We start from the raw sequence: 57,671 nt of genomic DNA on the forward strand, positions 1-57,671 counted from the left end.
GGTGAGCGGCGCTCTTTTACTTTAAACTCGCCTTGCAATAAGTTGAATGTACTCGCTTGGCTATGTTTTTGACTGCTCTGTTGAGCAAACAAGGCTAACGGTAGCTCTTCTCCTGCATTGACTATGGTAATCGCTGACTTGCTGTCTTTAGCATCAAGCTTATCGATTGATTCAAATGCGGGTAAAGCTGAATAAGCATTAATCGTTAAGATATTGTCTGACGTTGTATTGCTTTGAGCATTGCTTTGACTACTATTTTGCGCATCACTTTTAACCGCATTTTTAGCGGCATTTTTTTTGTCACTGACGTCTTCTGCCGCTTGGGCTAAAGCAATTCTATTTTGTAGCGTAAATTGCCACGCTTCACTATCAAGTGCATAGCCTTGCCATGCACCTTGGCGAATAATAATCTGCGTTGGCTTATGTTGCCCACTTAAGCGCTGTCCCGTTACAGTCGCTTGCGATGAAACACGCTCAGGGTGTAGCGCAATAGCGCTCCACTGCTCGTCAACATAAGGCATCGCCAATACATCAGGCAGCATGCTTTTAGTATTAATACCGGCGTCATCTAGCCAAGACTGCCACAATAACATTTGTGCACGTTGAGTAATGGCAACAAAGCAGTTATGTTCGCTGTTATCATTAGTAATATTGGCATAGGCAAAGAATAACTCATCAACATCTTGTGCTAACTCATCTTCTAACATGTAAGGCACAGCAGAAAGCATTGCTCTGTGTGACTTAGTGGGTACGGTTAAACGTTTTAATAAGACGTCACAGCTGGGTACAAAGACCTTAACAATACGTTGTTGTGCTTTTTCGGTTAATGCGCTTAACTGCTCAGCATGGGTTAATACACCACTGGCAATAATTTCTTGCTCTAGCGTATTGAATATCAACCAAGATATTTCATCTTGGGCTTGGCTACCTAGGCGTATATATAAAGTTTCGGCCATTAATTGTGTCCTACAGTGCTTCAGTTCGGAAAATAAGTTGGGCTAAAATATCAAAAATAAAATTATTTATTGATAGTCGCCTAGATTCCAATTGCCGATATCGTCTTCAGTCCCAACTTCCCCGTCTGGTCCTGCAGTAAATACATCCATTTTTCCTTGCTCACCTGGATTCAATAAAAAGTATTCATTGCCCCACGGATCTTTAGGAAGACGTTTTACATACCCTCCATCAGGAAAACGACGTGGGATAGGCTCGATGTCAGTTTGATCTGTTAATGCTTCTAACCCTTGTTCTGTACTTGGATAATCGTAATTATCTAACTTGTACATACTCAATGAGTTCTCTAATGCGGTAACATCTTGTACTGCTTTTTGTAATTTAGCAGTATCTTGGCTGCCCATTAAATTTGGCACAACAACACTTAGCATCATGCCGATAATCACAATAACAACCATAACTTCTAACAGGGTAAAACCTTGTGATTTTTTGTACGTGTTTTTTAATTTATTATTAACCATTATTTTCCTAACCACCTATCTAATTAAACTAATTTCGTTAATCTAATAATTGCCGAATCCAACTTTACTTTAGGATCTTAGCCATTAATCTTCTCGGGTAACGCGCAATACTTCTTCAAGCGTTGTTTGCCCCAACATGACTTTATCAAAGCCATCACGTCTAATTGACGCGGTGTTGGTGCGTATATATTTCTCTATGCCTTGCTCACCATGCCCGTTATGAATCAGCTCACGGACAGTGTCATCAACCACTAATAATTCATGAATACCGGTTCTACCACGATAACCTTTAAAGTTACATTCCTTGCAACCTTTCGGGTGGTAAATCACTTGTTGATTGTCGCTCGGTAAATTCAGTAACGTGCACTCTTCTGCACTGGGTAAATGACTTTCTCTACAATGTGGACACAAGGTTCTTACTAAGCGCTGCGCCAGTACGCCCAATAAACTCGACGATAATAAGAACGGCTCAACACCCATGTCTTCCATTCGCGTTATTGCCCCAGCAGCCGTATTGGTATGCAAGGTCGATAAGACTAAATGACCAGTTAAACTGGCTTGCACGCCTATTTGTGCTGTTTCTAAATCGCGAATCTCACCCACCATCACAACATCCGGGTCTTGACGTAAAATAGCACGTAAGCCTCTGGCGAAGGTCATGTCGACCTTGGTGTTCACTTGGGTTTGTCCAATGCCTTCAATCGCAAATTCGATTGGGTCTTCGACGGTTAGAATATTACGTTCACGCTCATCGATTTGTGTTAATCCCGCATACAAGGTCGTACTTTTACCCGAGCCCGTTGGCCCAGTAACAAGGATAATACCGTGCGGTTTTTCAATTAGCTGACCAAAGGCGTGACGATTAGCATCAGTCATGCCTAAATCTTGTAAATCTAATCGCGCAGCGTTTTTATCAAGTAAACGTAATACTACGCGCTCACCATGACCGGTTGGCATGGTCGATACACGTACATCAACTGCACGACCACCAATACGCAATGAAATACGACCATCTTGTGGGATACGTTTTTCAGCGATATCAAGCTTCGCCATGACCTTAATACGTGAAACAAGCAATGAGGCAAGTTTACGATTCGGTTTTAATACTTCACGTAACACACCATCAACACGAAAACGTATTTGCAGGGCATTTTCAAAGGTTTCAATGTGAATATCACTGGCACCTTCTTTAATGGCCTCACTGAGCATCGCATTAATGAGTTTGATGATTGGCGCGTCATCTTCATTTTCGAGTAAATCTTCGCTTTCGGTCATCTCATCAGCAAGGGAGTATAAATCAACTTCGTTACCAATATCTTCCATCATCTGCTGCGCTTCTGATGAATCACGTTGATACGCTTGCGTGAGTAATAACTCAAAGGCGGCAACTTCTTGTACTCGAAAGCTAAAGGGCGCTTTAATAATACGGCGCACTTCAACAATGGTATCAACGCTGATATTGGCCAAGCAATGCAGCACATAGTGCTCATCTTCTTTAGCGAGCAATACGCCAAAACGTTTCGCAAAGGCAAACGGTAAACGCCACGCGATAGCGGTTTCTTCACTGATTTCAGTTAACGCTTCACGCTCACTGTCGCTTAGGTTATCTGCTGCGTTGTTAGCGTTGTTATCAGCGCTCGCCTCAGTTGTACTGCCTGAGGTATTACTGACTAAACTCTCCACTAAGCTGTCAACATTATCTGCAATGGCCGCATGGTCCAAATCAACCGACTCACCAAGCGCTGTTGCGCTTTGCTCATCGATTGTAGTGACCGTGTTGCTTTTGCTTGCTCCGCTGTCTTTTATTACATCGTCAGACATTATTCATCATTCTCTTTAACATCATTGACCGGCAAATCGTCTTTTATTGAGTATTCTTTAAGACGCTTATCGTCTTGTACTGATTCTTGATACGCTTCAAACGATGGTGGTAACGTTAATTCATCACTCCACTGCGGCAAAAGAGGTAGGTTATCATCGTCCATTAACGATAAACCTTCTTCTTGCTTGCGTAATTGGTCTGCGCGAATAAAGTTATATTTCTCTTTCGCCATACTGTGCATCATTGCTGAATCAGTAATGATTTGCGGCTTAAGAAATACCATCAAGTTACGCTTACGCGTGCTACTGCTTGTTGACTTAAATAAGTGACCAATAATCGGGATGTCACCAAGTAACGGTACTTTTTGCACGCTTTCTTGTACATCTTCATCAATCAAGCCACCTAAGATAACCGTTTGACCACTTTCTACCATCACGGTGGTTTTGATTTCACGTTTGTTAATTGAAATATCGACACCCGTTGCGCCACTCACCGAAGAGACTTCTTGCTCAATGGTAAGCTGTACGCTGTTACCTTCGTTAATTTGTGGCGTCACTAATAATTTAATTCCCACTTCTTGACGTTCAACCGTTTGAAAAGGATTACCGTTATTACTACCCGTTTGAGAGCCTGTAATCACTGGGATTTCTTGGCCTACTAAGAAGTATGCTTCTTCATTATCCATGGTGGTAATGCTAGGGGTTGCTAGAATATTAGAGTTAGTGTCTGAGCTAACTGCTTGTACAATCGCGCCCCAGTCATTTTTCATAATACCAAACATACCGCCACTAACAGTACCCAATAGCTGCGCTAATAAAGTGTAATCACCGTCGGTATCATTGAGTGTATATTCATCTGAAATTTTCTCACCCGTTTCAGAAGAGTACACCGCAGGAACGGTATCACCATCAATACTGTCCGCAGCTTTAACACCCGCGGCAATACTTGAAACAGGCGCTACGCCGTTAGTGAACTGAGTAAAACCACCCGCTTCACTGTACCATTGCACACCTAGTTGTGCGCCATCGCTTTCATAGACTTCAACAATAATGGCTTCAATATGAACTTGTGCTCTTGGTACGTCTAATTGGCGAATAACGCCTTCTAATGAACGTAACATCTCAGGTTGTCCGGTGATAACAACGGTATTGGTTGCTTCATGGGCTTCGATACTGGTTTCGTTTTGTCCATTTGTTTTACCACCGGCTCTTGACGCTTGTGCTTCAGAAGATATAGTTTTACTAACACCGCTAAGCACTTTGACTAAATCTTCAGCTTTTGAGTATTTTAAGTAGTAAACACGGGTATTGCCGTTGCTCTCTAATTCGCTATCAAGTCGCTTCACTAAACGCACAACGCGCTCACGTGCTTTTACTTCACCACTAACAATAACGCTGTTACTGCGGTCATCGGCAACAATGGTCGGAATTAAGAAGGTTGCTTGCGCTGTTTTACCGGCACTTGGCTTATTCATCGCTTCAATAATACGCACCATCTCACCTGCTGATGCATATTGTAATTTAATAATTTCTACGTCTTGGTCACCCGCTCTATCAACACGTTCAATGATGTTCACTAAACGATTAACCGTCGCCGCTGTACCCGTTAACATAATGACGTTAGCTGGGTCATAGTTTGTGACGTTACCGCCACCTGCTTGGTCAGACAGTTGACGCAATAACGGCACAAGCTCACGTACCGTGACATTCTTTACTTCAACAATGCGTGTCACCATTTCATCGCCAACAATACTGCCGCCGCTGTCAACTACCGGAATAGCTGAGGTTTTAGCATCTTTATTACGAATGATTTTTACAATGTTGTTTTCACGCTCAATCGCCGCAAACCCATACACCGCTAACACGTTTAAGAAAAACTGATAATATTGCTCTTCCGATAACAAGTCATAACTGCGCACATTAATTTTACCGCGCACGTTCGGGTCAACAATCATGGTCTTTTTCAAGTTTTTACCCACAATAGTGACAAACTCGACAATTTCTGTGTCTTTAAAGCTTGGCGAATACTCCGCAGCGCTCGCTTGTCCCACCGCAAAAATACCGCTAAAGCTCAATGCTGTCACTAAAACCAAACTCAATGATTGAAGTTGCTTAAACTTGTGGCGTAATGGCTTAACCACAATGGCGTTTAAGGTTGTGCCCATGAAAAATTCCTTATTGCTTCTTTGCTATCCACGATGAATACCAAAGGTTAATACTAAAGGCTCACACTCAAGATAAATGCAAACGTTAATGCTAAAATAGGTTGTTATTCAATACTAAACATTATTTCAATTAGCTCGTTGTTTCGCTCAACTAACAATGAAATGTTTTGTGCTGTTTTTAAGGCTGACATCGCTTGTGCTGCCTCTAAAGGCACCAATAAATCATGCCCATTCATTTGTGTTGCTACATCGCCTGACTTTAAACCCGATAAGGCAAAAAACTCAGGACTTTTACCCGGTGATAAACGATACCCCGAAATCTGACCGTTTTTACGGGCCGGTGTAATGCGAAGGTAATCGGTTATTTTTCCTGGATTGTTGTTTAAATCATTACGTAACTGTTGTGCTGCTTGTTTTAAATTATCATTCTTGCGTTGGTCAATGACCGTGCCCTTTTCAGGAGCGACTTTCGGGCCACTTCGCTCAGCGGCATTCGCATTGTGCGCTTTTTTATGCGACACACTTTGCGCCGGTTGATTATAGTCAGCGCCATCAAGCATCAAGGTTTCTAAACGTCCTGACTGCTTAATGATAACCCGGTCAATTAATACTTTTTCAAGCGTTGCCCGCGTACCTTCAATAATGTCATCAATACCGTAGGTCGCTTGCTTTTTATTATGTTCAATAACCGCAGCCGCAATCGCCATATTATCACTGGCCACTAAACCTGATAAGGTCAGTTGTAAACGCGTTTCAGGTGCTGAGGTGATTTCTTCTATCGTTTGTGTTTTGGCTACTTGATTATACTCGCCAAACAAATGCAACGATTGTAATTGCGATAAATCAACCTTATTACCTTGTAATTGATTTTGTGCTTGTCGTTGAGCGGCACTGAGATTACCTGCATTTTTATTACCAATGCTTTGTCCCGCCGTTGGCATTATCATCCAGGTGATCTTGGCCAAGATAAAAGCGATATAAATTAACAACAACACACTCATCGCTTGTGCAATAGTTCGTTGTGGTAATTTTGCTAACGCAGCCGAGAGTGATGTAAAGTTGTTAGTTAAAGTCATTGATATTTTAAACTTCTTTTTTACTTCATCATTAAAAGTGATTCTCTCACTTAAAATGTAAAATATGTGCAATTACAATATAAGGCTACCGATAATACTTGACCATTAGCCCACCAACAAGCGATGTCAGTCGTTTTTAACTAATATTTACAAAAAAACACAAAAGAGTGCGAAGTTTATACGTGAATATGCTATTTTTCTGCTAAATAAATATCTAAAATTACACACACATATTTTATAGTAACGACACAAATTAAACAGTCTTCATATGGCAACAGCAATGAAGAATAGTTCAACTTTATTGACATTAAACAAAGTTAATAAAGCTCTCTAATATTTATCCTTGATTACTCTGCCAAAGCCCATACTATAATTAAAAGCTAATAGTTATATGAGAACTGTTAACGTGATGGATTTTTAATTATATGACAATGATAAAAAACACTGAGTTTACATCAGCTAGGCTAGATAAATGGCTCTGGGCTGCCCGTTTTTATAAGACTCGTGCAATAGCAAAGCAAATGATAGATGGTGGTAAGGTCTTTTATAATGGACAACGAGCCAAATCAAGTAAAGCTGTAGCCATTGGTGATTTTATTAAAGTACGACAAGGTTTTGATGAAAAGGAAGTTGAAGTTATCGCATTAGCCGATAAACGACGCGATGCTACTTTTGCTCAAACCTTATTTAAAGAAACGGCTAAAAGTATTGAAATAAGAAAAAAGAATAGCTTAGCTCGCCAACAAGGCATTTTACTTAGCCCTGCAAGTGATACTAAACCCGATAAAAAACAACGCCGAAAACTACGAGAATTTAAAGAAAGGATATAATCACTATGTCTACAAACGACATCAGTAAAACCGACGTACTAAACCGCTACTTATTTAACGATAGACATGTTCGTGGCGAATTAGTGCAATTAAGTAAAAGTTATCAATCAATTATTAATAACCATAATTATCCTCTGGGTGTACGCTTATTATTAGGTGAACTGCTAGCTGCCACTTGCCTACTGACGGCTACCTTAAAATTTGAAGGGGAAATCACCGTACAATTACAAGGAGATGGTCCGGTCGGTTATATGTCTGTTAATGGTGATAATAATCAAAAATTACGCGGCATTGCCAAAGTTGTAGAAACAGAAAAAGCCAATAATGCACATTCTTTAAAAGAGCTTATAGGTAAAGGCAATATGATCATTACCGTCAAGCCTAAAAACGGTGAAGCTTATCAAGGAATTGTTGCCCTAGATCAGCCGACACTTGCACAATGTTTTTCTCAATACTTTGAAGTTTCAGCTCAAATACCAACCCAAGTATGGTTATTTAGCGATGATGAGAAACAACAAGTTGCTGGTAGTTTAGTTCAATTATTACCTGACGGTGATGGCAGCATCGAAAATAAGGAACAGCAACAAGAAGATTTTCAACATTTAGCGCAGTTAACGAATACGATTAAAGCGGATGAGATATTTTCTTTAGAGGCTGAAGCACTGCTCTACCGTTTATACCATCAAGAGAAGGTTAGTTTATTTGATCCCCAAACAGTAAGTTATCAATGTGGTTGTTCAAGTGAAAAATGTTTTAGCGCTATTGCACAAATTGAAGGAGATGAAATTGAAGCAATATTAGCGGAACAGGGCAAAATTTCGATGACCTGTGACTATTGTTTGACTACATACGACTTTTTTAATGAACAATTAAAAAGTTTCATTTCGAAAGATAGCTATTAGTTACTAACTTTCAATTGTAACGCCAATTTTCTTTATCGATACCATTTTGGATAATTATTACTTAAATGGTGTCGTTCTCCACCCTCCTACAGCCCTTATTGGCATTAATGTTGTAAACTTACAAACAATATTTAGCTAGCCAATCCCACCATTCATGTCGCTTATACTGAAAACTTTCATCTTAGGTTATTTTTTACTTTCGTTTTGAGTATTTATCAAATAGAATGTCGGATTATTAGCTAGATGAAAACTTTTATACCCTATTACACAGTAATAAATACTAACCAGTTCAAACTAAACCACAACTTAAAATTCGTCATACCTTAGGAGTAAAGTCGCTATGACCGCCCAAAATAACTCAATTGATTTGTCGCAATACGGCATTAATAATGTTGCAGAAATTGTTTACAATCCATCTTATGAGTTGCTTTTTAGTGAAGAAACCAAAGCAGGCCTCGAAGGCTTTGATAAAGGCGTAGTCACAGAGCTTGGCGCTGTCAATGTTGATACAGGTATTTTTACGGGTCGTTCACCTAAAGATAAGTACATTGTTCGTGATGATGTAACTCGCGATACTGTTTGGTGGTCTGATCAAGGTAAAAATGACAACAAAGCAATGAGTCAAGAAACATGGGCTGAACTTAAAGGTTTGGTTACTACACAGCTTTCTGGTAAACGATTATTTGTTGTTGATACTTATTGTGGTGCAAATGATAACACTCGTCTGAAAGTTCGTTTTATCACAGAAGTAGCTTGGCAGGCACATTTTGTAAAAAATATGTTTATTCGCCCAAGTGACGAAGAACTTAAAACCTATGAACCTGATTTTGTTGTAATGAACGGTGCTAAAGCAACTAACCCTAACTGGGAAGCTCAAGGTCTAAATTCTGAAAATTTTGTTGCTTTCAATTTAACTGAAAAAGTACAGTTAATTGGTGGTACATGGTACGGCGGCGAAATGAAAAAAGGTATGTTCTCAATGATGAACTATTACCTTCCATTGCAAGGTATTGCGTCTATGCACTGTAGTGCTAACGTTGGTAAAGATGGTGATACTGCAATTTTCTTTGGTTTATCTGGTACAGGTAAAACGACACTGTCAACAGATCCTAAGCGCCAATTAATTGGTGATGATGAACATGGCTGGGATGATAATGGTGTATTTAACTTTGAAGGTGGCTGTTATGCGAAAACAATCAACCTTAGTAAAGAAAATGAACCTGATATTTATAATGCTATTCGTCGTGATGCGTTATTAGAGAATGTTACCGTTGATAACGAAGGTAACATTGATTTTGACGATAACTCAAAAACTGAAAATACACGTGTGTCTTATCCAATTCATCACATTGATAACATTGTAAAACCAGTGTCACGTGCAGGACACGCTAAGAAAGTAATCTTCTTAACAGCGGATGCTTTCGGTGTTTTACCACCCGTAGCTAAATTAACTCCAGAGCAAACTGAATATTACTTCTTGTCTGGTTTTACTGCTAAATTAGCAGGTACAGAACGAGGCATTACCGAGCCAACACCTACTTTCTCTAGTTGTTTTGGTGCGGCTTTCTTAAGCTTACACCCGACCCAATACGCTGAAGTATTACATAAACGTATGGAAGCAGTTGGCGCAGAAGCTTATTTAGTGAATACTGGCTGGAACGGTACGGGTAAACGTATTTCAATTAAAGCAACTCGTGCAATTATTGATGCTATTTTAGATGGGTCAATTGATGAAGCTGAAACAACAGTGATACCAATGTTCAACTTAGAAGTACCTAATGTTGTTGCAGGTGTTGAAGGTGATATTCTTGACCCAAGAAACACTTACCAAGATACCGCTGAGTGGCAGAAGAAAGCGACTGACTTAGCAGAACGTTTTGTGAATAACTTTAATAAGTTTACTGATACTGATAATGGTAAAGCACTTGTTGCTGCTGGACCTCAACTGTAATCACAATATAAAATAATAAAATAAAAAGCCGCTAACAGTCACTGTTAGCGGCTTTTTTAATTAAAAAACACTATAAAAATATATTTTTATAGTGTGACTAAACCTAAGAAATTAGCTTTGTTATTAAACATCAAGCATGGCTCTGTGTTAGTTAGACATCTAATCAAATTGGTGTAAAGAGAAGATAGCTTAGGACTTCAGCGGTAAATAAACTTTCGCTTGTAGCCCACCCGCCTCTTTATTTGATAATTCAACGCTTCCGCCGTGAGAATCAACTATCCGTTTGATAATTGCTAAACCCAAACCACTTCCTTCAGTACCTCGGGCTTTATCCCCTTGCGTAAATGGCTGAAATAAGCGATCAATATCACTATCTGGAATTCCCTCGCCTTCATCACTGACAATAAAATACGCATAATTTTTATCGTGTCCTGTAATAACTTCAATATCACCTTGGGTATAGCGCAGTGCATTTTGAACTAAATTTGCTAAAGCACGTTTAATAGCGACATAACGCAAGGGTATTTCGGGACAATCATTGGCAGTAAAAACAATATGTCGATCAGCCGGTGTTTCAACATTGAGTACTTCTGCTACTAAAAGGTTTAAATCACCTAACTCCGCCTGGTCTTTGGAACCATTACGAAGATAATCAATAAATTGATCGATAATATTATTCATATCATCAATATCGTTTTCAATTCCTTCTTTAAGGAAGTCATCAAGCTCCGACATCATTTCTGTCGCCAAACGAATTCGAGTTAACGGTGTACGTAAGTCATGAGAAATACCTGCCATTAATAAATTACGATCATTCTCTAAATGCTTAATACCTTTAGACATATGATTAAAAGCTTGAGTTACAGCCATAATTTCTGAGGTACCATGCTCCGTTAATGGCTCAGGAAAATTACCTCGACCCACTTCTACAGCCGCTCTTTGTAATGACTTCAAAGGTCTATTGAGCTGCCTTACAAATACCCAACCGCCTGCAACACTGAGTACACCTATAATGCCAAGAAAAAAGATCAGTGGTGAGAAATTAGCTTCTTCTAAGCCCATTAATGGAATTTTAACCCATAAATTAGGAGCTTGAGGTGGACGAATCCAAAATAGATATTCGTCCCCTTGGGAAATTCTTACTTCAGCAGGGCCACCGAGTAATTCTGACATTTGCTCACTACGATAAGGGTAGTAGCCTGCAGATGCCAAACCTAACCTTAACGCATCTTCCTCTCGATAAACCCCTATTCCCGTTTCATGGTGAAAGGCTTCGGCCATTTTAGGGCTTAAGCTCGCATCGTTCAGATCAATAAACACAACCCGAATTTGCTTTGCTAATAACTGATTTATTTGCTGTTGATTAGGCTCTATTACATATAAGGCAAAAGAAATATAAGAAACAACTTGGTTTATAAATAGTAAAAAACCAATTAATAAAACAGTTTGGCCAAAAGCGCTACGGGGCAATACCTTCATGAAAAACCTTCAATGCGCAACTAAAACCTCACTTACAACAACTAACCTTTAGTACGTGGCTATAAAAACTAAGCTGACGTACCATCGGGGACAAAAACATAACCTAAACCCCAAACAGTTTGTAAATATCTAGGTTTAGCAGGATCTTGCTCTAACATACGGCGTAAACGTGATACTTGCACATCAATACTACGTTCAAGTGCTGAATAATCACGCCCACGTGCTAAATTCATTAATTTATCACGAGATAATGGTTCTCTTGGATGAGTTACCAAAGCTTTCAATACAGCAAATTCACCACTTGTTAATGGCATGCTAACATCGCCTTTTACCATTTCGCGAGTAGCCAAATTGAGTTCATAGTCACCAAAAAAAATATTATTTTCTGCCATAGAAGGAGCCCCTGGTGCTTCTTGTATTCTACGACGCAATACTGCTTTTATTCTGGCTAAAAGCTCTCTCGGATTAAAAGGCTTAGGCATATAATCATCAGCACCAATTTCTAAACCGATAATTCGATCAACTTCATCACCTTTTGCCGTAAGCATTACAATAGGGATATTGTTATTCTGTTGACGTAAACGACGACAAATTGATAGGCCATCTTCGCCTGGCAGCATTAAATCTAAGACTAACAGATGAAAATTTTCTCTCTCAAGTAATCTATCCATTTGCTCTGAATTGGCAGCACTACGAACAACATAGCCCTGTTCAACTAGATAACGTTCCAATAATGAGCGTAAGCGCATATCATCATCGACCACTAAAATTTTTTGGGTTTCTTGGGGCATTTTATTCTCACAAAAATATTTGCTTTCTATTAAAATGACTATAAGCGATATAGCAACAAATTAAAAAGAACGATTGGTAAATGTTTCAGGCCATTTGTTACAATTTATGACTACGTTAAAGCAAGCTCAAGAAATAATCTTAGGCTGTTTAATCCTATTAATCGTTATTGTAAATAATGAATTGCTTGCGCAGAAACACATTGAGTAAAACTTTTTTTACGTTCACTTCGAGATAAAGATTCGATAGTTTTTTCAACTAAGACCATTTTTTGTTGGCGTTCAACATCTGGCAAGTGTGCTAACTGTTCATGAAAACAACCGACAAGGCCAAAATTCAAGGCAGTATCAGACTGCATATTATCTTCATTAAGACAAAGCATCAATTTTTCTGCTAAGCGATTTTTGTCCATATTTAAAATGAGATCATTAAGCTTATACTTAACCGGCTCAATTTTACGTTCCTGATTACAGGCATATAACATGTCTGCAACCGCAACAATTGGAATTAATTGCTCGTGCTGCTCGCTAAATGTATTCTTTAACCAAGCGTTATGTTCAGCCACAGAATCGTTTCCTGCTAGATCACGTTGCTCAGCTGCAACCGAAAAAACACTTGAAAACAATAATATATATAAAAAAATCGACAATATTTTCATTCGTAAATTTAGTTTGCTTTATCAATGTAAATATAAGTATACCGCTTCTATTTGAAGATGCTAGCATCGAATAAAGGATTATTAGTAATCTTCACATTTAACACTTTCAATAAAAAAAAATTACTTATTCAGCGCTTAAAAGCAAAAAATTAACGTTTTATTTACATAATTGTGCAATTTTTAAAGCATAATTTTGGTTTTTATCGTATATTCAACATTGTTGAGCTTAATGTGTACTATTAATCACCTTAATATCTCAGCATTTTATTAGGAAAGCTAAAAAAAGTGAAATAAATGAGCCTTGGCTGCACTTTTAAAACACTACGAATAAACCAGGATGAAAATTATGAATGCAGAAGAAATAATTGAACAAATAACGCAAATGTCTTTACTTTACGGTCCAAAATTACTCGGTGCTATCGCGGTATGGATAATTGGTGGATGGATAGTAAAAGGTATTGGCAGTGCTTTTAAAAGCACATTAAGCAAAAGCAAAACTGATCCATCATTAATACCTTTCTTAACAGGTATTGTTAATGGCCTGTTAAAAGTAATGTTAGTTATAACTGTGCTAGGTATGTTAGGCATAGAAATGACTTCATTTATTGCTATTCTTGGTGCTGCTGGTTTAGCAGTGGGTATGGCATTATCTGGTACATTACAGAACTTTGCTGGTGGTGTGATGATTCTTATCTTCAAACCATTCAAGGTAGGTGATGTTCTACAAGCGCAAGGTTATACGGGTTCAGTAGCTGAAATACAAATTTTCAATACCATCATGAAAACACCTGATAACAAAACTATCATTATCCCTAATGGCGGTTTATCAACATCATCAATGGTTAACTATTCAACAGAAGCCAAACGACGTGTTGATTGGACAATTGGCGTTGCTTACGGCGATGACTTAGATAAAGCACGAGAAGTTATCAAGCGTTTATGTGATGAAGATTCACGTATATTAAAAGACCCAGCAGTATTTATTGCCGTTTCAGCGCTAGCTGATAGCTCTGTAAACTTCGCGGTAAGAGCATGGGTTAATGCGCCAGATTACTGGGGTGTACACTTCGACTTAAATGAAAAAGTTTATAAAACATTCGCAGCTGAAGGATTGAACATTCCTTTCCCTCAAATGGATGTACATCTTCATAAAGATTCTTAATAACAAGCTAAGTAATTATTTAGCTATATATTAAAAATATAAAAAAGAGCTAACCAATTAATTTGGTTAGCCCTTTTTATAGATGTGTAGTAATACCAATGTCAGTAAAGCATTGCCCACTTGTACTAGTTAAAATACCCTACAGCACCGTTGCTCTCAATTCAAATAATAGCTATAGCTCAATCAAGCACCTTGCTCTGATATTTTCCCCCTGCGCACAACAAGATCACAAACGTAATGAAACAGGCATAATAATAAACTTAATCATTTTCAAATAAGTGACGGTAAAATAGGTCAGTTCAAATTGGCTAACCTTTAATAAAAGATATAATATTAAATCTATTGCGTTGATTCTTACTCAATGTAAATTAACTTTAGCTCGGCTTAATAAATGTTTACCGACGATTAAAGCTAAAGTGCGCTTCTTTAATTACTTTTCCTGATTCATCAATTGGCGTTGTGAAGAAATCAACGTTAAGCTTATCATCATCGTTATCAAGCGTAATATGCGCGTAACCCCACACAAAACTTTTAGACCATAATAATTCATACTCGGGATAACGTTTTTCTTGTTGCTCGGCAAACGGGGTATGTTTACCACGCATTTTAGAAGCTGCACCACTAATAATTAAGGGTAGTGGCTCCATAGTTTTACCCGTATTTTCATCCGTATATTTTGAACAATCATCTGTTAAAAGCTCCAAGTCATGCTCATGACCTGCAATATATGCATCGGCATTTTTACATAATGTTGGTAAAAGTAGTTCACGTAGAACATGCCCTTCACTATATTTTGTGCCACCAATTGACCAAAGAATGTGATGACCATAAACCACTTTCCATTTAGCTGTAGATTTTTCTAACCCTTCTTTTAACCACTGAACTTGTATTTTATCTTCGCCGTTAACAGGGCTCTCATGTGGCTCTGCGATATCAAATTCACCTAATCCTTTAGTTTTGGCTTCTGCAACACTCATTTCACTGCCATCAGGCTTTAATGGAATTTCAAAAATAGGATTCGCAGCTAATAGCATATTGGTATCTAAAACAAAAAACTCAACATCATTACCTGGCGTGCCCATTTTGTATTGATAATAGCCCTTTTCATCTAAATGGAAGTTAGGCTGTTTCGCCATCCACTCAGTTTGAAGCGCAACACCTTTACGTGATGTTTTCCAATCATGATTACCTAAAGCTGAATAAATTATTATTTCTGGGTTTTCATCAATTAATGGCTGTAAAGGCTTTAAGATAAGGTCATTCATACGCTTTTGATCATCTTTGCCATCATCAGCATCGGCACCATCAGGGTAAATATTATCACCAAGCTGAATAGCAAAGTCACACACACGAGTGCTACAGGTTTCAGTCATTGCTTTACCCACAGCTAAAGCACCACCAAGCTCAGTTGTTATTGCAGTATTCGGATAAACATACAAGGGTGCATGGTCAAATTCTTCTAGCGGACGGTAGTCTTCTAACCAATCTTCTTTTTCTTTGGCAATAAACTCTGCTTTATTTTTGGGGTTTTTAATATGCTTAATTTTCGGATAATCATGATGATATCCACCATCGCCAAAGGCTAAAAACGAAATATTTTGATTTTCGCGCGTCTTATCTTTAACACCATTATTTTGTACATTCGCTTCTGATAAATTGGCATTAATACTTGTTTCAGCGCAACCTACGATTAATGAACCTGTCATTACTGTTGCCGCTAATACTCTAGTAAGCTTTACGTTTATTGTGCACGTTTTTCTCACCAGATAAGTAATTTTATTTAACATGTGAATACCTTTTCAATTATAGAATATAACAGCCGAGCACTAATACTAGGCTGTTATGGATGACTCTTATTTTAAACGTGTTTTAAAAGTGCTTTACAATTAAAGCGATGAAATAGTGATACCCAATTCAAACGTACGGCCATATTGCTCATATTGATAATTATATTGCTTCGCACCATGGTAGATATACATTGGTTCATCCGTTAAGTTCGACGCATTGAAGTAGAACTGAACGGTATCAGAAAAGTAATATTTACTACTAAAATCAACTTGAGTATGCGCGGCTTCATAGACAGCAACATCATTTTCATTGAATTGAAATGTTTTACTTTTGTAACTCGTACTTAAACGTGTGCTAATTTTATTATTTTCATAACCCAACGTAAAATTACCGATAACGTCTGACTGATTTGGTAATGCATCGTCAGCATCAACAAGTGTGCCATTAGCACCCAATAAAAGGCCTGAATCAAAGCTCTTGTTCCATGCCAATTCAAGCCCAATTAATGAAGCTTCACCACCATTTATTGGCTGAATTACTTCTGTAAAACCGTCCCAACTACCATTGTCTTCTACTTCGCTTAATACAATAAAGTTACCAATATCTTTGTAAAAAACACCCGCAGAAATTACCCCTATATTTTCTGGGTAATATTCAATAGATGCATCAATATTTTGTGACTCATAAGGTTCTAAATCAGGATTGCCTACTTCAGCTTTACGTTCCGTTTCCGTTACGCCATCTTCTTCACTAACTTCAGTTTCAATTAATTGATATGCAGCTGAATCACCGAACGTTGGACGCGCAATAGTCTGAGTGTAAGCAAAACGTGCGATTAAGTTGTCACGTAGAGTGTACTTAACGTTAATACTCGGTAGTAAGTAGTCATAATCTTTCGACACATTCCATGTTTCAATATTTGGTATTTCGGTATTATTAACGTCATCAACCACTAATTCAACACGGTTACCTGTCGTTTCAAAATCCGTACTTTCATAACGTAGGCCTGTCACTACTTGCCATTTTTCAATGTCTAAAGTCATCATAGCGTATAACGCCAAAACATCTTCGCTACTCGTATATGAATTAGCACGTGTTTCGATATCTGACTCAGTTTGATTTAACGAAAAACTACTTCTATTCGCTTTAACATAATCTTGTATACCCTGTTGAGAAAGACCTGGACCAAAATCTCCTAGGCTATAATCGACCGTACCACTGTTAAAATTTTCAGCCGTTACGTCACCAAAATCACCATCGTAAAGTATTGAGCTAACACTTTTATCTTTTTCACGACTACGATATTTACTACCAAATTTGAAAGCACCGTTATTATTTTGCCAAACAAAGTCTTTAGTTAAATCTAAACCTAAACTTATTTCCTCATCTTCTGAGTTGTTATTTTCATAAACAACTTCATCCATTTCAAAAATATTTAAATCATGAGCACTGGCGGATTGTGTTAATACTGGACTATCATTTGAACTGGTATACCCCAAATCAATATCTTCACCAACAAACGTGACATCCATTCTATCGGGTTCATTTTCACTCGATTTTGAATAACCTAATTGATACTCAACTAACCAGTCATTTAGTTGGTTTTCACCACCAACAACCATTGAGAGAATTTCTTGCGTTTCATATCGATCTTTAGTGTCTCGTTCTAGTTCCGCATTATTGTATTGCGCAGAATTACTTGTGTATGAGTTCAAGACCCCTTTATCAAACTTAAATTCTTTACGTAATCGATATTCATCATCAGAAAACTCACTGTAAAAGCTGCGTAGGTAATATTTGTCTGTGGCTGAGGCGTATAAATCAAGATTTAATGCTGCACCAAAACGTTCACGCTCAATAGTATAAGAACGCTGTTCTATTTCTTCAGCACCAAATATCTCTATATCTTCACCATTAATATCTTCAACTTCAATGATATTCCAACCACCATCAGTTTCACTGTTTTCCGAGCCAAAAGAACGTTTAAACCATGATAATGCGCCAGCAACACCTAGCTGCATACCATCATTAAGTTGATAAACATCTGAATAACTTCCTGAAAGTTTAGGACTCGCCTCGCTGACTTGCTCATTGTATGACCCTTGAGCTGTTAAGCTATAATATTGACCTTCACGATCAAATGCGCTTAAACTTTTTACTTCAATTGAACCACCAACAGCATTAGCATCCATGTCTGGTGTTACAGTTTTGCTAACTTCTAAGCTAGCAATTAATTCACTAGGAATGACATCCATAGCGACACTACGTACACCTGCTTCAGGTGATGGTACATTTAACCCATTAATAGTGACATTATTTAAATTAGGATCAATTCCTCGAATAGCAACAAAACGACCTTCTCCTTGGTCACGCTGAATGGATAAACCGGGTAAACGTTGTAATGCTTCAGCCGCATTTTGATCAGGTAATTGTCCTATGCCATCAGAGCTCACAACTGATAGTTGGCGATTTGCATTTTTCTTACGGTTTAATGCCCCCGCTTGACCAGCACGTTGACCATAAACAATCATATTATCTACATTACTATCAGTTACACCGATAATATAATTTTGGCTTGCTGCTTGTTCTGCCGTTATCGTTAGTGTTTTTCGTATCTCTGGTGTACCAAGATAATTAATCACTAAAGTATACTGACCCTCAGGTAAGTTAGAAAAATAGAATGAACCATCACGCTTACTTACCGTGGTTAAGTTTAATTCTTCAATTTTTATTGAGGCACCTTCAAAATAAACACTGTTATTAGCATCAGTAATACGGCCTAAAAAATCAGTTTCAGCAAAGACATAGCCTGAGGAAAGCGCCATAGTACTCGCTAATGCGGTACTCAATATTGCTTTATTAAGGATGGATAATTGTAATTTTTTTTTGGTATATTTCATGTTTTTTGTCTCATGGTTATAGTGTTATTTTTTGATGGTGCTACTTTTTAATGACGCTACGGTAAACAACAAAAATGACATAAATATTTCACTCAACTTTTAAAGTAAGCTAACCCACAAAATCTAACTAATTCCCTCCTATTTATTGATGAAAAAATAACAAAATGAGCTTATATGACCCCTACCTCCCTCCATTAAACTGAAGTACATCTCAATAAAGGCTATTCAAATACACTTATAGCGTTAATTTTTGCAGGTAGTTATATATTAACGGTCATAAAAGTGTCACTTGTTTGAGCTAAAATGACCCTACTCTCGTTAAAGTAGATATATTCGTGTACACAATCACTTCATCACAACTTATAAAGCACTAAGATTATGAACTTAGATTTGTTTAGTTTTCATCGTTACTTGTTCATTGTCTTGTTTTTGGCTATTGCTAGCGTTGCCACACTTACCTTTCAACTAGGTGAACTAAAAACATATGCCGACATTGATTTTTTTGATGTAATGGGTGAAGGAGGCATAACCTTAATAACACTTGTTTGGGTTTTTTTTATATTAATTAGTCGTCCATCAGGAAAGGTTACTCACTTACTTTTCACCGGATTAACACTCACCCATATCTCGATGTTACTCGACTTTCTTGATGAGTTTTTACTCTACCCTGAAGATAATACTTGGCTAACAACTATTGAGTCACTGCCAGCGCCTATTGGCATGATGATTATGTCTATCGCACTATACCAATGGCATTTAGAGCAAGTAAGCATTAACACACAACTGCGAAAAACTGAGCGATATTATCGCGACCATAGCCTGACTGATTTTGTCACGGGCTTATACAGCGCTAAATATATGAAAACACAATTGCAGCGCGAAATAGTGAACGCGAAAAATGTAAACGGTAATGACCACAACCATCATGAAAACAAGCCAAAGCAAATACTAACATCCACTTTAATGCTTATTGATATTCGTCAATTTGATCAATTTAATCGTAAACATGGTGATAACCAAGGCAATATATTATTACGTGAAATTGCACAAATTATTCTCATGAACTTACGAGATAACGACTTAGCCTGTAGATATGCAAGTGACTGTTTTATTGTATTAATGCCGAATACTGACACGAAAACTGCTGAGCAAGTAGCTCGTCATATAGAAAAGTCTATTGAGCACTTAGCCTTTAAAGTCGGCTCCTCTACTGCGGCTAATTATCAGCATGTCGCTAGTTGCGTGATGAGCTTTAATGGTAAAGATGATCACCTAACGGTTTTAGAGCAGTTGAACGACCGCATGAGAATAACTAAGCAAAGATTGCACCAGCAACAACTAATTAAGAAAGATGTAGTAACTCAGCGAGATAACGTTGCAACCAAAAACACTATAATTGGCTTAGCTCCGGTTCAATTAAAGCAACAGACCAATAAGTATATGGTTAATTGATGAAAACTTTCGACCGAGATGATGATGTTATTCTGTGTCGTCAATTTGTGGTAGCTTTAGTTGATTTGGCCAAACAAAGCGGTATACATCCTGATAAAGTATTAAAAGGCACTCAGTGCTTTTATTCAGATTTAACAATGAGTAACGCACTTATTTCAACGAAAGAATTTCTTACTATTATTGATAATGCCGTAAAACTTACCAAACGTGACGATTTAAGTTTTATTTTAGGACGTAAATATTTCCCCAGCCAATTGGGCGCTCTGTCTCAAGCCTTGCTCAACTGTAAAAACATTGCCCACATGATAAAGTTGTGTCAGTTATTCCAATTTCAATTATTCCCTTTTTTATTTTTTACACTGATCAAAAGTCGTAAAAACAACGAAATAAAAACACATTTACTGCTTAATAGCGCTATAGGTTCTTTAACCGAGAGCCAAGAACGTTTTCTTTATGAGTTTGTATTAAGTGCCATAACAGGCGCACTAAAGTATCGTTTCGGTAAGGCAATCCCAGTCACTATTCGGTTACCTTATGAAACAGTAGAGCATATAGAGCAATACCATGTAAATATTGGCAGTAAACCTTATTTCAACCAACCACTTGCCATGTTAAGTATCTATGATAAATGGCTTTATCACTCCATTGATAACTGTAGCTCATCATTAAAGAAGCTTGCTATAGCTGAAGTTAAAAATAACGAAAAAAACAAGTTACACATAGGGTTTACACAAGCGGTATGTCAGTTTATAAATAGTAATTTAGCTCATAATGCATGCAAGCCGTATGATGCTACTAAAGATATTAGTTTACAAACCTGCGCAAAATACTTTGCAGTGAGTCCTGCAACATTAAAGCGCAAACTTGCTCAGCACCACACCAACTTTCAACAATTACTAGATAAGATGCGCCGCCAACATGCTGTATTTGCAATAATAGAAAACCAACAAAGCAATGAGTGCATTGCCTCAAGCTTGAAGTTTAATGATATACCAAACTTTAGAAGAGCCTTTAAGCGCTGGACCGGGTTAACACCCAGCGCTTTTAGAGAAAATGAACAATATTCGCTGTTAACATAACCGTTAGTTGATAACTATTAGCTGGTAACTATTTAGCGGATAACCATGCAGAAAATAATTATTCTTTGATATTTTTTGCGAAATATATTTTTGCTTGTTCAGTCACTTTAGGCGCTAATAATACAGTAGATATCATTGTTGGGATTGCCATTAACGCATACATGATATCAATTAAATTTATAACCAATGCGAGTGAAGACACCGCACCAACAATAATTAAACACAAATAAAACCAAACATAAGCTTGCTCAAAACGTTCGCCCAATAAAAACTCTGCACATTTGCTACCATAATACCAAAAAGTTAGTACCGTACTTGTACTTAGAAAAAACACCACTAACGTTAATAAATAGCCGCCAATACTTGGAAATGCTTGTTCAAATACGTGTGCTGTTAAACTCACACCTGTTAGCTGTAAATCCCCTATATCTGTAACTAAAATAGCTAAAGCAGTACAGGTACAAACGATTAAGGTGTCGACTATTGGTCCAAGTGTAGCAACTAATCCTTCACGGGTTGGCTCATTCGTTTTGGCTGCACCATGCGCCATTGATTCAGTTCCAATACCTGCTTCATTAGAAAAAGCACCTCGCTGCACCCCAATTAAAACAACAGAGCCAATAAAGCCACCAGCCACAGATGAACCACTAAAAGCACCTACAAATATTGAAGAAAAAGCACTAGGAATAGCAGAGAAGTTCATAGCTAATACTCCTAATGTTAAAACAAAATAACAAATGACCATTGCAGGAATGACACTACTCGTAATTTTCGCTAACCGTTGAAGTTTACCCATAACAATATAAGTAATTAACATACAAAGAAATAAACCAGTCACTAAATCAAAAGTAAAATGCTCATTAACTGTGGCTAAGCCGTGAGGAATAGCGATAACATCGCGTAGCACTTGTACCAACTGGTTTATTTGAAAAATAGGTAAAGCGCCAAACATTCCTCCTAAGCAAAACAACCAAGCTAAAGGTAACCATTTCTTGCCTAATCCTTCACGAATAACATACATAGGGCCACCTTGAATGCGCCCACTGCGATCTAACCCTCTATATTTTACTGCTAAGGTTGCAGTATAAAATTTCGTTGCTATGCCAACAAGCGCCGTGATCCACATCCAAAAAATAGCGCCCGCACCACCAATAGTGATAGCAACAGCAACACCGGCGATATTCCCTAACCCTAATGTCCCTGACAACGCGACCGTTAACGCTTGAAAATGCGTTAAATCACCTGGCGCTTTCTCTTCTTCTGAAAATTTACCTGACGTTATATCAACTGCATGTTTTAAATAACGATAGGGTAAAAAACGACTATGAAAAACAAAAAAAAGGCCGCCTCCCACCAGTAAAATAACAAGGGGTAAGCCCCACATAAAAGCTGCGATTTCTCCAAGGAGGTTAGTTAATTCAGTCATATTTAATTGATTTTACTTTTATTAGGTTTTAAATTTAATTGGTTAGACAATGATTTATATATCAATAATATTTTTCTTTGTTTACAGGCTATAGCAGCAGACTTTGGTCTATTTCATGATATGAATCTGCAGCATTAATTAGTGAATTAGCAGTTAAATTAGGCACACCATAAACAATCGTTTTGACAGAAAATTCAGCTTTAATATGCTTTAATAACAAGTCAAAATCCCCATCGCCAGATAATAATACTACCGTATCGATATTTCCGCTTGCCGCTGCAGTCAACACGTCTATCGTAATACCAACATCCCAATCACCTTTAGCGGAACCATCACTACGTTGAATAAACGGTTTTAATTTCACATCAAAGCCAATGTGCTTTAGTGCTTTTTGAAATTTATGCTGCTGATCATCACTACGTTGAATGGCATAAGCGTTTGCTTGTACTATATCTCCTTGTGACATCAATTCTTGCCACAATAATCGGTAGTTAAACTGCCGCTGATAACTATCTCTAGTAGTATAATAAATATTTTGTACATCAACAAAAACAGCAATTTTTTGCAAAACATTTCCTTTAATACGTTAATAAAATTAGTTTACAAATCAACCAGAACAATGACATAAATACTTGTTACTATTACAATATAAAGTTAAAGTACAGACAAGGTTAAAACAAATTAGCACATGGTTTAGGAATAAGGTATGCCTTTCGACAATAACTATCAAGTTTCATCAAATTTTAGTGAACTGGCTAATAATTTTCTTTCAAACCATTTAATCCCGCCTACACCAGCAAATTATGCCGTTATCTACCTTTATATTAGTAATGAAAATGAATTATTAACTGCAGCAATAGATGAAAAAATTCAACAAAACATACCTATTATGGCTGACTTTCTAGCTGATTTATTCAAACGTTTTGTTTCTTTTAGTGAACAAATTGATAGTACGGTAATATCACCCTTTGAAGAAGTATTAAGTTCCACGTTAGAGCAAATAAGTTTACAAGTAGGTAATGAAGATAAAGTGACCACTAGCCTACATAAACTCAAGATTATTTTGTCAGAAGACAAACATCATAAGTCGCTTAAAAAATATTGTTAGTTATCTATCTGACACTATTAATAATACCAAAGATCAGCATCATGAATTATCAAAAAAATTGTCAACAACTCAGCAAGAAATCAATCAACTAAAACATAAACTTGAATCATCAAGGCAAGAAGCTTTAGTTGATTCGTTGACTGGTTTATTAAACCGTCGGGGTTGCGATGATAAATTACAAGCATTAGATTTTGAACAGACACATTCTTCTCTTGTTATCGACATAGACCACTTTAAAAAGATTAATGATAATTTTGGCCATTTTATTGGCGACAAAGTAATACAACGTATTGCTAAAATTATCAAAAGTCACCTTACAGAACAAGATTTTGCCGTACGCTTTGGCGGGGAAGAATTCTTAGTTGTAATGACTAACAAGTCAATTATTGAAGCCAAAGAAGTGGCAGAAAAAATTCGCATTGCCATTGAAAAAATGAAATTAATTCAAAGAGAAACAAATGACCCCTTACCCCCCATCTCTGTTTCTATCGGCATAGCACAAAATAATAATGCACAAGATTGGCCAAGCTTATTTAAAGAAGCTGATAATGCCCTTTATCAGGCTAAAAAATCAGGAAGAAATCGCTGTATTTGTGCATAAAACTACGAGTTCATCAGCGTTATCTTGAACTGGTTTACGTATAAATGTTAAACTGGAGTCTCTGAATTTCCTACACAAGTAATAGTAGCAGTCATGACATCTGTTTTACGTTCTTTTTTTTATTTATTATTAAAGTTTCCCCTTCGTTTATTCTTACGTAGCAAAATTGTACTAGATGCAGAAACAGCAGTTGAAACATCTACACAGCCTATTTTTTATATTGTTAGCCATCAATCTGCTAGTGATTTATTAGCATTACAAAAAGCATGTAAAGATCAAAATTTACCTGATCCTTTAAGCAAAATAAAAATAAACAATAAGCTCTTTGAGCGCACTATATGTTTAACAAAACCCACGTCACTTTTCGGATTCAAACGCCGAAAAACGCAAGCATTACAGCAAGGGTTAGCCATATTAAATGAACACCACATTGATAAAACCCTTGATGGCCAACTTATTCCAGTGAACCTTATTTGGGGACGTATTCCTACCAAAGAAAAAAATAATGCGAACGTTTCTTCACTATTGGCAGAGCAAGCTTCTCCGACTTGGCTGAGAAAGTTTTTTATCGTGCTATTTTTAGGCCGTGATAATTTAATACGTTTTAGTGAAGTACTTTCTTTACGTAATATGTCTGACAACCACGGAAATGATAAAGATACCGCCCATAAATTACTTCGTGTTGCACGTTTCCATTTCCATCGTCAAAACATAGCAGCTAAAGGCCCTAGACTTATTCATCGTGAACAAATGTTTACCGCCTTATTTGCTAACCCTTCAATAAAACGAATAATCAAAGACGAAGCTAAAAATAAAAATATCAGTCCTGAAAAAGTGAAAAAACAAGCTTTGGGTATGATGGAAGAAATAGCTGGCGATTATAGCGTTTCATTAGTACGCCTAGGCGAAAGAATCTTACGTTGGTTATGGGGCCGATTATATACAGATATAAAAGTAAACAATTCCCAAGTATTAAGAAAATTAGCACAAGATGGTCATGAAATTATCTATGTTCCCTGTCATCGCAGTCATATGGATTACTTACTACTTTCTTACGTGATTATTCAAGAAGGCTTAGTAATGCCACGTATTGCGGCAGGTATAAATCTAAATTTCTGGCCAGCTGGCGCTATTTTCAGAAAAGGTGGTGCATTCTTTATTCGCAGAAGTTTTGCTGGCAACCGTTTGTATTCCACTATTTTCCGTGAATATTTAGGCTTACTTTTTGAACGAGGTTATGCTGTTAAATATTACACAGAAGGTGGCCGTAGTCGTACAGGACGACTATTACCACCTAAAACAGGCATGTTAGCCATGACCATTCAAAGCTTATTGCGCGGTATTGATCGCCCATTAACGTTAGTGCCGGTCTATTTAGGTTATGAACATGTCATGGAAGTTGGTACTTACCATAAAGAATTAAGTGGTAGTGAAAAGAAAAATGAATCGATCTTAGGTGTACTTAAAGCCATTAAAAATTTACGAAATTACGGTAATGGCTATGTTAATTTTGGCGAACCCATTAATATTAATAATTATTTAACGGAACAAGTACCGCACTGGAAAGATGCGATAGATCCTATCGATCCACAGAAACCCAATTGGTTAACGCCAACGGTAAACGATATTTCAAACCAATTAATGACTAACATTAACCAATGTGCGGCGATTAATGGTGTTGCATTAGTCGCATTAATTTTGCATGCCAGTGAAAACAAAGCACTTGCAAAGCATGACTTAGAGAAACATTTAGATTTCTTTCTCAATATTCAACGAGAAGCCCCTTTCAGTGAACAACTAACTATACCTGAAGAAAATGGAGCAGAACTACTTGCTCATGTAATTTCTCTGAATAAAGTAACAATTTCTGAAGATAGCTTTGGCACTATTATTTCTTTAGACAGCTCTGCAAGTTTAGAAATGCGTTATTACCGCAATAATATTCTACACACCTATGCTTTAAGCTCTTTAATATGTCGATTACTAACGCATAATAGTAAAATATCTAACGAGCAAATAGTTAATCAAAGCATCAACTTAATAGCAACATTGAAAGAAGATTTATTCTTATGGCAAACACCTGAACAAATTGCCTTACAAGTTGAACAACTGCTAACAACCTTAGAAAGTAGTGGTGTAATTAAACACACTGAATCAGATTTTTGGTCATTAACAAAAGATACACAACTACTGAACCAGATTCACTTGATGGCTGAATGTATTGATGAAAGCCTACAACGACTTGCAATTATTACGTCTCTAGCAACACGATTAACGCCGCTAACGAGAAGAGAATTGGAAGAAAAAGTAGTCGCTATTGCCAAACGTTTAGCCGTTTTAAACAATATTACAGCGCCTGAATTTATTGACAAAAAATCTCAATCAACATTAATAAATACTTTGCGTGAACAAGGTTATTTAGCATTAAATGATGACGGACTACTTGTTGTATGTCCTAGTATGACAGAGCTTAAATCTTCAATTACTAATTTAGTCTCTATTGAAGTTTTACAGAGTATTGCTAGATAACCATAAATTGGTTTAGGCTAAATAGCTTGAGTTAATTTTAATTAGGTTAGCAGTGCAGATGTAGGACTGATTGTGATTAGATTTAATTAAATCAAGTTTAATGAACAGTTCGATGAGAAATAGGGTTCGGCTAGAACCCTATTAACTTTACTTAGCGATTGACGCTAACTCTATAGACACTTGTTCAATGCCTTCTTTAGCAATCTTGTTACTCAATTCAGCCTGCTTACTACTTAACAAAGAAATACCCTCTACTACCATATCAAAGGCTTTCCATTCGCTTGTTTGTTTATTTTTTCGCATTTTAAAAATAACATCTATTGTTGGACTATTTAACTCAACTATTTGCACTTTAATCCCTACAATTTTTTTTCCTTCAACAGACTTTTCAGGTTCAAATACAATATCTTGAGTTTTGTATTGCATTAAAGCATTAGCATAGGTTCTTGATAAATAACTGCGCATTGAGTCAACAAATTGCTCTCTCTGCTCTTTAGTGGTGTTCTTCAAATGCTTACCTAAAATACGATATGACGCGTATCTATAATCTATTGATGGCATCAACTCTTCTTCAACAATATTTTGCATTAACTGAGGAAACTTTATAATTTCTTGCTGGCTAGCAGCAATACGACTAAATAATTTATCACCCACCTTTTCCAACACAACATAAGGTGAAGATTGATCCATTCCATAAGATAAAGCGGACATAGAAAATATTACTAAAAATATCGCTATGGAATTTACTATACGTTGCATTCTTTGCTCCTGAAAAACTCTTTTAATTTAGTTCTTGTGATTAACACCAACAATAAACCGACCGTTCGGTTTATTTGATAAGCGAAGAATATCACCGACCGATCGGTTTGTAACTATTTATTTGTATTATTTTTTAAATTCATCATAGAAAAGATGAAGGATAATATTAATTCTTAAACATATTGAACGTAGATTTACTTTCTCAACGCACGAATATAAACACAAAGCTCTAACATAACTTGTTGAAATAAAGATTTATTACGTGAACCTTTACATAGTGTTGTCGCACCATAAAAAGTGGCCACAATAAAATAAGCAACTTGTGTGAATGTTATATTGTCACGCAAATCATTTTTTACTCGCCCGAAAGACTCAACCATTAATTCATTAAGTTTTTCTTGCATTGTCAATATTCGTAAGCGAAAACCTTCATCAACATTTGCCATTTCTTCACAAAGGTTATTTAACGGGCAGCCGCAAACAGCTTCGCTACAGACCATGGCATCACACATTGACATGAAAAAATCACATAAACCTTCTATTGGATCATCATGACTCAACGCCGGTTGCCAAGTATCTAAAAAGATAGGTATATATTTCTCTTCAAAAACCGCATACCCCAACTCAAGCTTATTAGTAAAATGATAATACAAAGCCCCTTTCGAGATACCACAGCGGTTAATTATAGTAGACAAACCAGTTGCTTGAAAACCATGCAGATGGATTTCATCCGCCGCTACAGCAAGTATTTTTTCACGTGTTTGTTCAGCATCACTCATGATTACGACTCTTAATATTGACAGTTTTTAACACCAAGATATTAACAAACCGATTGGTCTGTTGCAAGAAAGATGTGTAATACGGTTGGTTTGTTGTGACTAAAAACTTCAATCTAAAGCTTATTGCATTAGGTCACCATACTAACAATACAACTAAAAATCAGTGTTTAACAAATATAAACCTTAGGATTATAAATATATAAGATTACTTACAATATAGCTCTTTTAATCGATGATTATCAATGATATAAAATGACAAAATATATACTTAAAGGATTAACTGTGAAAAAAATATTACTTCTAACCTACCTATTTTTATCATCTAAAAGCTTTGCTTTAGAACTTGCAAAATACCCAATAGAACTTAGTTCTGGTGACGGTGTTAATGTTGTTATTGCGCCGACAACAGACAAAAAACAAGCGTTAATAAAAGTAACAGGTATTAATCACGAGATTGATGGCATTACATTTTTGACTGATTTAAAGCCTCACGGCAGTAACAACGCTTATAAATACACTTATGACGGATCTGAGCGTAGCTTAGTAACAGTTAGTGAAGGATATCGTTGTTGCTCTTATACTCTCTATATACCAGAAACACGAGATGGCACTTATTTATCAAAAAAAGAAGAATCTAGCCCGGCAATAGTGGCAGATTTAAAAGCGCAATATGAACAACAATTAGGCCAAAGTATTCAAGCTAAGTTGGCGAATTTTAATCGCGAAAAACACTTAGGTTATCAACAGAAGAAGATCTCTGCAGCCAATAGTGAAATTGATAAGCAGTGTGGATTAAAAATAGAAACAACAGTCGAGTGGAAAGCGATTAATGATGATATTTTAAAGGACTATGCAGTAGGGGCATTTTGCGCACAAGTAGCTACTGAAATGGCGAATATGTGTAAAAACAATCAAAGCTTTAAAAACGATATAGCTCATATTAATGCTATTGAATGTCAATTTACTGATAAGTTAAAACTGCGTCAAAATGGTGAGACTCTGACATTTAAAACAGCGCCTAAAGCCCCCAACCAACGCCAATTCATTCAATCTTATTTACTAAACTTGTAATGTAAATTTAAAAACCCGTTAACTTTTCGATTAACGGGTCTCCTTAATAGGCAAAAGAGGATAAGACAAATACATGTGATTAGATAATCGCCAAAAAGGCTTACCTAATCACTAAATAGTGAAATTTTATATCGTATATACCAAGTTATTTTGTGTCACCTTTTGCTAAAAACCTTCTAGTACTATTTTACCTATTGATTTTCCTGATTCAATTTCTGCATGCGCCGCACGTAAATTTGTCGCATTAATCCCCCCTAAGTGCTTACCTACTGTAGTTTGGAGATAGCCTTGATCAATTAACTCAGCAATACTATTCAGTAAATTATGTTGCTCATTGATATCCTCTGTTTGAAACATAGAACGAGTAAACATAAATTCCCAGTGTAACGACAAGCTTTTCGGTTTAAGTTTTTTAATATCGACAGATTGTGGATCATCAATTAAAGCTATTCTTCCCATTGGTGCTAACAATTCTACATAACTATCCATATATGAATCTGTATGAGTAAGACTAGCAACATGAGTGACTTGCCCAACATTCAGCTGTTCAATTTGTGCAACTAACGGTTTTGAGTGATCAACAACATGATCAGCCCCCAGTTTTTTCACCCATTCTGCAGAGCTATCACGAGAAGCAGTAGCAATCACAGTTGCGCCGGTTAAAGCACTCGCCAATTGTACTAAAATGGAGCCAACACCACCGGCAGCACCAACAATCAAAAGAACATCCTTGGATTTCTCTTTGTTATCGGGTTGTTGCTGTTTAATTGCTAAACGCTCAAACAATAACTCCCAAGCAGTAATAGACGTTAATGGTAAGGCCGCAGCTTCACTATCGGATAAACTTTTAGGTTTATTACCTACAATACGCTCATCAACTAGTTGATATTCTGCATTACAACCTTGACGATTTAAATCGCCTGCATAAAAAACACTATCACCGAGCTTGAAGTGAGTAACTAACTCGCCCACACCAACGACTTCACCAACAGCATCCCAACCAATAATTTTATATTCATTCGCCTCAGGAGCGGCATTTTGACGAATTTTACAATCAACAGGATTAACTGCAATTGATTTAACACGCACTAATAAATCATGCCCTGAAGCCGTTGGTTGCTGCATTTCAATATCGACTAAAGAAGCAAGTTCACTAATAGGTAAAGATTTTTCATAGCCAATGGCTTTCATGGTTATTCTCCGGTACGTTTATAATTGCAAATTAGAATTGATACTGAACTTATACTAAACAGATTAAAGATCCTATTAAATCTTAAAAACTACTAAAAATAGCTGAAATAAAATAGTAACAGTAAATCCCTTGCAATTAAATAGACGATCGGTCTATTATATAGAAATAAGTAACATCGAAATAAATAGAATATAAATGAATATGCCAACAACCAAACCACGACGTGGTAGACCACCAAAAGTATCTCATGAAAATAGAGACACTAAAGCGGAGTTAATCCGAAGTGGACTTGAGCAATTAACAGAAAATGGCTTTGCTTCATCTGGTATTGATAAAATTTTAAAAAAGGTGAAAGTACCTAAAGGCTCTTTTTATCATTATTTTGCCAGTAAAGAAACGTTTGGTCAGGCTGTTATAGATAACTATGCAAAGTATTTTGCCAATAAGCTCGATACTTGTTTATTAGATGAATCATACCCAGCTTTAGAGCGCATAAGTAATTTTGTAGAAGATGCGAAAATGGGCATGATTCGACATAATTTTAAACGCGGTTGCTTAGTTGGTAATTTAGGTCAAGAAGTCGATTTATTACCCGAAAGCTATAGGGAACAGTTAGTTGACATACTTCATTCTTGGCAACACCGCGTAGCACAATGTTTAACAACAGCGAAAACAGAAGGTCAAATATCAGCAACAGCTGATTGTGAATTACTCGCCGAATTTTTTTGGATTGGTTGGGAAGGAGCGGTAAGCCGATCGAAGCTAGTACAAAGTACCCAACCTTTAGATAACTACTTTAATTGTTTTATCTCAAGTTTACCGAGATAAAATTTACCATTTCATAGACGATCAGTCTAAATAAGGAGAATACAATGTTCAACGGTATTTTAATTGAAAAGAATGACAATAATTATCAAGCAGCGGTGAAAAGCATTGATGAGAGTATATTACCTGAAGGTGATGTTACTGTTAATGTTTCACACAGCACGCTTAATTATAAAGATGCTTTAGCCATTACAGGAAAATCACCGGTAGTAAGAAAGTTCCCTATGATCCCAGGGGTTGATCTAGTTGGTACAGTCACGCACAGTGACAGTGAAAAATTCAAGATAGGCGATGCCGTTATACTCAATGGTTTTGGCGTCGGAGAGACTCACTGTGGCGGTTTAGCACAAAAAGCACGCTTAAAAAGTGAATGGTTAATACCTTTACCTAAAGCGTTTTCACCGCATCAAGCAATGGCGATTGGTACTGCTGGCTACACTGCGATGCTTTGCGTTATAGCACTTGAAAAACACGGTATAACACCTGATAAAGGTGAAATTTTGGTCACTGGCGCTAACGGCGGAGTTGGTAGTTTCTCAGTGGCGATATTAGCTAAACTTGGCTATAAAGTGGTTGCTTCTACAGGACGAGTTGACCAAGCACAGTATTTAGAGAAACTAGGAGCATCCGAAGTTATTGATCGAAATACTTTATCTGAGCCTGGTCGTCCATTAGCCAAAGAACGATGGGCTGGAGCTATTGATTCTGCAGGCAGTCATACCTTAGCCAATGTTTGCGCTAGCACAAAATATGGCGGTGTTGTTGCTGCATGTGGTTTAGCACAGGGTATGGATTTACCTGCCACAGTGGCTCCTTTCATTTTACGCGGTGTCACTTTAGCCGGTATTGATAGCGTCATGCGCCCAATTGAAGATAGACTAGAAGCATGGCAACGCCTTGCTGACATTTTAGACCCTACAGTTTTTGATGATATTTCTACTGATATCACCTTAACAGAAGCGCTTACTGTCGCTGAAGATTTAATAGCAGGTAAAGTACGTGGTCGTGTCGTAGTAGATCTTAACCAATAATAGAATCTATTCTTATAAAATACTAATAGCGGTTTATAAGAAACGTGTAGCTGATCAATAACAACATTATCAGCTACACAATACTTTATAAAACAGATTACACAAACAGCTAAAATCAATCACCTTAATCACGATGAAACATCACAACTGAAAATTGATGACATTTGTCACATCAATGTGATGACAAAACTCTCTACAATCATTCTACCGTTTAGCCAATACTATCTACGTCAACTAAACAGGAGAATGACATGAACATCAACAAAACATTAATCACTTTAGCAGTAACATTACAAATGTCTTTTAGCGCAGTTGCAGCACAGGCTGGCATTGATCAAATTGAAAAGGCTGCTAGCGTATTAGATATCCCAACATTACAATCTATTGCAACCAATGTGTCAGACTACGACCAAGCACTCGCCTATTACCGTCTTGGTTTAAGTGCACACCTAAAAGGGCAGAATGCACTAGCGATAACAGCAATAGATCAAGCAATTAAATTGCTTGAACAACTTAATGAATCATTCATTAATAATGTAGAAGTAAAAGCATTATTAGCACAGGTTTACGGCTATAAAATTGCACTAGAGCCGATGAAAGGCGTAAATTATGGACCAAAATCAAATGCCATAATCTCTGAAGCAGAAGCGTTGGCGCCTAATAACCCTAGAGTACAGCTCGTTATCGGTATTAGTAAATTAAACACGCCAGAAATGTTTGGCGGTAGTCGCGAAGCAGCCTATCAGGCGTTTGACAAAGCTATCACTGCGTATAATAACGCTGATAAAAATGCTAACTATAATTGGGGTCATGCTGAAACCTATACTTGGCGTGGACTTATTCATATGAAAAAAGGTGAAGTTGAACTAGCAAAACAAGACTGGCAGTTAGCATTAAACATTACCCCTGATTATGGCTGGGCTAAAATGTTATTAGCACAAAACCAATAACATAACTAAGAATCAATAAGTAATAATGGCATTATGCTAACTCACTGAACGCTTTTTGAGCTCTCACTCAAAAAGCGCGACTTTGCCATAGCACATAATGTTATTTTCCAAGAGAAAAAAGGAATGAAAAATGACCGAAAACCCTTTAAAAGCAAAAGATGAACAACCGTTTGTTATCGACCCTATTGCCGATACTGGTGCAGCTAAATGGAGTTACTTTTCACTAACATTCTCATTATTCTATTTCTTTCATATCATTGCTAAGTATGAACAATATACAAATACCCAATTAATAAGCGTATTTGTTATCTATATTTGCTTTATTGCCTTATTTTTTCAAGCAATACGGTCAACAGGGAAAGCTGTACTAAAACCGATTATTGCAATTGTTATATTATCAGCTGTCGGTGCAGCCATAAACCCAGGAACTAATGCATTATTTGGATACGCTGCCTTTTTTAGTGGTTACTATTTTTTAAGAAAGTATGCGGTACTGTTATTAATATTGAACTTAGCAGCACAAATTTCTTCCGCGTTAATACTTGATTTACTTAGCCCTTATTATCTTGGACCTTCTCTTGCTTGCTCATTTAGCCTGTTTGTCTATGGTATTTTTAGCCAAAAAGAATATATACATAGTTGTTTACAGCAAAAGAAAAATCAACAAATTGAACAACTAGCCGCGATTGCTGAACGAGAAAGAATTGCGCGAGATATGCACGACTTACTAGGCCATTCGTTATCATCATTAGCTTTAAAATCTGAACTTGCTGAAAAACTAGCAAATAAGCAACACTTTGAAGCCGCTAAAAAAGAGATTTCTGAAGTAGCAAGTCTTGCTAGGCAAACGTTGTCCGAGGTTCGTTTAGCGGTAACGGGGTTAAAACTGCAAGGCTTGAGTGGTTCGCTTCAAAAATTAACAAATGAATTAAAAAACATGAAATTCGACACCCAATGTTATATTGATGCCTTGAACTTACCGCCAATGGTAGAGTCAACCTTAATAATACTAAGTAAAGAATGGATAACAAACATTCTTAGGCATAGTAATGGTAATAGTGTTTCTATTGCTATTACCACTGACGCTAATAACGTAACATTGAGTATTGGCGATAATGGAAAAACAGCAAAAATAAAGCCGGGTAACGGGATAGAAGGTATGCGTTCACGGGTAGCAGAATTAAGTGGTTCTTTGGATATTAATGATGATGACGGAGTGAAGCTTACTGTAGTTATTCCATTACTGGCAACAGTGAGAAGCAACGTAAAGAACAAGGCCATTGTTTCTGTATGATTAAAATACTCGTCGTTGAAGATCAAGCGTTGGTACGTGGCGCTATTTGCAGCTTATTAGCATTAGAAGACAATATTGACATTGTTGGTCAGGCTGAAAACGGCCAAGTAGCACTGGATATGCTAAAAGATATCAAGGTCGATTTTATTTTAAGCGATATCGAAATGCCGATAATGTCAGGTTTGGAATTAGCAGAAAGAGTTCAAACTGACTATGCATCTATTAACATGTTAATCATGACAACTTTTTCAAAATCAGGCTATATAAAACGGGCGATGGCGATGGGTGTTAAAGCCTTCATTCTAAAAGAATCCCCCACTGAATATTTAGTAAACGCAATAAAAAAAGTACAAAAGGGACAACGAGTTATCGACCCTGAATTGGCATTAATGGCGTTAGACGACAACGACCCACTATCAAATAAAGAGCGTAAAGCCATTAAGTTAGCCGCAGATGGACTGAAAACCTCAGAAATAGCCCAAGCTTTGTTTTTATCTGAAGGTACAGTTCGAAATTATTTATCTGAAGCTATATCTAAGCTTAATGCCGTAAACCGTATTGATGCCGCTAGAATCGCCAAACAAAAGGGCTGGATTTAAAGTGGCGCCACACTCATAAATATAAAATTATACTTTATTATCAATAGCATACAATATTTATGTTGATGACTTTTATTCATTCAAGTAGTTAATATACTAACCGCATCATCCATCGTATTAAAAGCTAATTCAAAAGCATTTAAGTTAGCACGTGCCGACTTAATATCTCCTGATTGATATTTATGTTGTATATCTTCTGCAATTAAATGAACCTCATTATGCGCTTGATCAAGTTTCAATAATGAACTTTTATCAAATAACTGTTCTTGAGTCTTCAGGCGAATCCAGTTACCACAATGGCACTTTTTACTATTAAGGGTTGGCCACAGTTTATCGTCTTCAGGTGGCGATAAAGTTTTCGTCATAAAGCTATTTCGCCACCGGGAACAAATAAGTTTTAATATCTCTACACTGCTTTCTTTACTATTACATTGTTGATTTCCGCAAAGCATCCAACTTTGATTTGGAACATAGTTTTTCAACCACTGACACAAATCTGCCGCAGGCATTGGCTTCGCTATGCTATAGCCTTGCGCCTTCTCACAGCCCATTAATAATAACATTAAACCATGATTAGTCGTTTCAACACCCTCAGCAATAACGTGTCGATTAAATGATTTAGCTAAAGAAATAACGCCGTCAATAATTGAATAATCACTTGGATCATCAAGCATATCTCTCACAAAACTCTGATCAATTTTTATTGTGTCAATAGGTAAACTTCTTAGATGAGTCAACGAAGAGTAACCCGTACCAAAATCATCCAAAGATGCACTAATACCCAATAAGTTTTGACATTTTTCAATAATACTTGTTATTGTCTTTAAATCACCTAAAGCAGAGCTTTCCAATATTTCTAGCTGTAATAATTGCGCATCAATAGAGGGGTGTGCAGCTAAGGATGCTTCCAGTACACCAAAAAATGAAGGTGAATGCAGATGATTTGAAGATATATTAACACTCACTTCAAGCTCAATGCCTTGCAATTGCCACTTAACAAGTTGCTGTAATGCTTCATTTATAACCCATTCCCCAACCATAAATTCTAACGATGTTCCATCAATATATGGCAAAAAATCTAATGGTGGAATCAAGCCTTTTTGAGGATGAAACCAGCGTATTAAGGCTTCAACACCAAATACATCGCCAGTGACCATATTCACTTTAGGCTGATAGTACAGTTGAAATTGATGGTTAGCTAAAGCCAGCTCAATTTCTTCTAATTGCAGATTCTTTTCAATGATACGTTGATCTATATCTGGACTATACAGTACTGAGCGATGCTTACCAGCCAACTTAGATTGATACATAGCATGATCCGCATGCCTTAATAAGGTATCAATATCGCCGTCATCTAATGGATATAAGGTAACACCACTAGAGGCGGTAATATTATGTTGAATACCATCGATAATATAGGGTAACGCTAAGGCTTGATGAATTCGTTGCATCGTTAATTCATATTGTGATGCCGAGGTAATGTCGTTAAGTAATATGGCAAACTCATCACCTCCTTGGCGAGATACCGTATCCTCTTCTCTAATACAATTAGTGATACGTGTCGCGACTTCAATTAATAAGTGATCACCCGCTTCATGACCATAATTGTCATTTACAGGCTTAAAGTCATCTAGATCAAGAAAACAAACAGCCAACTGATGCCCTGTCCTTTTGCTATGCGCTATCGATTGATGAAAGCGGTCAACAAATAAAGCTCTATTGGGTAGCTTGGTGAGTACATCATAATGTGCCATCAAATTAAGTTTATCTTGTTGATGCTTGATACTGGTAATATCTGAAAAAACGGCAACATAATGGGTGACTACATCGTGCTCATTAGTTAATGATGAAATATTGAGTAATTCAGAATACAACTCACCTTGTTTGGTTCTATTCCATACCTCACCTTTCCAATGACCATGTTTGGTAATTGACTGCCACATCTGTTCATAAAACTGAGGGGATTGCTTACCTGAACTTAAAATCCTTGGTGATTTGTCAATAACATCCTCTTGGCTATAACCTGTTATTTGAATGAATGCAGGATTAACATCAACGATCATCTGATTGGCGTCAGTAATCATAATACCCTCATGAGTATCACTAAAAACTCTTGCTAATAGTTGGATCTTTTCTGCATTTTTTTTACGATTGGTAATATCTTGAACAACAACAATATGGCTTTGAGGTTGTTCACCAATTTCCCAGGTAGGTGAAATTGTCAACTTCACCCAAATAATATGACCATTTTTGTGAATATAACGTTTTTCTATTGTCACTTCACGTTGTGAGCCATTCAGTATTTTTTCCCGACTGCTAACGCTATTTACTAAGTCATCTGGATGGGTAAGTTCTGTAAAGTGCTTTTCATTTACCATCTCATCAACACTATAACCAAGCATGTCGCAAAACCGTTGATTAATACGGATGAATTTACCTTCTTTGGCACTTATCAAAGCAACCCCAATGGCAGCTTGTTCAAAAATACTACGAAATAATTGTTCACTATCAGCTAGCGACTCTTTCGACTTAACTTCTTCAGTTACATCACGAATAACACAAATAAGCTGGCCATTATGAGGAATGACATTGATACGAGCATCAAAATGCATAACTTGATTATTGATCATTAATTCATATTTAAAAGCAGTAAACTTATTTTTTTGTGAGAGTACTTCAATTTTTTCTTGAAATAATTTTACAATTTCTTCTGGTAAAACATTTTGTACCCGTTTACCAATAAAGCTTTTGGGGTTTGCATATAATTCATCTTTATTTTGTGTTCGACAATCTAAAATCGTTCCATCAGACATCATACGAAAATAAGTATCAGGTAACGCATTAAATAAACTTTCTAGTTCCGCATTGTGACGTAATAGATTAATGCCGACTTGTTTTAATTCAGTAATATCTTGAACTATCCCTGACATCGCCTTGGTTTTCCCATTAATATCAAATGTATACCCTCCAGAAACTAAAATACTGCGAATTTCTCCATCTTTTCGCATAATTTGACATTCAATATACCAATCTGTTTTATTGGCCCTTGCTTCTTGGAATTTTTTATCAACATCCTCTCTTTCTTCTGGGATAATATGCTCAAGAAACATCCCATAAGTCCATTTAGGTAACAATGAATCATAACCAAATATTATGTCATGCCTTAACGAGCGGTAAGAGGATAAATCATTAAGAATAAGCTCCCAACGGCCAATACCACTTTGCTCTAAAACTAGATCTAATCTACTTTTATTTTGTTGTGTTTGATTTTCCATAATCTGCCGTTGTTTCATATCCATGACCTATATAATACCAATCTCACTAACTATGTGATCATTTCTACTTGTTAAAATCACCCACTACATCGTTATTTATACGTATTGCCTTATAAATACGACATAAGAATAGAGTGTTTGTTGTTTAACTTTATATATTCATTATTGTACAAAAACAAAAATTTACAACGTAAACACAAAATAGAAAGCCCAACTAGGGCATTAATCATTAACCATTAACCATTAACCTTAACAAGATAATGATCACTCAAGTTTGATCTCCTTCAATTAAAACCACTTTTTACTGCTTAATTTTTCGCACCAATGAGGTGCTTATTCGTAATAATATCCAAACATCAATAGCTAGTTCGTAACATTAAGTTGCTTAGATTATTCATAGCGCTTAATCTTAATATTCTGAACCTCATAACAATAGACATTATTATGTATATTCAATTACCCATGAAAACCATTCAATCATTTATCTGTAGCGTTATGCTGATAACAGTCGCTGGGTGCGCTCAACCATACAAATCAGAAAGTACAGTATCAAGCACACTGCCTAAGCAAGAAAAGTTTAGCGTAATATTCGGGGGAACAGATGTTGGCAAACTATTAGTAAATCGAGATACAAAAAATATCAATATCGACTTTTCATTTAGCAATAACGGTCGTGGTGCTAGTAGCAAAGAAAGACTGGTGTTATCAGACATGGGATTACCCACTGATTGGCGTATTACAGGAAAAACAGTCTTTGGAAATGAAGTTAATGAGCAGTTTCGCTTACAAGGTAATATGGCAAATTGGCAGAGTTCAGCTGAAAAAGGCAGTACCGAATTTAACAATACTTCAATATATATTGCACAAAACTCAAGCCCATATTCACTTTACATATATGCTAAAGCATTACTAAATCAAACAAGTAAATCGTTACCTGCATTTCCTTCTGGCAAGTTAACCATCACTCAAGTCGACAAAGTTAAACTCAGTGACATTCATGACAACATAGTCGATGCAGTGATTTATGCCATCAACGGTATTGAACTTGATCCTAGTTATATCGCCCTGGATGAAAACCAACATATGCTTGGTTATTTATCTCCGCGTTTCGTTGTTATTCGTGAAGGATTTGAGAAACAAAATAAAATATTAAGTGACTTAGCCGCAACCTTGAATGCCAACCGATTTGAAAAAATTGCGAAAAAAACAACACACCAATATAAAAAGCCTGTTCGTATTAATAATGTCAAAATTTTTGATCCTATTAACTTGAAACTCACCTCCTCTAAATCAGTGTTAATTCAGAATGACAAAATTATAGCTATTGAACCATCAGTTGATGCAGCTAACAATGGCGAAGTATTAATTGATGGTAATGGCGGTACATTAATCCCTGGTTTATATGAAATGCATGGTCACATGAGCGATAATGATGCCCTACTGAATGTCATGACTGGTGTAACATCAGTAAGAGACATGGGGAACGAAATAGAAATACTCGACCCGTTAATTAATAAAATTGAAAACAATATAATCATTGGTCCACGCATTACTAAAAGTGGCTTTATTGAAGGTAAAAGCGAATTTTCAGCAGCTACTGGTGAAATAGCATCAACTAAACAAGAAGCGGTTGATCTTGTAAACATGTATGGTGAAAAAGGCGGATACTTTCAAATAAAAGTATACAGTTCAATTAACGGCGCATGGGTGCCGGCCATGGCAAAATCCGCTAAAAAACATGGTATGCGTGTTACCGGGCATATTCCAGCATTCTCAACCGTTGATGACATGATTGCCGCAGGTTACGATGAAATTACCCATATCAATCAAGGCATGCTCAGCTGGGTGCTAGAGCGAGATGAAGATACTCGAACACTTTATCGCATTACAGGAATGAAACGCTTTGTCGATTTAGATCTCAATAGCGAAAAAGTACAAAAAACGTTAAATACTATGGTCGAAAAAGATATTGCCGTTGATCCTACTATCGTCATTCATGAGTTTGGCCTAACAGCTAGAAATGGTGAAACTCGCATCGGCACTCAAGATTATATCGATAACATGCCTGTGGGCGTTCAAAGAAATGCAAAAATCGCGCTATTAAATGTTGCAGATAAAGAAGAAGATCTTGCCTATAAATTGGCTTTTGACAAAATTATAGAAACACTTACCTTAATGCACAACAAAGGTATTTTCTTAGTGCCCGGCACCGATTTAGGTGGTGCTTTTGAGCTACATAGAGAACTAGAGCTATTTAAAAAGATCGGGATGTCTAACGCTGAAGTATTAAGAAGAGGATCATATGACATGGCTAATTATTTAGGCTATGGCGATCAACTTGGTAGTATTGAAGTAGGAAAGCTGGCCGATTTTTTCTTAGTACCTGGCAATCCTTTATCTGACCTACGCGCAATAAAAACTGTATCCATGGTTTCAAAAGGGGGGGCTATTTATTTCCCTAGCGAAGTTTATCCTGATTTTGGTATTAAGCCCTTCACCACAGTACCAACGATCGTTGAAGGTGATTAGTAATTTAAAGTAATAACTAGCCTGCACTTGGCTTAATTATAATATTAACCAAACAATTGGTATAACTATTATAGATAGAGCTATTAACTACGTATTTAAGCACCACTTAATGTGGTGCTTAGCAAAAAATGCAACCACTACTGCTCAAGTAACGTATTTTCGTTAAATAAAATCTTCTAAAAACCATGCTGAAAACTCATGTCTTCCTTCAACATTAGCTTTACTGTAGAGGATAGAAGCTTGTTGTCGAACTGTTTTTTCTTTGGTATTTCTAACCGCGCTAATCTCTTTAAAACTCAATCCCTTCAGTAATAACATACCGACTTCTTTTTCACTGGGAGTGAGTGACCACTCGTTGAATTGATTATGAATAACAACACCGTATTCATAACGAGAATTTTTCATTTCGTCTGAAATATTTTTCAATTTATCATCGGAAATCATTAGTGCTTTTTTCAATTTCGATATATTAGATGTTTTTTCATTAATATCTTTAATTAAAAGGGTTGCACCGATACCTGACACTATCACGATAAAACTTTCTGAGACAACATGCCAACCAGGCGCCCCCATGGAAATATCAAATAAAACATCAAAAAAGTTTAAAACCATAATAGTAAGTAACATTATAGCAATAAGTACATTTCTCATAAAAACCTTAAAGATCAGTTTGCTAAGAATACAATAGACAAATGTACTATAGCGTTATAAAAAGAAAAAACTAACGTATGCCCAATGATTTACAATCTAATAAAAGAGATACTTAAAGCATAAAATCATTTTTGATATTATAGACAATATATTGAGAGGTTAATATGAATAGTAAACGTGTACCAATTTTTGTTTGGAGCCGAAATGTTAGATTTTTTCATTGGATTAATGTGCTAGCGATAACTTTGCTCGTTGTTATTGGTTTAATCATTTTTAATAGTAAATCGTTAGGAGTGTCTACCGATGGAAAAATATTATTAAAAACAATTCATGTTTATATTGGTTATGTTTTTGCTATCAATCTTATTTTTAGATTAATTATTGGCTTTGTCGGTAAAGCCCATGAACGATGGGGAAAGGTATTGCCTTTTAATAAAGGGTTTTCACAAGAGTTAACCGACTTTAAACAACATAAAAAATCTGCTTACAAAGGACACAATCCTGCTGGAAAATTGATGGTATTAGCCTTATTATCCCTGATGTGTATTCAAATGGTTTCAGGCTTGGTCATTGCTGGAACAGATATTTATTATCCGCCATTTGGCAAGTATTTTGCCCAAAGCATTGCCATCGACAAACAAAATATTGAAGTAATTCAGCCTTATTCAAAAGTGAACATTGATGAGAAAGCATACACAGAAATGCGAGCTATACGTAGCCCTTTTATTACAGCCCATGTTTATGCATTTTATGGCCTACTTTTTCTGATTCCTTTACATATTTTAGGCGTAATCATTGCTGAAAGAAGAGAGAAATCAGCACTCGTATCTGCCATGATTACTGGCTATAAATACCTTCCCAAAGAGCATTCAGAAAAATAATTGTTTTTCTGATAGACTTTAAATTCATTGCCTCAATAAATCATTGAGGCTTTATAACAAGTCGACAAAGCAGGTACAGTATTTTGAAAAAACATACGTTCACTTTTATTTTTCTCGTATCACAGTTAACATTTTTCGCTAATGCTGACGTTCTAAATAAATCAGTTCAAGACGAATTGCCAAACTTAGAAAAAATTTATCATCACTTACATCAAACGCCTGAACTCTCCAAACATGAAGTAAACACAGCTACTTTTTTAGCAAAAGAATTAAAAAAGTATGGTTATGAAGTTACGGAAGGCATTGCTGAAACAGGTTTAGTTGCCATTTTAAAAAATGGCACGGGTCCAACGGTAATGCTTAGAGCGGATACTGATGGGCTACCTGTGTTAGAAGAAACCGGGCTCCCTTATGCAAGTGTCGCTACTTTTAATGATGCAGCAGGTCTATCTGTTCCTGTAATGCATGCTTGTGGACATGACATGCATATGACGGTATTGCTAGGTACCGCAAAGCAAATGGTACAGCATAAAGATCAATGGCAAGGTACTTTAATGTTAATAGCGCAGCCTGGAGAAGAAATAGGCTATGGCGCTAAGCAAATGTTAGCTGAAGGTTTATATGAGAAATTTCCATTACCTGATTACAATATCGCTATGCATGTTTCCGCTGATTTACCTGCAGGAAAAATCGGTTACATCAAAGGATATGCGATGGCGAATGTTGATTCCGTCGATGTATTAATTAAAGGTATTGGTGGTCATGGCGCATATCCTCATAACACAATAGATCCTGTGTTGATGGCTGCAGAAATAGTCATTAAACTTCAAACTATTATCAGCCGTGAAATATCACCGCTTGAATCTGCCGTAATAACTGTTGGATCCATTCATGGCGGTACAAAACACAACATTATCGGTAACGAAGTTAAACTGCAATTAACAGTGCGATCTTATTCTGATGAATCACGTAGTTTTTTACTTAAGCGTATTGAACAAATAAGCCATGGCATTGCAAAAACAGCGGGAATGCCAGATGAACTTCTGCCTGAGGTGGTTGTAAAAGAAGAATATACTCCTGCCGTTTATAATCAACCTGAATTTACCCAACAAGTGGTTAATAACCTTGAACAGGTATTAGGTAAGGATAACCTTGTTATAGTTGATCCCGTAATGGCTGGAGAAGATTTTTCTCGTTATGGGCGTACTAAAGAAAAAATACCAAGTACATTACTATGGTTAGGTACGGTAAATCCTACTCAATATAAAGAGGCTAAGAAAAATAACAATGCTTTACCTTCCCTTCATTCTGGTAAGTTTGCCCCTGATGCAAAACCGACTATTTTAACAGGGGTTACTGGTATGACAGAAAATGCGATTAAACTGATGCAAAAGCAATAATAGCGCGATTCAATTACAACGATTAAACAACGGTATTAATTAGAATTGATTCTTTACTTATAAAAAAGTATCTATAGGAAAGTGCTTATAGAAAAAGGTGCCAAAATTACTTTTGGCACCTTTTTATTATAAGTGCTATTACCGCGACATTCGTTAAGAAAAAATCAAATGCTCAGGAAAGATTAATACTAATAACAACACTAAGATTTGCATAAGAATAAAAGGAATAACACCTTTGTATATGGTAGTGGTTTTCATCCATTTAGGCGCTACCCCTTTCAAGTAGAATAGACTAAAACCAAAGGGTGGCGTTAAGAAGGAAGTTTGCAAATTCATCGATATTAAAATCGCAAACCACACTAAATTAATATCTAACGCAATAGCAACGGGTAATAGAATGGGCACGACTAAAAACGCAATTTCGATAAAATCGATGAAAAAGCCTAAGATTAAAATCGCAATCATCGCAAAAGCGATAAAGGTCCATGTACCGCCTGGTAACTCCAAAAAGAAGTCTTCAATAAGATATTCACTGCCTGAATAACTAAATACCATCGAAAAGGCTGTGGCACCAATTAACACGGCGAATACCATTGATGTTACTTTGACCGTTTCTTTTGACACTTCATGCAACTTAGAAAAAGAAAAAGTGCCATACAATATCGATAATATTATCGCACCAACAGCACCAATAGCAGCGGATTCAGTAGGTGTTGCTATACCGGCAAAGATTGAACCCAATACAATTAAAATAAGTATCATAGGCGGCACAATATCTTTTAATGCTTGCATCAACAATTCACGCTTACTCTCGTTCACCTCTAAAGGAGGCATAAAGTCAGGCTTAAACTGTCCTAAAACTAAAATATATATCGTATAAAAAACAACTAGTAACATGCCTGGTATTATTGCAGCGCGAAATAAGTCACCTACAGGGACACCCATCACGTCACCCAGAATAATTAGAATTATTGAAGGTGGTATAATTTGTCCAAGCGTACCAGACGCACAGATAACACCTGCGGCTGTTGGTTGATGATAATTATTCTTCAACATAACAGGTAATGAAATAACACCCATAGCGACGACACTAGCGCCAACTACGCCAGTAGAAGCAGCAAGTAAAGCGCCGACAATAATAGTTGAAACAGCAACCCCGCCAGGAATACCACCAAACAACTTAGCAGCCGACTCTAATAAGCGTTCAGCCAAGCCCGTTTTTTGTAGCACTATACCCATAAAAATAAACATAGGTACAGCCATTAAAATGGTGTTTTCCATAATGCTCATTATGCGATAGGGCATAAACTCAAATAACTCAAAGCCTAAAACATAAACACCAACAATTAACGAAACACCCGCAAACGTGAAAGAAACCGAATAACCTAAAAACAAACAAATCAGTGCAATACCAAAAAGAACTAAACCCGTCATAAGTCTTCTCCTTCTTTATTGGTGGTGAGAACAGGTGTAATTAAGGTTATAACACTATTTAATGCCATATAAATAATAGACATAATAAGAAAAACTGATGAGATAGGAATAACAGAACGAACAATCCATCGATAAGGCAACCCACCAGGATCAGCACTACCTTCATTCATTTGATAAGCGCCTAGCGTATAATCTATGCTGTAGTAGAGAATCACGATGGTGATTGGCAAAGCAAGAAATAAACTACCAAAAAGATTAATCATTGCTTGCTTACGCGCAGACATTTGATCATAAAAAATATCTACACGAACATGTGCATCTTCCTTTAAGGTATAAGCAATACCAAACATAAACATAGCAGCAAACAAGTGCCATTCTAATTCTTGCATGCCAATACTAACGTCGTTAAAAAAGTAGCGTTTAATCACATCATAAAAAACATTCATAATCATGAGCAACATTAATATGCTACAAAAATTACCGAGTGCATCAATAATCTTACCAATGACTTTTAAAGTGAAATTCATCTAATAATTCTCATGATTAATACTTATACCTATTTGATTTACTGAATAATATTTACCAACCCCAACAAAAAAGCAGATGACTATACTAGGTAGAGACATCTGCGATACATGTTTTAAGTATTTTACTACTTACTTAGCGTCGAAATTATCAAGATAAGCGCGATCAGACAAATTAGTCCAAGCCCTTGCTTTATCTTCATACTCCGTTAGAGATTTTAAAATTTCTGCTGTCATAGGATCTTTCGCAGCAAATTCATTTAACAACTCATTATTTGCTTCCTGAATCGCATTCATAACGTCTTTAGGGAAAGAGCGCATTTTTACGTTAGGATAATCTTTTTTAAGTGATGCTAAATTAATTGCACTTTCGTGATATGACTGAATATACATATCATAAGCGGCTGTTTTCATTGCTATCGTTAAGATTTTCTGTAAATCTTTTGGTAATGAATTGTAGGCTTCTTCATTCACCATAAACTGAAGTTCAGTTGCAGGCTCATGCCAACCGGTATAATAATATGGAGCTATTTTATGGAAACCCATACGTAAATCTAACGAAGGACCTACCCATTCAAGTGCATCAATAGTATTACGCTCAAGTGCAGTATAAAGCTCACCTGGAGGAATATTTGTTGGTTTTGCGCCTAATTTTGCTAAAACTTCACCGGCAAAACCAGGAATACGCATTTTTAAACCTTTAAGGTCTTCAACGGTATTTATTTCTTTTTTAAACCAGCCACCCATTTGGTTACCAGTATTACCGCCTGGAAATGATAGAATACCGTACTGGTCATAAACTTTTTTCATTAACTCCATGCCACCGCCATGATAGAACCAGGCATATTGCTCAGGTGCTGTCATACCAAAAGGTATTGTAGTGAAAAATAATGTGTTGAAGTTTTTTCCTTTCCAATAGTAAGAACCTGAATGCGCCATTTGATATTGACCACTTTTAACAAAATCAAAAACACCTAAAGGTGATTTATGTTTGTTAGCAGAGTCAACACGGATGATCAAACGACCATCGGACATTTCTTTAACCATCTTAGCCAAGTTTTTAGTAGTATCACCAAAAACAGGAAAGTTGGGTCCCCACGTTTCAGCTAATTTCCAACGATAAACCTTACCATCTGCGGCATTTATTGTTCCTGAAACCCCTAACGACAATACAAGTAGTAGTGTTAACAATATTGATTTTTTCATTCCTTTCCCCGAATTAATTAGAATCATTTTTTTATTATTGAATCTATTTAATAGCAATTCGAGTTCAAAAAGTAAACAAGACTTTAGTCTTTAATTATAAAAAACCTATAAGTATTCAATCAAAATACCAATAAAAATAGCCATGCCGACCCAATGGTTATGTAAAAAAGCTTGAAAACATCGTTCACGATTACGGTCACTGATTAACATCTGCTGATAGCTAAATAAGCCTGCAGAGATAATCAAACTTAATTGGTAAGGCCAACCGAACGCTAACAACTCACCAACAGTAAATAAAAGCCCTAGCACCAATAATTGCAGAAAACCGATAATACGTTTGTCGTGCTCACCAAATAAAATAGCTGTCGATTTCACTCCAATCTTTAAGTCATCGTCCTTATCTACCATGGCATACATAGTATCGTAAGCAACCGTCCATAATACGTTCGCACTAAAAAGTAACCACGCAACGAGCGGAACTTCACCTTGCGCTTCAGAAAATGCCATCAGCATTCCCCAGCTAAAAGCTGCACCGAGTACGACTTGCGGTAACTGAGTATATCGCTTCATAAATGGGTATGAAGAAGCTAGCAACAACGCCACTATTGATAAATAAATTGTCGGTAAACTTAAGGTTAATACTAATCCTAAAGCAACACCAATAAGCAGACCAAACAAACTTATCGCTTCTTCTTTACTAATTACCCCCGTAATTAGGGGCCTATTTTTAGTTCGTTCAACCTTGCCATCAATTTTCATATCAGCAATATCATTAATGACGCAACCAGCACTACGCATAACAAACACACCAAGACTAAAAACAAGTAACAAATAGAAGTTAGGCCAACCATCACTAGCAATCCATAACGCCCAATAAGTTGGCCATAGTAATAAATAAGTACCAATAGGCTTATCCATACGAGTGATTAACTTGATCCCTTGCCATTTTTGTTTTGCTTTACTAAACATGTTTATATCCTGACTTGTCTGTTTGTTGGTAAGCGAAAGCGCCAGGTAAAAAAACCTCTGATACCATCAATGGCTTGTTTTCTAGAATAAATATTGATCGTCGCCCCCAGAGGCTGTTTGCCGATACTAAAGGCTGTGTAACTCCTGATAACTTATTAGCTAACTGACTAACTGTGCTAGTGGCATCAAACTCTGCCACTTCAATAGTTTTCCTTTTCAAAGAAGGGTTATTAAACATAACCTGCCCTAATGACTGCGTTCCTAAATTAGCTAAAGCCTGTTCTGCACCTGTTAAGCTCGATAAAGGTAACAAGCTTCGCGCAAAAACTTGAGGTATGTCGTCACAAAAAAGTAAGACCTCTCGCACTAAGACACCTTCTCCAGCAATAATAAGGTCTACAGCTTCACTTTCTTGACATTTTTCAATTTTCTGACCCAAAAGTTCTACCCTAAACTGATGACAATTAGACTTGAGACGTAAAGTGAGTGAAGCGGGATCAAGCAACCAGCTTTTTAAGTTTTCATCTAAGGAGCTATCATTAGCATCATGCCAAAAACTTGATAAGGTAACAGGAAAAAACGATTGAAAATTCATAAACTAAAAACCATATTAATTTAAAAGTGAAAGCCAGATTGATAATACCATTGTTTTTGTCCGAACTCATTTTACCTAGAAAGTAAAAGATTAAAAAAAAGTGAGTTTTTTCAGGAAAAAAACTAATTTCAGGTTATGATAAGTAATGTCTCTCATTTTTATACTCATGTACCTTAAGAAGTAAACATTATGTTTAAATATTTGTTGATTGGAACTTGTTTGTTAATGCCTTTAACGACTAAAGCTGTGGATTATGCTTATTTTGGCTTTGAACCAGACATAGTCACCAATTACATCCCTTTGAAGAAGAAAATGGGTTATGTACGCCTAACCGTTGAATTAATGGTACCCAGTCAAAATATAGAAGTCGTTGAGCATCATTCTCCATTATTACGCGACGCCATTATTGAAATTATCGGCAAACAACCTGAAGAAAAAGTAAAATCCATTAAAGGACGCTCTGAAATACAGCTAAAATGTGAAGAGAAAGTAAAAGAATTATTAACCCAAGAAACAGGGCAACCCATAATTAAAAAACTTTTATTTACTCAATGGCTAGATAATTAGCCTGCCTACGCTGATTCGATTTAATAAGTTCACTAAGCAATAGAAACAAAAAAGCCAAAGTTCACACTTTGGCTTTTAGTTATTTAGGCATTAATACCTATTAAAATAACGTGTTCTTATCGGCTAACAGGAACTTCTTTAGTTGCTGCAACTTTAGCTTCTATACGACGGTTTTTAGCATGTGCTGCTTTATCATCGCCTGAGTCAAGTAAATTTTCTTCACCATAACCCACAGCAGATAAACGGTAGCTATCAATATTGAATTGATTAACTAATACGTCAACAATTGCATCAGCACGTTGCTGTGATATTTTTTTGTTATAAGCGGCACTGCCTACTTTTGAAGTGTGACCTTCAATTACCAAAGAAACTTCAGGGTAAGCTGTTAGGAAATCTGACATCTTTTTAATTTCTGGCAAATATTCAGCTTTAACAGTAGACTTATTATTATCAAAATTAACTAATAAGCTCATTCTGCTTGTTTCTTCAGTGAAGATAGTACAACCATTTTTATCTACTTTATCCGTAGTTGGAGTACTTGGACAACGATCTTTGCTATCTGTAACGCCATCGTTGTCTGTATCAGAAGCAACAATTGGAGCAACAGCAGCAATCGTTGAAGCCTTTTTATTTCTTACAGGTGTTGATTTATTATCACTACCAAAGAAATAAATAACACCTAAACGAGCACTACCTTCTTGATGGTGATCTGAAAATTCATAATGGCCTTTACCTTCAAGATAAACCGCTGTATTTTCACTAAGGTAGTGACGGTAACCAACACCTAAATTTACAGATTCTTTTGCTTGACCGATATCTAAATAGCCTAACCCGCCTACAACATAAAAGCTTTCTTTCTCTGGGAAGTACAAAGCAGAAATATCAGCTACATAAGGCTTATCATAAAAACTATTATCTTTATCAATATTAATTTGGCTAAAAGAGAATCGAGCTTCTACAGACTCAGTAAAACGGTAACCAATCTCAGCACCAAAACCAGCACCGTGACCTTTAGTCGCATACGGGTCTGACGCTTCTAATGGATCAGAAAGTTTACGGCCATCATCAGTATCAATATAAAGTAAATGCGCACCACCATAAAACTTACCAACAAGATCTTCCGCTAGTGGAGTTTTATCTGCTGCAAATGCACTTGTTAGAAGAAGAGGAGAAGAGAGAAGTACTGCTTTTAAGCCTTGTAAGTTTTTCATAAGTTAATTCCATATTAAACGTATTATGTATATTTATTCGGCGCATTTTAACAGGTTTTGTCAGGCTTGCACACTATTATTTCGCTACTTTCACACTATAAACCGCTAATAGACAGCCTGAAATCAAACCTAATAAGTGTGCAGTATTCGCTACGTTTACAGGCAATACATCAAGAAATCCTAACACAAGCCAAAATAATAAAAAGCCTATGATAGGTTTAGATAAAGATAAACCTTTTTCAGGGGCTAAATAGCCATACCACCACACAAAACCGACTAACGCATAAACAACACCTGACAAACCACCAAAATTAGCACCTGAAACAAAAAATTGTCCTAAATTAGAAAAAATAGCAGAAACTAATAACAGATTAATTAAAATCCCTTTACCAAGTTCTTTTTCAATACTACCAGCCAATTGCCACCACCACATGGTATTGAATACTATGTGTAATAAAGAAAAATGGAAAAATACAGGACCAATAATACGCCAAGGCTCGGTAATAAATCCGTCTAAAGATACTTTAGGATAAAACTGCAATAGTGTAAAAAGGTCACGTGCCCAGCCTAAATTACTGGCTAAATAGACAAACCAACAAAGAACAAAAACAACTAAAGTTACTGCACCTGCATGTGCTAAAAAGCTTTCTCGAAAGCTTTTTAGCAAGGTCAAATCATTACTTTTTACACTAACAGTTTCACCATTATGCCAGGCAGCCTGTTGATATTTTTGATCAAAAGGCTTTTTAATAAAAAGTTCAAATTCAATTGTCGCTTGCGCTTGTTTATCTTGCTGACAATAAACGGTATAGCCTTGCTTACTTTCACCATTATCCGTAATAACAGTTTCAGCAATCACTTTAGCGTCAATGCCTAATGTGACTAAATAATTAGTAAACAGTAACGCAACATTATGTTGTTCTAGCTGCACTAAAGCCTTTAAGCTTTGATCTTCAAGCATTGATTAGCCCTTAGCGAGAGATATTATCGGGATATTGTAATTGCCACTGAGTAAATCCACCATCAAGAGAATATACTTCGGTAAAATCTTGGCTCAATAAAAATTGAGCGGCTTGTTGACTAGAGTGTCCGTGATAGCAACACACAACAACAGGTGCATCAAGATCAGCTTCCCGTACAAAGTCAGCTAAGTTTTCATTAGTTAAATGAATTGCATCAGTTATACGACCATTTGAAAATGATGTTTCGTCTCGTATATCTACCACAACATGGCTTTTATTCTCTAACACTGCATGTAAATCATTAACTTGCATATGTTTAAAGCTTGATTGATTATCTGTCACTAGAACTCCCAATTTAAAATAACTTTACCTGATTTACCAGAACGCATCACATCAAACCCTTTTTGAAAATCATCAATCGCATAATGATGGGTAATAATAGGCGATAAGTCTAAACCAGATTGTATAAGACTAGCCATTTTATACCAAGTTTCAAACATTTCACGACCATAAATTCCTTTAATCGTTAAACCTTTAAAAATTATTTGGCTCCAATCAATCGCCATGTCTTTACCTGGAATGCCTAGCATGGCAATTTTACCACCATTATTCATATTGTCTAACATACTTGTAAATGCTGATGGTACACCTGACATTTCTAATCCAACATCAAAACCTTCTGTCATACCTAAGTCGTTCATCACATCTTTTAAGTTTTCTTTAGATACGTCAACAGCACGTGTAACGCCCATTTTCTTAGCTAATTCTAAGCGGTATTCATTGATATCGGTAATAACGACGTGACGCGCACCAACATGTTTAGCTACGGCTGCAGCCATAATACCAATAGGGCCAGCGCCAGTAATTAACACATCCTCTCCAACTAAATCAAATGATAAAGCGGTGTGCACAGCATTACCGAAAGGGTCAAAAATAGCGGCTAAATCGTCAGAAATTTCATCTGGCAATTTAAATGCATTATAAGCAGGAATCACTAAATATTCCGCAAAAGAACCAGCACGATTAACACCAACACCTACAGTATTACGGCATAAGTGAGTCCGCCCGCCACGGCAATTTCTACAATGGCCACAAGTAATATGTCCTTCTCCAGAAACACGATCACCCAACGCAAAACCTTTTACTTCTTGTCCAATGCCAACGACCTCACCCGCATATTCATGACCAACAACCATAGGTACAGGAATAGTGCCTTGCGCCCACTCATCCCAATTATAAATATGAATGTCGGTACCACAAATAGCGGTTTTTTTAATTTTAATTAACAGATCATTATGACCCATTTCAGGTTTATCTGTATCTGTTAACCAAATACCCTGCTCTGCTTTCGATTTTGATAATGATTTCATAATTTTTATTCTCTTAACTGATCACATTCATTTCTTTACCAATACGGATAAAGGCTGAGATAGCTTGATCTAGCTGCGCGGTAGTGTGCGCTGCTGAAATTTGAGTGCGAATACGTGCCTGGTCTTTTGGCACAACAGGGAAAGAAAAGCCAATAACGTATATTCCTTCCGCAAGTAATTTATTTGCCATTTCACTAGCAACGGTTGCATCACCTAACATTACCGGGACAATAGCATGATCAGCACCCGCACAAGTATAACCAGCAGTTTCCATATTACTGCGGAAATATGCCGTATTTTCTTTTAGCGTTTTACGTAATTCCCCGCCTTGTGCTAATAATTGCAAAACCTGTATAGATGCATTAACAATCGCGGGAGCAAGAGAGTTTGAAAACAAGTAAGGACGCGAACGTTGACGCAACCATTCAATCACTTCTTTTTTCGCTGAAGTATAACCGCCTGATGCACCGCCCATCGCTTTACCTAACGTACCGGTAATAATATCAACACGCCCCATTACGTCACAATATTCATGACTACCTCGACCATTTTCACCAACAAAGCCAACCGCATGTGAATCATCAACCATAACCATAGCATTGTATTTGTCTGCTAAATCACAAATACCCTTAAGGTTAGCGATAACACCATCCATGGAAAAAACACCGTCAGTAGCAATTAATTTAAAACGTGCGCCAGCCGCATCAGCTTCAATTAAACTTTGCTCTAATGCTGCCATATCGTTATTGGCATAACGAAAACGTTTTGCTTTACATAAACGCACACCATCAATAATTGAGGCATGATTAAGCGCATCACTAATAATGGCATCTTCTGAACCTAATAATGTTTCAAACAACCCAGCATTAGCATCAAAACAAGAAGAATATAAAATAGTGTCTTCCATACCTAAAAATTCGCTAATACCTTGTTCTAGTGTTTTATGAATATCTTGTGTACCACAAATAAAACGTACCGAAGCCATACCAAAGCCGTGTTCATCTAATCCTGCTTTTGCAGCAGCAATAAGGGTAGCGTTATTTGCTAAACCTAAATAATTATTAGCACAGAAATTAATAACTTGTTCACCAGTATTAACCGCTATTTTAGCCTGCTGAGCAGTAATAATAATACGTTCAGCTTTGTACAAACCTTCCGCTTTAACTTGTGTAATTTGTTCTTGAATATGATTACAAAAAATTGCTGAATTATCTTTAGACATGCGAAAAATCCTACATTGATGGATAGATTGAGAATCTGTAGATTGTACGCACTTACGCTAACTTATATAGAGTAGTTCGCTGAACAATATTTTGTAAAAAAGAGGGGCAATGTAAAATTATAATTACGACGTACTGTCAGCTAATGATAAATTTAACCTATAAATACAAAATAATTTTTTGTTTTTTTAAACTTATGCTCCTCATATTTATAAGCATTTAAGTAAACTTATTTAAGTAAACTTAGGTATAATCAAACATAAATTTACTGCCGCTCAATTTATGTAGAACGACTTATGTTTGCGTTACTAATTTATCGAATCTTATTATTATTTCTAACGCCTATTATATTACTGGCTCTCTTATTTCGATCCTTTAGTAACTCTCAATATCGTCAACGTCTAAGTGAACGTTTAGGCTTCACTTCAAGCGCTATAAAGTTGAAAAAACAAAATACCAAAGGAATAGTTGTTCATGCGGCAAGCGTTGGAGAAGTAATCGCTATAACCCCATTTGTAGAGCAGTTATTAAAAAAATTTCCATCCTCTCCTATTACCGTCACTACTTTCACTCCAACCGGTTCAGCACAAGTAATAAAACAATTTGGTGCTCGTGTGCAACATACTTTTCTACCGCTTGATCTTCTGCCTTGTACCGCATTGTTTTTAAATCGCTTACAACCCCAATTAATGATTTTTATGGAAACGGAGTTATGGCCTAACTTAATCAGCCAATGTGCCAACAAGAAAATAAAACTTTTACTAATTAATGGACGGTTATCTGCCAATTCAATGAAAAGCTACCAAAAAATTAGTGCACTGATAACTCCAACTTTAAATAATTTTGATAAAATATTATGCCAAAGTCATGATAACTTAGATAATTTCCTGCAATTAGGTGCAGAGTCTCACCGATGCCAAGTATCTGGCAACCTCAAATTTGATATTAGCCTTAACGCGACAACTGAAGAAAAAAAAATAATCCTTGCTCAATTACTACCACCAAACAGACCAATTTGGTTAGTAGCAAGCACACACCCAGGTGATGAAGAAGTAGCATTATCGGCATATAAAGTCATCAAAGAAAAATTTCCTCAATTATTATTGGTGCTTGTACCAAGGCATCCTGAGCGCTTTAGTTCAGTTGCTAAACTTTGCATTAATCAAGGTTATTCACTCGCTAAACGCAGTGAAAGTGAACAAGTAACATCTCATAATATTTGGCTACTCGATACCTTAGGGGAATTAATGGCTGCTTATGCTCTTGCAGATATTGTTACTATGGGTGGCAGTTTCAGCAATATTGGTGGACATAACCCATTAGAGCCAGCCTTATTCAAAAAACCCATTATTGTTGGTAATGACATGAAAAATTTCACCGAGATTTTACTGCAATTACAAAAAAATAATGGAATTATACAATTACCGATTATAGAAAGTGAAAATCAACAAGCGTTAGCTCAAGCCGTCATGCACCTACTTAATGATACACAAGCAGCTCAACTACTCGGCTCTCATGCACATAAGGTTGTACTTAATAACCAAGGGGCAAGTGCACGAACATTAGCTCAAGTGCAGGAATTAGTAATATGAGTCACATTATGCAATTAGAAACGTTTAAAGACGGAAATACATGCTGCCTTTTTAATAGAAATGAAATTGAAGATTTCACTCCAGAGATGCTTTCAGTAAAATATTGGCAAAAAAATAATGCCATCACCGGATCTGCACAAGGTCGAGGCACAACCTGGTTTCTTCAATATAAACAAAAAAACAACACACAACCAAAAGACTGGGTTTTGCGTCATTATTACCGTGGTGGCTTAATAGGCAAAATAGTTAATGATAGTTACTTTTTCACTTCTCTAAAACATACCCGTGCGGATCGAGAGTTTTCTTTATTAGCTCATATGCAAACGTTAACATTGCCTGCACCAAAGCCTATCGCTTATCGGGTAATACGCCATGGTTTACTTTATCGCGCAGATTTACTGAGTAGTCGTATTGAAAACGCACAAGATTTGGTTGCAATTCTAACCAAAAAATCAATAAATGATGATTTATGGTTTAGCATTGGGGAAACAATTCGTCGTTTCCATTCACAGGGTATTTATCACCATGACTTAAATGCCCATAACATTCTCATTGATGATAAGAATAAAGTTTGGTTAATCGATTTTGACCAAGGTGAGCTAAGAGCAGTTAACTCAAGCTGGCAACAGAATAATATGCAGCGGTTACTGCGTTCTTTTCATAAAGAACAAAATAAATCACCTAATTTTAACTGGCACGAAAATCATTGGGATGCCTTATTATCTGGTTATAATCGATAAGTTTGTTCTATCACTTTATTGATTTTCTTTCTAAAATTAATATCTGTAATCAAGGTGTTAATCTTATCAAGTCCAGCCGATTTGATGATATCTTGAGTATAATAAAACTCTACCTTACCCATAGCTTCAAAGCTTAATTCTTTTGATTCTGACATATTTCGTAGTCCGTCAAAGGCGACTACGTCAGCTAAGCGACAAGCAATATAACACACAAAAACCTGCCGCAATTCTTCACTGGTGATAGCTGTATCACCGGTAATATCGGTTAAAGGTAATAGGCTATGCTCTATGCCTTTTTCAATAGATTGAGGTAGTTTCCATTGTTGAGCTAAACGTTTCCCTAATACAGCGCTATTAACACCAATAATATTCTGAAAAGCTTTAGTGCGCTCAAATAAACCATACCCCTCTAAATAAACATCGGCAATCGAAGGACGATAAGATAAAATTGCAAGATCACCTAAATAAGAGAGTAAACAATGTGTTGATAACTCGGCAGAATTCTCTTCATTCATTTCTTTAGCTAAAATCAAACCAAAAGCACTAGCCAAATAGCTTGCAGTCCATAACTTTTTATACGCTGCATTCTGGGCTTTATCGGTTAAGTGTAGGTCTTTCTGCACAGCAAGTTGTGTCGCTATATTTTTAACCTGAGTAATACCTAAAAAAATAATAGCATGATGAATATTAGTAATGGGTTGGCGCAAAGAAAATAATGGTGAATTAACTGCGTTCAAAATTTTGACCGTCATTTCGGCATCAGTTTTTATCAAGTCAAATAGTTCATTTGGCTCAAATCCACCTTGTATTAATGGTAATAATAACGGATGAGGTTTCCTAAATGATTCAGTAAT

At 36.6% G+C, this 57,671-nt stretch carries 49 protein-coding genes (2 of these 49 only partly in view); 21 read left to right on the top strand and 28 right to left on the bottom strand.

Translation table 11 applies throughout. The features are described from left to right. The 5 genes from gspL to gspC form a co-directional block, all read right to left on the bottom strand. Nucleotides 1–956: the 5' portion of a type II secretion system protein GspL gene (gene gspL, locus GQS55_RS18675; RefSeq protein ID WP_159821365.1), read on the bottom strand. Its footprint begins 487 nt before the window's first position; only the first 956 of its 1,443 coding nucleotides appear in the window; it begins with the start codon at nt 954–956; the stop codon falls past the left edge of the window. Nucleotides 957–1,022: 66 nt separating this feature from the next. Then, complete coding sequence (gene gspG, locus GQS55_RS18680) at nt 1,023–1,475, bottom strand: type II secretion system major pseudopilin GspG (protein ID WP_159822044.1); 453 nt, start codon at nt 1,473–1,475, stop codon at nt 1,023–1,025. 84 nt (nt 1,476–1,559) lie between these two features. Further along, complete coding sequence (gene gspE, locus GQS55_RS18685; RefSeq protein WP_442872163.1) at nt 1,560–3,296, bottom strand: type II secretion system ATPase GspE; 1,737 nt, start codon at nt 3,294–3,296, stop codon at nt 1,560–1,562. Next, entirely contained in the window at nt 3,296–5,461 is a 2,166-nt protein-coding gene (gene gspD, locus GQS55_RS18690) for a type II secretion system secretin GspD (protein WP_159822046.1), read from the bottom strand. Before gspD ends, gspE begins: the two co-directional genes overlap by 1 nt. 104 nt (nt 5,462–5,565) lie before the next feature. Next, nucleotides 5,566–6,537 (bottom strand): type II secretion system protein GspC, encoded by a 972-nt coding sequence (gspC, locus tag GQS55_RS18695; protein WP_159822048.1) that lies wholly within the window; start codon nt 6,535–6,537, stop codon nt 5,566–5,568. Between the two features lie 431 nt (nt 6,538–6,968). Between gspC and GQS55_RS18700 the strand changes: the two genes are divergently transcribed. The 3 genes from GQS55_RS18700 (at nt 6,969) to pckA (ending at nt 10,220) form a co-directional block, all read left to right on the top strand. Continuing rightward, nucleotides 6,969–7,367 (top strand): S4 domain-containing protein, encoded by a 399-nt coding sequence (locus tag GQS55_RS18700; RefSeq protein WP_159823017.1) that lies wholly within the window; start codon nt 6,969–6,971, stop codon nt 7,365–7,367. Nucleotides 7,368–7,387: 20 nt separating this feature from the next. Then, the gene (gene hslO, locus GQS55_RS18705; RefSeq protein ID WP_159823019.1) at nt 7,388–8,269 is read left to right on the top strand and encodes an Hsp33 family molecular chaperone HslO; all 882 of its coding nucleotides are present in this window, start codon (nt 7,388–7,390) and stop codon (nt 8,267–8,269) included. 340 nt (nt 8,270–8,609) lie between these two features. Next, complete coding sequence (gene pckA / locus GQS55_RS18710; RefSeq protein WP_159822050.1) at nt 8,610–10,220, top strand: phosphoenolpyruvate carboxykinase (ATP); 1,611 nt, start codon at nt 8,610–8,612, stop codon at nt 10,218–10,220. Nucleotides 10,221–10,409: 189 nt separating this feature from the next. On the opposite strand, the gene envZ is transcribed toward pckA, so the two are convergent. The 3 genes from envZ to GQS55_RS18725 all read right to left on the bottom strand — a co-directional run bounded on the left by envZ (nt 10,410) and on the right by GQS55_RS18725 (nt 13,146). Further along, complete coding sequence (gene envZ, locus GQS55_RS18715; protein ID WP_159822052.1) at nt 10,410–11,699, bottom strand: two-component system sensor histidine kinase EnvZ; 1,290 nt, start codon at nt 11,697–11,699, stop codon at nt 10,410–10,412. Nucleotides 11,700–11,767: 68 nt separating this feature from the next. After that, nucleotides 11,768–12,490, bottom strand: coding sequence for an osmolarity response regulator transcription factor OmpR (ompR, locus tag GQS55_RS18720; RefSeq protein ID WP_159822054.1), 723 nt, complete (start codon nt 12,488–12,490; stop codon nt 11,768–11,770). A 164-nt stretch (nt 12,491–12,654) separates the two neighbouring features. After that, nucleotides 12,655–13,146: a hypothetical protein gene (locus GQS55_RS18725; RefSeq protein ID WP_442872164.1), complete on the bottom strand. Its 492-nt coding sequence runs from the start codon at nt 13,144–13,146 to the stop codon at nt 12,655–12,657. A 346-nt stretch (nt 13,147–13,492) separates the two neighbouring features. On the opposite strand from GQS55_RS18725, the gene GQS55_RS18730 reads away from it, so the two are divergent. Beyond that, entirely contained in the window at nt 13,493–14,308 is an 816-nt protein-coding gene (locus GQS55_RS18730; RefSeq protein WP_159822058.1) for a mechanosensitive ion channel family protein, read from the top strand. A 395-nt stretch (nt 14,309–14,703) separates the two neighbouring features. On the opposite strand, the gene GQS55_RS18735 is transcribed toward GQS55_RS18730, so the two are convergent. Next, nucleotides 14,704–16,095 carry a metallophosphoesterase gene (locus GQS55_RS18735; protein WP_159822060.1) on the bottom strand — a complete coding sequence of 464 codons (1,392 nt, stop codon included), beginning with the start codon at nt 16,093–16,095 and terminating at the stop codon, nt 14,704–14,706. A 99-nt stretch (nt 16,096–16,194) separates the two neighbouring features. Continuing rightward, nucleotides 16,195–18,996, bottom strand: a complete 2,802-nt coding sequence (locus tag GQS55_RS18740; protein WP_442872165.1) for a TonB-dependent receptor — start codon at nt 18,994–18,996, stop codon at nt 16,195–16,197. 378 nt (nt 18,997–19,374) lie between these two features. On the opposite strand from GQS55_RS18740, the gene GQS55_RS18745 reads away from it, so the two are divergent. Next, nucleotides 19,375–20,448 (top strand): GGDEF domain-containing protein, encoded by a 1,074-nt coding sequence (locus GQS55_RS18745; RefSeq protein WP_159822062.1) that lies wholly within the window; start codon nt 19,375–19,377, stop codon nt 20,446–20,448. Beyond that, nucleotides 20,448–21,527: an AraC family transcriptional regulator gene (locus GQS55_RS18750; RefSeq protein ID WP_159822064.1), complete on the top strand. Its 1,080-nt coding sequence runs from the start codon at nt 20,448–20,450 to the stop codon at nt 21,525–21,527. Before GQS55_RS18745 ends, GQS55_RS18750 begins: the two co-directional genes overlap by 1 nt. Nucleotides 21,528–21,585: 58 nt before the next feature. Here the strand turns inward: GQS55_RS18750 and GQS55_RS18755 are convergent, their stop codons facing one another. Beyond that, the gene (locus GQS55_RS18755; RefSeq protein ID WP_159822066.1) at nt 21,586–22,953 is read right to left on the bottom strand and encodes an alanine/glycine:cation symporter family protein; all 1,368 of its coding nucleotides are present in this window, start codon (nt 22,951–22,953) and stop codon (nt 21,586–21,588) included. An 88-nt stretch (nt 22,954–23,041) separates the two neighbouring features. Further along, entirely contained in the window at nt 23,042–23,521 is a 480-nt protein-coding gene (locus GQS55_RS18760) for an NYN domain-containing protein (RefSeq protein WP_159822068.1), read from the bottom strand. Nucleotides 23,522–23,659: 138 nt separating this feature from the next. Here GQS55_RS18760 and GQS55_RS18765 point away from each other — a divergent pair, with 138 nt between their 5' ends. The 3 genes from GQS55_RS18765 (at nt 23,660) to plsB (ending at nt 27,191) form a co-directional block, all read left to right on the top strand. Then, complete coding sequence (locus tag GQS55_RS18765; RefSeq protein WP_159822070.1) at nt 23,660–24,061, top strand: hypothetical protein; 402 nt, start codon at nt 23,660–23,662, stop codon at nt 24,059–24,061. 58 nt (nt 24,062–24,119) lie between these two features. Next, on the top strand, nt 24,120–24,662 hold the full coding sequence (locus GQS55_RS18770; protein WP_159822072.1) for a GGDEF domain-containing protein: 543 nt from the start codon (nt 24,120–24,122) through the stop codon (nt 24,660–24,662). Nucleotides 24,663–24,755: 93 nt separating this feature from the next. Then, nucleotides 24,756–27,191, top strand: a complete 2,436-nt coding sequence (gene plsB, locus GQS55_RS18775) for a glycerol-3-phosphate 1-O-acyltransferase PlsB (RefSeq protein ID WP_159822074.1) — start codon at nt 24,756–24,758, stop codon at nt 27,189–27,191. A gap of 147 nt (nt 27,192–27,338) precedes the next feature. Here the strand turns inward: plsB and GQS55_RS18780 are convergent, their stop codons facing one another. Then, a complete protein-coding gene (locus tag GQS55_RS18780) occupies nt 27,339–27,950 on the bottom strand; it encodes an MlaC/ttg2D family ABC transporter substrate-binding protein (RefSeq protein ID WP_159822076.1) in 612 nt (203 codons plus the stop codon). Nucleotides 27,951–28,144: 194 nt separating this feature from the next. Beyond that, the gene (locus GQS55_RS18785; protein WP_159822078.1) at nt 28,145–28,729 is read right to left on the bottom strand and encodes a TetR/AcrR family transcriptional regulator; all 585 of its coding nucleotides are present in this window, start codon (nt 28,727–28,729) and stop codon (nt 28,145–28,147) included. A 282-nt stretch (nt 28,730–29,011) separates the two neighbouring features. Here GQS55_RS18785 and GQS55_RS18790 point away from each other — a divergent pair, with 282 nt between their 5' ends. Further along, complete coding sequence (locus GQS55_RS18790; protein WP_159822080.1) at nt 29,012–29,800, top strand: hypothetical protein; 789 nt, start codon at nt 29,012–29,014, stop codon at nt 29,798–29,800. A 165-nt stretch (nt 29,801–29,965) separates the two neighbouring features. Here the strand turns inward: GQS55_RS18790 and GQS55_RS18795 are convergent, their stop codons facing one another. Next, on the bottom strand, nt 29,966–30,991 hold the full coding sequence (locus GQS55_RS18795; RefSeq protein ID WP_159822082.1) for a zinc-binding alcohol dehydrogenase family protein: 1,026 nt from the start codon (nt 30,989–30,991) through the stop codon (nt 29,966–29,968). Nucleotides 30,992–31,187: 196 nt separating this feature from the next. Between GQS55_RS18795 and acuR the strand changes: the two genes are divergently transcribed. The 5 genes from acuR (at nt 31,188) to GQS55_RS18820 (ending at nt 35,691) form a co-directional block, all read left to right on the top strand. Then, the gene (gene acuR, locus GQS55_RS18800; protein ID WP_159822085.1) at nt 31,188–31,820 is read left to right on the top strand and encodes an acrylate utilization transcriptional regulator AcuR; all 633 of its coding nucleotides are present in this window, start codon (nt 31,188–31,190) and stop codon (nt 31,818–31,820) included. A 44-nt stretch (nt 31,821–31,864) separates the two neighbouring features. After that, a complete protein-coding gene (gene acuI / locus GQS55_RS18805; protein WP_159822087.1) occupies nt 31,865–32,848 on the top strand; it encodes an acrylyl-CoA reductase (NADPH) in 984 nt (327 codons plus the stop codon). Nucleotides 32,849–33,099: 251 nt separating this feature from the next. Next, a complete protein-coding gene (locus GQS55_RS18810) occupies nt 33,100–33,798 on the top strand; it encodes a tetratricopeptide repeat protein (protein WP_159822089.1) in 699 nt (232 codons plus the stop codon). A 130-nt stretch (nt 33,799–33,928) separates the two neighbouring features. Next, nucleotides 33,929–35,092: a sensor histidine kinase gene (locus GQS55_RS18815; RefSeq protein WP_159822091.1), complete on the top strand. Its 1,164-nt coding sequence runs from the start codon at nt 33,929–33,931 to the stop codon at nt 35,090–35,092. Beyond that, nucleotides 35,089–35,691, top strand: coding sequence for a response regulator transcription factor (locus GQS55_RS18820; RefSeq protein WP_159822093.1), 603 nt, complete (start codon nt 35,089–35,091; stop codon nt 35,689–35,691). The genes GQS55_RS18815 and GQS55_RS18820 overlap by 4 nt, the downstream gene beginning before the upstream one ends. An 80-nt stretch (nt 35,692–35,771) precedes the next feature. Here the strand turns inward: GQS55_RS18820 and GQS55_RS18825 are convergent, their stop codons facing one another. Then, nucleotides 35,772–38,984 (bottom strand): EAL domain-containing protein, encoded by a 3,213-nt coding sequence (locus GQS55_RS18825; RefSeq protein WP_159822095.1) that lies wholly within the window; start codon nt 38,982–38,984, stop codon nt 35,772–35,774. Between the two features lie 426 nt (nt 38,985–39,410). Here GQS55_RS18825 and GQS55_RS18830 point away from each other — a divergent pair, with 426 nt between their 5' ends. Further along, nucleotides 39,411–41,495, top strand: coding sequence for an amidohydrolase family protein (locus tag GQS55_RS18830; protein WP_159822097.1), 2,085 nt, complete (start codon nt 39,411–39,413; stop codon nt 41,493–41,495). A 162-nt stretch (nt 41,496–41,657) separates the two neighbouring features. Here GQS55_RS18830 and GQS55_RS18835 read toward each other — a convergent pair whose 3' ends face one another. After that, the gene (locus GQS55_RS18835; RefSeq protein WP_159822099.1) at nt 41,658–42,146 is read right to left on the bottom strand and encodes a helix-turn-helix transcriptional regulator; all 489 of its coding nucleotides are present in this window, start codon (nt 42,144–42,146) and stop codon (nt 41,658–41,660) included. A 164-nt stretch (nt 42,147–42,310) separates the two neighbouring features. On the opposite strand from GQS55_RS18835, the gene GQS55_RS18840 reads away from it, so the two are divergent. Continuing rightward, a complete protein-coding gene (locus GQS55_RS18840) occupies nt 42,311–43,027 on the top strand; it encodes a cytochrome b/b6 domain-containing protein (RefSeq protein ID WP_159822101.1) in 717 nt (238 codons plus the stop codon). Nucleotides 43,028–43,110: 83 nt separating this feature from the next. Further along, nucleotides 43,111–44,427, top strand: a complete 1,317-nt coding sequence (locus GQS55_RS18845; RefSeq protein WP_159822103.1) for a M20 metallopeptidase family protein — start codon at nt 43,111–43,113, stop codon at nt 44,425–44,427. 153 nt (nt 44,428–44,580) lie between these two features. Here GQS55_RS18845 and GQS55_RS18850 read toward each other — a convergent pair whose 3' ends face one another. The 5 genes from GQS55_RS18850 to GQS55_RS18870 form a co-directional block, all read right to left on the bottom strand. Beyond that, nucleotides 44,581–45,861, bottom strand: a complete 1,281-nt coding sequence (locus GQS55_RS18850; RefSeq protein ID WP_159822105.1) for a TRAP transporter large permease — start codon at nt 45,859–45,861, stop codon at nt 44,581–44,583. Then, nucleotides 45,858–46,388 (bottom strand): TRAP transporter small permease subunit, encoded by a 531-nt coding sequence (locus GQS55_RS18855; RefSeq protein WP_201294542.1) that lies wholly within the window; start codon nt 46,386–46,388, stop codon nt 45,858–45,860. Before GQS55_RS18855 ends, GQS55_RS18850 begins: the two co-directional genes overlap by 4 nt. Nucleotides 46,389–46,517: 129 nt before the next feature. Next, nucleotides 46,518–47,591 (bottom strand): TRAP transporter substrate-binding protein, encoded by a 1,074-nt coding sequence (locus GQS55_RS18860; RefSeq protein ID WP_159822107.1) that lies wholly within the window; start codon nt 47,589–47,591, stop codon nt 46,518–46,520. Nucleotides 47,592–47,696: 105 nt separating this feature from the next. Then, entirely contained in the window at nt 47,697–48,560 is an 864-nt protein-coding gene (gene ubiA / locus GQS55_RS18865; protein WP_159822109.1) for a 4-hydroxybenzoate octaprenyltransferase, read from the bottom strand. Next, nucleotides 48,553–49,155 carry a chorismate--pyruvate lyase family protein gene (locus tag GQS55_RS18870; RefSeq protein ID WP_159822111.1) on the bottom strand — a complete coding sequence of 201 codons (603 nt, stop codon included), beginning with the start codon at nt 49,153–49,155 and terminating at the stop codon, nt 48,553–48,555. The genes ubiA and GQS55_RS18870 overlap by 8 nt, the downstream gene beginning before the upstream one ends. Before the next feature lie 189 nt (nt 49,156–49,344). Here GQS55_RS18870 and GQS55_RS18875 point away from each other — a divergent pair, with 189 nt between their 5' ends. After that, a complete protein-coding gene (locus GQS55_RS18875) occupies nt 49,345–49,722 on the top strand; it encodes a flagellar basal body-associated protein FliL (protein WP_159822113.1) in 378 nt (125 codons plus the stop codon). Between the two features lie 116 nt (nt 49,723–49,838). On the opposite strand, the gene GQS55_RS18880 is transcribed toward GQS55_RS18875, so the two are convergent. From GQS55_RS18880 to GQS55_RS18900, 5 genes are all read right to left on the bottom strand, one after another. Then, on the bottom strand, nt 49,839–50,933 hold the full coding sequence (locus tag GQS55_RS18880; protein ID WP_159822115.1) for an OmpA family protein: 1,095 nt from the start codon (nt 50,931–50,933) through the stop codon (nt 49,839–49,841). Nucleotides 50,934–51,009: 76 nt separating this feature from the next. Continuing rightward, nucleotides 51,010–51,894 carry a rhomboid family intramembrane serine protease GlpG gene (glpG, locus tag GQS55_RS18885; protein ID WP_159822117.1) on the bottom strand — a complete coding sequence of 295 codons (885 nt, stop codon included), beginning with the start codon at nt 51,892–51,894 and terminating at the stop codon, nt 51,010–51,012. Between the two features lie 10 nt (nt 51,895–51,904). Continuing rightward, nucleotides 51,905–52,237: a thiosulfate sulfurtransferase GlpE gene (gene glpE / locus GQS55_RS18890; protein ID WP_268892414.1), complete on the bottom strand. Its 333-nt coding sequence runs from the start codon at nt 52,235–52,237 to the stop codon at nt 51,905–51,907. Continuing rightward, on the bottom strand, nt 52,237–53,265 hold the full coding sequence (tdh, locus tag GQS55_RS18895) for an L-threonine 3-dehydrogenase (RefSeq protein ID WP_201294543.1): 1,029 nt from the start codon (nt 53,263–53,265) through the stop codon (nt 52,237–52,239). Before tdh ends, glpE begins: the two co-directional genes overlap by 1 nt. A gap of 13 nt (nt 53,266–53,278) precedes the next feature. Continuing rightward, the gene (locus GQS55_RS18900) at nt 53,279–54,487 is read right to left on the bottom strand and encodes a glycine C-acetyltransferase (protein ID WP_159822119.1); all 1,209 of its coding nucleotides are present in this window, start codon (nt 54,485–54,487) and stop codon (nt 53,279–53,281) included. Nucleotides 54,488–54,781: 294 nt separating this feature from the next. Here GQS55_RS18900 and waaA point away from each other — a divergent pair, with 294 nt between their 5' ends. Together waaA and GQS55_RS18910 are read left to right on the top strand one after the other, a co-directional pair. After that, complete coding sequence (waaA, locus tag GQS55_RS18905; protein ID WP_159822121.1) at nt 54,782–56,077, top strand: lipid IV(A) 3-deoxy-D-manno-octulosonic acid transferase; 1,296 nt, start codon at nt 54,782–54,784, stop codon at nt 56,075–56,077. After that, a complete protein-coding gene (locus tag GQS55_RS18910; RefSeq protein WP_201294544.1) occupies nt 56,074–56,817 on the top strand; it encodes a 3-deoxy-D-manno-octulosonic acid kinase in 744 nt (247 codons plus the stop codon). The genes waaA and GQS55_RS18910 overlap by 4 nt, the downstream gene beginning before the upstream one ends. Here the strand turns inward: GQS55_RS18910 and GQS55_RS18915 are convergent. Beyond that, nucleotides 56,805–57,671, bottom strand: the 3' portion of a protein-coding gene (locus tag GQS55_RS18915; protein WP_159822123.1) for an HDOD domain-containing protein. The gene runs 291 nt beyond the window's last position; the window shows 867 of its 1,158 coding nt (coding positions 292–1,158); its start codon lies off the right edge, out of view; its stop codon occupies nt 56,805–56,807. The genes GQS55_RS18910 and GQS55_RS18915 overlap by 13 nt on opposite strands.

This window comes from Colwellia sp. 20A7 (genome assembly GCF_009832865.1).
In the GTDB taxonomy this organism is placed as follows: domain Bacteria; phylum Pseudomonadota; class Gammaproteobacteria; order Enterobacterales; family Alteromonadaceae; genus Colwellia.

Bases quoted from the DNA above. Each gene is read 5' to 3' on its own strand.
- gspG (WP_159822044.1), bottom strand. From the start codon at position 1,475: ATGGTTAATAATAAATTAAAAAACACGTACAAAAAATCACAAGGTTTT.
- gspE (WP_442872163.1), bottom strand. From the start codon at position 3,296: ATGTCTGACGATGTAATAAAAGACAGCGGAGCAAGCAAAAGCAACACG.
- gspD (WP_159822046.1), bottom strand. From the start codon at position 5,461: ATGGGCACAACCTTAAACGCCATTGTGGTTAAGCCATTACGCCACAAG.
- gspC (WP_159822048.1), bottom strand. From the start codon at position 6,537: ATGACTTTAACTAACAACTTTACATCACTCTCGGCTGCGTTAGCAAAA.
- GQS55_RS18700 (WP_159823017.1), top strand. From the start codon at position 6,969: ATGATAAAAAACACTGAGTTTACATCAGCTAGGCTAGATAAATGGCTC.
- pckA (WP_159822050.1), top strand. From the start codon at position 8,610: ATGACCGCCCAAAATAACTCAATTGATTTGTCGCAATACGGCATTAAT.
- envZ (WP_159822052.1), bottom strand. From the start codon at position 11,699: ATGAAGGTATTGCCCCGTAGCGCTTTTGGCCAAACTGTTTTATTAATT.
- ompR (WP_159822054.1), bottom strand. From the start codon at position 12,490: ATGCCCCAAGAAACCCAAAAAATTTTAGTGGTCGATGATGATATGCGC.
- GQS55_RS18725 (WP_442872164.1), bottom strand. From the start codon at position 13,146: ATGAAAATATTGTCGATTTTTTTATATATATTATTGTTTTCAAGTGTT.
- GQS55_RS18730 (WP_159822058.1), top strand. From the start codon at position 13,493: ATGAATGCAGAAGAAATAATTGAACAAATAACGCAAATGTCTTTACTT.
- GQS55_RS18735 (WP_159822060.1), bottom strand. From the start codon at position 16,095: ATGTTAAATAAAATTACTTATCTGGTGAGAAAAACGTGCACAATAAAC.
- GQS55_RS18740 (WP_442872165.1), bottom strand. From the start codon at position 18,996: ATGAAATATACCAAAAAAAAATTACAATTATCCATCCTTAATAAAGCA.
- GQS55_RS18745 (WP_159822062.1), top strand. From the start codon at position 19,375: ATGAACTTAGATTTGTTTAGTTTTCATCGTTACTTGTTCATTGTCTTG.
- GQS55_RS18750 (WP_159822064.1), top strand. From the start codon at position 20,448: ATGAAAACTTTCGACCGAGATGATGATGTTATTCTGTGTCGTCAATTT.
- GQS55_RS18755 (WP_159822066.1), bottom strand. From the start codon at position 22,953: ATGACTGAATTAACTAACCTCCTTGGAGAAATCGCAGCTTTTATGTGG.
- GQS55_RS18765 (WP_159822070.1), top strand. From the start codon at position 23,660: ATGCCTTTCGACAATAACTATCAAGTTTCATCAAATTTTAGTGAACTG.
- plsB (WP_159822074.1), top strand. From the start codon at position 24,756: ATGACATCTGTTTTACGTTCTTTTTTTTATTTATTATTAAAGTTTCCC.
- GQS55_RS18780 (WP_159822076.1), bottom strand. From the start codon at position 27,950: ATGCAACGTATAGTAAATTCCATAGCGATATTTTTAGTAATATTTTCT.
- GQS55_RS18785 (WP_159822078.1), bottom strand. From the start codon at position 28,729: ATGAGTGATGCTGAACAAACACGTGAAAAAATACTTGCTGTAGCGGCG.
- GQS55_RS18795 (WP_159822082.1), bottom strand. From the start codon at position 30,991: ATGAAAGCCATTGGCTATGAAAAATCTTTACCTATTAGTGAACTTGCT.
- acuR (WP_159822085.1), top strand. From the start codon at position 31,188: ATGAATATGCCAACAACCAAACCACGACGTGGTAGACCACCAAAAGTA.
- acuI (WP_159822087.1), top strand. From the start codon at position 31,865: ATGTTCAACGGTATTTTAATTGAAAAGAATGACAATAATTATCAAGCA.
- GQS55_RS18810 (WP_159822089.1), top strand. From the start codon at position 33,100: ATGAACATCAACAAAACATTAATCACTTTAGCAGTAACATTACAAATG.
- GQS55_RS18815 (WP_159822091.1), top strand. From the start codon at position 33,929: ATGACCGAAAACCCTTTAAAAGCAAAAGATGAACAACCGTTTGTTATC.
- GQS55_RS18820 (WP_159822093.1), top strand. From the start codon at position 35,089: ATGATTAAAATACTCGTCGTTGAAGATCAAGCGTTGGTACGTGGCGCT.
- GQS55_RS18825 (WP_159822095.1), bottom strand. From the start codon at position 38,984: ATGAAACAACGGCAGATTATGGAAAATCAAACACAACAAAATAAAAGT.
- GQS55_RS18830 (WP_159822097.1), top strand. From the start codon at position 39,411: ATGTATATTCAATTACCCATGAAAACCATTCAATCATTTATCTGTAGC.
- GQS55_RS18835 (WP_159822099.1), bottom strand. From the start codon at position 42,146: ATGAGAAATGTACTTATTGCTATAATGTTACTTACTATTATGGTTTTA.
- GQS55_RS18840 (WP_159822101.1), top strand. From the start codon at position 42,311: ATGAATAGTAAACGTGTACCAATTTTTGTTTGGAGCCGAAATGTTAGA.
- GQS55_RS18850 (WP_159822105.1), bottom strand. From the start codon at position 45,861: ATGACGGGTTTAGTTCTTTTTGGTATTGCACTGATTTGTTTGTTTTTA.
- GQS55_RS18855 (WP_201294542.1), bottom strand. From the start codon at position 46,388: ATGAATTTCACTTTAAAAGTCATTGGTAAGATTATTGATGCACTCGGT.
- GQS55_RS18860 (WP_159822107.1), bottom strand. From the start codon at position 47,591: ATGAAAAAATCAATATTGTTAACACTACTACTTGTATTGTCGTTAGGG.
- ubiA (WP_159822109.1), bottom strand. From the start codon at position 48,560: ATGTTTAGTAAAGCAAAACAAAAATGGCAAGGGATCAAGTTAATCACT.
- GQS55_RS18870 (WP_159822111.1), bottom strand. From the start codon at position 49,155: ATGAATTTTCAATCGTTTTTTCCTGTTACCTTATCAAGTTTTTGGCAT.
- GQS55_RS18875 (WP_159822113.1), top strand. From the start codon at position 49,345: ATGTTTAAATATTTGTTGATTGGAACTTGTTTGTTAATGCCTTTAACG.
- GQS55_RS18880 (WP_159822115.1), bottom strand. From the start codon at position 50,933: ATGAAAAACTTACAAGGCTTAAAAGCAGTACTTCTCTCTTCTCCTCTT.
- glpG (WP_159822117.1), bottom strand. From the start codon at position 51,894: ATGCTTGAAGATCAAAGCTTAAAGGCTTTAGTGCAGCTAGAACAACAT.
- tdh (WP_201294543.1), bottom strand. From the start codon at position 53,265: ATGAAATCATTATCAAAATCGAAAGCAGAGCAGGGTATTTGGTTAACA.
- GQS55_RS18900 (WP_159822119.1), bottom strand. From the start codon at position 54,487: ATGTCTAAAGATAATTCAGCAATTTTTTGTAATCATATTCAAGAACAA.
- waaA (WP_159822121.1), top strand. From the start codon at position 54,782: ATGTTTGCGTTACTAATTTATCGAATCTTATTATTATTTCTAACGCCT.
- GQS55_RS18910 (WP_201294544.1), top strand. From the start codon at position 56,074: ATGAGTCACATTATGCAATTAGAAACGTTTAAAGACGGAAATACATGC.